Origin of the sequence: Paraglaciecola chathamensis S18K6, from assembly GCA_000314955.1 — a bacterium.
In the GTDB taxonomy this organism is placed as follows: domain Bacteria; phylum Pseudomonadota; class Gammaproteobacteria; order Enterobacterales; family Alteromonadaceae; genus Paraglaciecola; species Paraglaciecola chathamensis.
The window spans coordinates 115,344-173,014 of record BAEM01000032.1; the positions used below are offsets into that span (position 1 = coordinate 115,344).

At 44.3% G+C, this 57,671-nt stretch carries 47 protein-coding genes (1 of these 47 only partly in view); 30 read left to right on the top strand and 17 right to left on the bottom strand.

Features of this window, described 5'->3' with window-relative positions; translation table 11 throughout:
• Window positions 1-20: 20 nt before the first annotated feature.
• Window positions 21-1,046 carry a zinc-dependent alcohol dehydrogenase gene (locus tag GCHA_RS10170; protein WP_007987830.1) on the bottom strand — a complete coding sequence of 342 codons (1,026 nt, stop codon included), beginning with the start codon at window positions 1,044-1,046 and terminating at the stop codon, window positions 21-23.
• Window positions 1,047-1,055: 9 nt separating this feature from the next.
• Window positions 1,056-2,192, bottom strand: a complete 1,137-nt coding sequence (locus GCHA_RS10175; protein ID WP_007987832.1) for a mandelate racemase/muconate lactonizing enzyme family protein — start codon at window positions 2,190-2,192, stop codon at window positions 1,056-1,058.
• 180 nt (window positions 2,193-2,372) lie between these two features.
• Here GCHA_RS10175 and GCHA_RS10180 point away from each other — a divergent pair, with 180 nt between their 5' ends.
• The 4 genes from GCHA_RS10180 to GCHA_RS10195 all read left to right on the top strand — a co-directional run bounded on the left by GCHA_RS10180 (window position 2,373) and on the right by GCHA_RS10195 (window position 8,961).
• Entirely contained in the window at window positions 2,373-2,978 is a 606-nt protein-coding gene (locus tag GCHA_RS10180) for a GntR family transcriptional regulator (protein ID WP_007987834.1), read from the top strand.
• A gap of 676 nt (window positions 2,979-3,654) precedes the next feature.
• A complete protein-coding gene (locus GCHA_RS10185) occupies window positions 3,655-6,429 on the top strand; it encodes a TonB-dependent receptor (RefSeq protein WP_007987838.1) in 2,775 nt (924 codons plus the stop codon).
• Window positions 6,430-6,605: 176 nt separating this feature from the next.
• On the top strand, window positions 6,606-8,159 hold the full coding sequence (locus GCHA_RS10190) for a tryptophan halogenase family protein (RefSeq protein ID WP_007987840.1): 1,554 nt from the start codon (window positions 6,606-6,608) through the stop codon (window positions 8,157-8,159).
• 82 nt (window positions 8,160-8,241) lie between these two features.
• Window positions 8,242-8,961: a SapC family protein gene (locus tag GCHA_RS10195; protein WP_007987842.1), complete on the top strand. Its 720-nt coding sequence runs from the start codon at window positions 8,242-8,244 to the stop codon at window positions 8,959-8,961.
• Window positions 8,962-9,010: 49 nt separating this feature from the next.
• Here the strand turns inward: GCHA_RS10195 and GCHA_RS10200 are convergent, their stop codons facing one another.
• Complete coding sequence (locus tag GCHA_RS10200; RefSeq protein ID WP_007987843.1) at window positions 9,011-10,582, bottom strand: ATP-binding protein; 1,572 nt, start codon at window positions 10,580-10,582, stop codon at window positions 9,011-9,013.
• Window positions 10,583-11,026: 444 nt separating this feature from the next.
• On the opposite strand from GCHA_RS10200, the gene GCHA_RS10205 reads away from it, so the two are divergent.
• The 3 genes from GCHA_RS10205 to GCHA_RS10220 all read left to right on the top strand — a co-directional run bounded on the left by GCHA_RS10205 (window position 11,027) and on the right by GCHA_RS10220 (window position 14,785).
• Complete coding sequence (locus GCHA_RS10205) at window positions 11,027-11,434, top strand: hypothetical protein (RefSeq protein ID WP_007987848.1); 408 nt, start codon at window positions 11,027-11,029, stop codon at window positions 11,432-11,434.
• 726 nt (window positions 11,435-12,160) lie between these two features.
• Window positions 12,161-13,660 carry a DUF3360 family protein gene (locus GCHA_RS10215; RefSeq protein WP_007987852.1) on the top strand — a complete coding sequence of 500 codons (1,500 nt, stop codon included), beginning with the start codon at window positions 12,161-12,163 and terminating at the stop codon, window positions 13,658-13,660.
• Window positions 13,661-14,212: 552 nt separating this feature from the next.
• Window positions 14,213-14,785 carry a substrate-binding periplasmic protein gene (locus tag GCHA_RS10220; RefSeq protein ID WP_318248962.1) on the top strand — a complete coding sequence of 191 codons (573 nt, stop codon included), beginning with the start codon at window positions 14,213-14,215 and terminating at the stop codon, window positions 14,783-14,785.
• Window positions 14,786-14,934: 149 nt separating this feature from the next.
• Here the strand turns inward: GCHA_RS10220 and GCHA_RS10225 are convergent, their stop codons facing one another.
• The 4 genes from GCHA_RS10225 to GCHA_RS10240 form a co-directional block, all read right to left on the bottom strand.
• A complete protein-coding gene (locus GCHA_RS10225) occupies window positions 14,935-16,299 on the bottom strand; it encodes an MATE family efflux transporter (RefSeq protein ID WP_007987855.1) in 1,365 nt (454 codons plus the stop codon).
• Window positions 16,300-17,544 (bottom strand): molybdopterin molybdotransferase MoeA, encoded by a 1,245-nt coding sequence (gene moeA / locus GCHA_RS10230; RefSeq protein ID WP_007987856.1) that lies wholly within the window; start codon window positions 17,542-17,544, stop codon window positions 16,300-16,302.
• Between the two features lie 144 nt (window positions 17,545-17,688).
• Window positions 17,689-18,450 (bottom strand): molybdopterin-synthase adenylyltransferase MoeB, encoded by a 762-nt coding sequence (moeB, locus tag GCHA_RS10235; RefSeq protein ID WP_007987857.1) that lies wholly within the window; start codon window positions 18,448-18,450, stop codon window positions 17,689-17,691.
• 31 nt (window positions 18,451-18,481) lie between these two features.
• Window positions 18,482-19,351 carry a TraB/GumN family protein gene (locus GCHA_RS10240; RefSeq protein WP_007987858.1) on the bottom strand — a complete coding sequence of 290 codons (870 nt, stop codon included), beginning with the start codon at window positions 19,349-19,351 and terminating at the stop codon, window positions 18,482-18,484.
• A gap of 593 nt (window positions 19,352-19,944) precedes the next feature.
• Here GCHA_RS10240 and nirB point away from each other — a divergent pair.
• The 8 genes from nirB to GCHA_RS10280 all read left to right on the top strand — a co-directional run bounded on the left by nirB (window position 19,945) and on the right by GCHA_RS10280 (window position 31,126).
• Window positions 19,945-22,530, top strand: coding sequence for a nitrite reductase large subunit NirB (gene nirB, locus GCHA_RS10245; protein WP_007987860.1), 2,586 nt, complete (start codon window positions 19,945-19,947; stop codon window positions 22,528-22,530).
• Window positions 22,531-22,540: 10 nt separating this feature from the next.
• The gene (nirD, locus tag GCHA_RS10250) at window positions 22,541-22,885 is read left to right on the top strand and encodes a nitrite reductase small subunit NirD (protein ID WP_007987861.1); all 345 of its coding nucleotides are present in this window, start codon (window positions 22,541-22,543) and stop codon (window positions 22,883-22,885) included.
• 110 nt (window positions 22,886-22,995) lie between these two features.
• On the top strand, window positions 22,996-25,905 hold the full coding sequence (locus tag GCHA_RS10255) for a nitrate reductase (RefSeq protein ID WP_007987862.1): 2,910 nt from the start codon (window positions 22,996-22,998) through the stop codon (window positions 25,903-25,905).
• Complete coding sequence (gene cobA / locus GCHA_RS10260) at window positions 25,902-26,930, top strand: uroporphyrinogen-III C-methyltransferase (RefSeq protein WP_007987864.1); 1,029 nt, start codon at window positions 25,902-25,904, stop codon at window positions 26,928-26,930. The genes GCHA_RS10255 and cobA overlap by 4 nt, the downstream gene beginning before the upstream one ends.
• A 144-nt stretch (window positions 26,931-27,074) precedes the next feature.
• On the top strand, window positions 27,075-28,157 hold the full coding sequence (locus GCHA_RS10265; protein ID WP_007987866.1) for a glycosyl transferase family protein: 1,083 nt from the start codon (window positions 27,075-27,077) through the stop codon (window positions 28,155-28,157).
• 237 nt (window positions 28,158-28,394) lie between these two features.
• Complete coding sequence (locus tag GCHA_RS10270; protein ID WP_007987868.1) at window positions 28,395-29,033, top strand: ANTAR domain-containing response regulator; 639 nt, start codon at window positions 28,395-28,397, stop codon at window positions 29,031-29,033.
• Window positions 29,026-30,138: a CmpA/NrtA family ABC transporter substrate-binding protein gene (locus GCHA_RS10275; protein ID WP_007987870.1), complete on the top strand. Its 1,113-nt coding sequence runs from the start codon at window positions 29,026-29,028 to the stop codon at window positions 30,136-30,138. The genes GCHA_RS10270 and GCHA_RS10275 overlap by 8 nt, the downstream gene beginning before the upstream one ends.
• A 379-nt stretch (window positions 30,139-30,517) precedes the next feature.
• Window positions 30,518-31,126, top strand: a complete 609-nt coding sequence (locus tag GCHA_RS10280; protein ID WP_007987873.1) for an FMN-dependent NADH-azoreductase — start codon at window positions 30,518-30,520, stop codon at window positions 31,124-31,126.
• A 60-nt stretch (window positions 31,127-31,186) separates the two neighbouring features.
• Here the strand turns inward: GCHA_RS10280 and GCHA_RS10285 are convergent, their stop codons facing one another.
• Window positions 31,187-31,729 carry a glutathione peroxidase gene (locus GCHA_RS10285; protein WP_007987875.1) on the bottom strand — a complete coding sequence of 181 codons (543 nt, stop codon included), beginning with the start codon at window positions 31,727-31,729 and terminating at the stop codon, window positions 31,187-31,189.
• A gap of 171 nt (window positions 31,730-31,900) precedes the next feature.
• Between GCHA_RS10285 and GCHA_RS10290 the strand changes: the two genes are divergently transcribed.
• On the top strand, window positions 31,901-34,423 hold the full coding sequence (locus GCHA_RS10290; protein WP_007987877.1) for a S9 family peptidase: 2,523 nt from the start codon (window positions 31,901-31,903) through the stop codon (window positions 34,421-34,423).
• 198 nt (window positions 34,424-34,621) lie between these two features.
• The gene (gene efpL, locus GCHA_RS10295) at window positions 34,622-35,194 is read left to right on the top strand and encodes an elongation factor P-like protein EfpL (protein WP_007987880.1); all 573 of its coding nucleotides are present in this window, start codon (window positions 34,622-34,624) and stop codon (window positions 35,192-35,194) included.
• 201 nt (window positions 35,195-35,395) lie between these two features.
• Here efpL and GCHA_RS10300 read toward each other — a convergent pair whose 3' ends face one another.
• Entirely contained in the window at window positions 35,396-35,923 is a 528-nt protein-coding gene (locus tag GCHA_RS10300) for a DUF3750 domain-containing protein (protein ID WP_007987882.1), read from the bottom strand.
• Between the two features lie 413 nt (window positions 35,924-36,336).
• Here GCHA_RS10300 and GCHA_RS10305 point away from each other — a divergent pair, with 413 nt between their 5' ends.
• From GCHA_RS10305 to GCHA_RS10345, 9 genes are all read left to right on the top strand, one after another.
• Window positions 36,337-37,302, top strand: a complete 966-nt coding sequence (locus GCHA_RS10305; RefSeq protein WP_007987884.1) for a GGDEF domain-containing protein — start codon at window positions 36,337-36,339, stop codon at window positions 37,300-37,302.
• A gap of 68 nt (window positions 37,303-37,370) precedes the next feature.
• Window positions 37,371-37,796: an energy transducer TonB gene (locus GCHA_RS10310; RefSeq protein ID WP_007987887.1), complete on the top strand. Its 426-nt coding sequence runs from the start codon at window positions 37,371-37,373 to the stop codon at window positions 37,794-37,796.
• Window positions 37,797-37,938: 142 nt separating this feature from the next.
• On the top strand, window positions 37,939-38,187 hold the full coding sequence (locus GCHA_RS10315) for a DUF3297 family protein (RefSeq protein WP_007987888.1): 249 nt from the start codon (window positions 37,939-37,941) through the stop codon (window positions 38,185-38,187).
• A 152-nt stretch (window positions 38,188-38,339) separates the two neighbouring features.
• A complete protein-coding gene (locus GCHA_RS10320) occupies window positions 38,340-38,588 on the top strand; it encodes a hypothetical protein (protein WP_153810710.1) in 249 nt (82 codons plus the stop codon).
• A gap of 195 nt (window positions 38,589-38,783) precedes the next feature.
• Complete coding sequence (locus tag GCHA_RS10325; protein ID WP_007987891.1) at window positions 38,784-39,626, top strand: SDR family oxidoreductase; 843 nt, start codon at window positions 38,784-38,786, stop codon at window positions 39,624-39,626.
• A gap of 104 nt (window positions 39,627-39,730) precedes the next feature.
• Window positions 39,731-41,011, top strand: a complete 1,281-nt coding sequence (gene egtB, locus GCHA_RS10330; protein ID WP_007987893.1) for an ergothioneine biosynthesis protein EgtB — start codon at window positions 39,731-39,733, stop codon at window positions 41,009-41,011.
• Window position 41,012: 1 nt separating this feature from the next.
• Window positions 41,013-41,999 carry an L-histidine N(alpha)-methyltransferase gene (gene egtD, locus GCHA_RS10335; RefSeq protein ID WP_007987894.1) on the top strand — a complete coding sequence of 329 codons (987 nt, stop codon included), beginning with the start codon at window positions 41,013-41,015 and terminating at the stop codon, window positions 41,997-41,999.
• A 323-nt stretch (window positions 42,000-42,322) separates the two neighbouring features.
• Entirely contained in the window at window positions 42,323-42,700 is a 378-nt protein-coding gene (locus tag GCHA_RS10340; RefSeq protein ID WP_007987896.1) for a VOC family protein, read from the top strand.
• Between the two features lie 262 nt (window positions 42,701-42,962).
• Window positions 42,963-43,583, top strand: coding sequence for an FMN-binding negative transcriptional regulator (locus tag GCHA_RS10345; RefSeq protein WP_007987897.1), 621 nt, complete (start codon window positions 42,963-42,965; stop codon window positions 43,581-43,583).
• 67 nt (window positions 43,584-43,650) lie between these two features.
• Here GCHA_RS10345 and GCHA_RS10350 read toward each other — a convergent pair whose 3' ends face one another.
• From GCHA_RS10350 to xdhA, 7 genes are all read right to left on the bottom strand, one after another.
• Entirely contained in the window at window positions 43,651-44,868 is a 1,218-nt protein-coding gene (locus tag GCHA_RS10350; RefSeq protein WP_007987898.1) for a urate hydroxylase PuuD, read from the bottom strand.
• A 41-nt stretch (window positions 44,869-44,909) separates the two neighbouring features.
• Window positions 44,910-46,205, bottom strand: a complete 1,296-nt coding sequence (gene guaD / locus GCHA_RS10355) for a guanine deaminase (protein ID WP_007987899.1) — start codon at window positions 46,203-46,205, stop codon at window positions 44,910-44,912.
• A gap of 16 nt (window positions 46,206-46,221) precedes the next feature.
• Window positions 46,222-46,554, bottom strand: a complete 333-nt coding sequence (uraH, locus tag GCHA_RS10360; RefSeq protein ID WP_007987900.1) for a hydroxyisourate hydrolase — start codon at window positions 46,552-46,554, stop codon at window positions 46,222-46,224.
• Window positions 46,547-47,056, bottom strand: a complete 510-nt coding sequence (uraD, locus tag GCHA_RS10365; RefSeq protein WP_007987901.1) for a 2-oxo-4-hydroxy-4-carboxy-5-ureidoimidazoline decarboxylase — start codon at window positions 47,054-47,056, stop codon at window positions 46,547-46,549. The genes uraH and uraD overlap by 8 nt, the downstream gene beginning before the upstream one ends.
• Entirely contained in the window at window positions 47,053-48,012 is a 960-nt protein-coding gene (gene xdhC / locus GCHA_RS10370; protein WP_007987902.1) for a xanthine dehydrogenase accessory protein XdhC, read from the bottom strand. Before xdhC ends, uraD begins: the two co-directional genes overlap by 4 nt.
• Before the next feature lies 1 nt (window position 48,013).
• The gene (gene xdhB, locus GCHA_RS10375; protein WP_007987904.1) at window positions 48,014-50,368 is read right to left on the bottom strand and encodes a xanthine dehydrogenase molybdopterin binding subunit; all 2,355 of its coding nucleotides are present in this window, start codon (window positions 50,366-50,368) and stop codon (window positions 48,014-48,016) included.
• Between the two features lie 80 nt (window positions 50,369-50,448).
• Window positions 50,449-51,891 carry a xanthine dehydrogenase small subunit gene (gene xdhA / locus GCHA_RS10380; protein WP_007987905.1) on the bottom strand — a complete coding sequence of 481 codons (1,443 nt, stop codon included), beginning with the start codon at window positions 51,889-51,891 and terminating at the stop codon, window positions 50,449-50,451.
• 315 nt (window positions 51,892-52,206) lie between these two features.
• Between xdhA and GCHA_RS10385 the strand changes: the two genes are divergently transcribed.
• Window positions 52,207-52,851 (top strand): TetR/AcrR family transcriptional regulator, encoded by a 645-nt coding sequence (locus GCHA_RS10385; RefSeq protein WP_007987906.1) that lies wholly within the window; start codon window positions 52,207-52,209, stop codon window positions 52,849-52,851.
• Between the two features lie 13 nt (window positions 52,852-52,864).
• A complete protein-coding gene (gene puuE / locus GCHA_RS10390; RefSeq protein ID WP_007987907.1) occupies window positions 52,865-53,770 on the top strand; it encodes an allantoinase PuuE in 906 nt (301 codons plus the stop codon).
• Between the two features lie 117 nt (window positions 53,771-53,887).
• On the opposite strand, the gene GCHA_RS10395 is transcribed toward puuE, so the two are convergent.
• Window positions 53,888-55,219: an NCS2 family permease gene (locus GCHA_RS10395; RefSeq protein ID WP_007987908.1), complete on the bottom strand. Its 1,332-nt coding sequence runs from the start codon at window positions 55,217-55,219 to the stop codon at window positions 53,888-53,890.
• A 333-nt stretch (window positions 55,220-55,552) separates the two neighbouring features.
• On the opposite strand from GCHA_RS10395, the gene GCHA_RS10400 reads away from it, so the two are divergent.
• Both GCHA_RS10400 and GCHA_RS10405 read left to right on the top strand, forming a co-directional pair.
• On the top strand, window positions 55,553-56,566 hold the full coding sequence (locus GCHA_RS10400; RefSeq protein ID WP_007987909.1) for an adenosine deaminase: 1,014 nt from the start codon (window positions 55,553-55,555) through the stop codon (window positions 56,564-56,566).
• A gap of 403 nt (window positions 56,567-56,969) precedes the next feature.
• A protein-coding gene (locus tag GCHA_RS10405; protein ID WP_007987911.1) for a NarK family nitrate/nitrite MFS transporter crosses the window boundary here: on the top strand, window positions 56,970-57,671 show its 5' portion. The gene runs 765 nt beyond the window's last position; 702 of the gene's 1,467 nt are visible here — the first part of the coding sequence; it begins with the start codon at window positions 56,970-56,972; its stop codon lies beyond the right edge, outside the window.

A 57,671-nucleotide genomic window follows, 5' to 3' on the forward strand; every position in this document is an offset into this window, starting at 1 on the left:
GTTCCTATCTAGCCCTATTTTTACTGTTCGGCGTTACATTCAACAAGGGCTTTCATGCCTTGTGGGTTTCCGTCCATGTTGGCAAATGCACTGCCAATATCCGATAACGGGCTGATTGAGCTAATAAAAGGTTTTAAGTCTATTTGACCGCTGGCAATTAATTCAATCGCCCAGTCAAAGTCTTTGGCTTCGTATACTCGGGCGCCTAACAATTCAAGTTCTTTCCAGAAGAACTGAAACAAATCAATTGGCGGCTGAGTTGAATGAATAGCCACCATGACTATTCGTCCGCGACGACCTGCAATTTGCGTCATTGCTTGAATGGCAGGCAATACGCCTGACACTTCAAATACGACGTCAGCGCCTTTGGTGCCGGTCCACTCGTCTACATACGCAGCCAGGTCGGTATCCATTGGATTAACAGATTTGACCCCGAGCTCGTCAGCAAATGCACGTCGACTATCATTTGGCTCTGACACCAGTACCTCTGCACCAACACTTTTTGCCACTGCTGCGACGAGTTGCCCAATTGGGCCGCCACCCAAAATAACGGCTTTTTCACCTGCTTTTAAGCGAGAACGACTAACATCATGACAAGCAACCGATAAAGGCTCAACTAACGCCCCTTGCTTTAGATCAACGCCGTCGGGTAATTTATGTAAGGTACGGGCTTTAACTGTCCAGCTCGATTGAAATGCGCCTGGGGTGTCGATGCCCATGAATTTAAGGTTTTGACAAATATGGGTCAAGCCAGCTTCACAAGTAGGGCATTCACCGCACCAATCCAGCGGACGAACAACGACTTTTTCTCCAACGGTAAAGCCTTCTACGCCTTCACCAATTTGTGCGACAACACCGGAAATCTCGTGTCCGATCGTTTGTGGGATAGACACGCGTTGGTCCATTACACCGTGATAAATGTGCATGTCTGTGCCGCAAATACCAACGTAACCTACGTCTAAGCGCACTTCACCCGCTTGTGGGGCAATTGCGTGGCCTTCGACCACATTGAATGATTTATTACCAATATATTGAGCAGCGAACATACGCGCCTCCTAAGAATGTTTAACTAAATACGGCAGAAGTCGTTCTGTTTTGAACTCAACACCGACGCCAGGAGTATCTGGCGCAACGGCCATACCGTTTTCAAGTTTTAGTGGGTGAGTGGTGTACCTATCAATTGGAAATGAATGCACTTCTAAGTACCCCGCGTTTGGTTGCGATGCCATCAGTGACACATGTAGCTCGTGCATGCCGTGACTGCACACCGGTAAATTATTGGCATAGCCCATTGTGGCAACGGCTAGCCAGCCTGTTATTCCACCAATATTAGACGCATCGGGCTGCAGGAACCCAAGCTTGGCTTGCGTAATCGCTTGATTGAATTCATACAGGGTGTGCAAATTTTCGCCCATGGCTAATGGGATATTGATCTTTTGCGCTATATGGGCAAAGCCAGCGTAGTCATCCGGAATGGTTGGCTCTTCAAACCATGTGATATCGTAGGGTTCAATGGCGTTGGCAAACTTAATGGCTTGATTAACTGTAAGTGAGTAGTTCGCGTCTACCATAAAAATAGCGTCAGGGCCGATTAGCTTGCGCACTGCGGCAACTCGCGCCACGTCTTCACGATAGTCAGGCTTGCCGACTTTGATTTTAACCGCGTTAAAACCACTATCTAGGTAACCTTGAATATTACTCAGCAGTTTTTCAGTGGAGAAATTAAGGTCAATACCACCTGCATAACAATTGACTTTATTGCTGCAACCGCCAGCTACCCGCCAAAGAGGTTGTTTTAAGGTTTTACAATGAATGTCCCATAGGGCGATATCCACTGCAGAAATCGCGAAGCTTACTAATCCTCCGCGACCTATGTAATGCAAATGGTATTGCATTTCTTCCCATAGGTGGTTGATACAGCTAGCATCTTTACCTTCTAGAAAGGGTTTTAGTTCATCATTGAGCAGAGAAAAAATTGCACGCCCGCCTTTACCTCCGGTGTAGGTATAGCCGACGCCTTGTGTACCATTTGCGCAAGTAATTGTGCACAGTATCAACTCAAAATGTGTGTGATCACCATGCTTTGCATCATTTAATACTTCGTCAAGGGGGACATTGAATAACTCAACGTTGACGGACTTTATCTGCGAATTGTTCATGGCAGGTGTGTCTAGTTTCGTAATGACACTCATGTAGATCCTGACTGTGTAAATTGACCGTGAATTAATTGTACATTGTTAACAATTAATTGCAAACCTAATTATCCTTGCTATACATTTGACCATTGTTAACTAAAAATATTTATCACAAGAAGGTTTTTTCGTTTACTATATATCACATTATAAAACAGCGCTTTTTGGGAAGCTTACCTTATGAAATCTAATAAAATTCTTTCCGTCAGAGAACAAATCGCTGATGTCCTTCGTTCTGATATTATTTCTGGCGAACTGGAACCCAATACGAAGCTGAATGAGCAGCAGCTTGCTGAACGTTTTGGTACGTCTAGAGGTCCGATCAGAGATGTATTGATTAAACTAACCAAAGAAGGCTTGTTGGTTAGTAAAGATAATGTTGGTTCGTCAGTAAGTAGTCCACTTACCCCAGAATTACAAAAGCTCAGTATTGATATTCGCCGAAAAATTGAAGAGCACGCAGTAAAACAGCTGGAAAATAATATTTCAGAAGCTGACTTGGCTCGCATGGACGGCATTATCGATAGAATGCAAGAGCATTTTGATAAAGAAGAGTTCACAGACCTCACGAAAACAGATATTGAGTTTCATAAATACTTTGTCGGTCTGGCTGGCGGTGAAGATCTCACCAACTTATGGTATCCGGTTGTGCTCAGAATGCGCATGAATTACCAACGTATTCGTAACTCACAAACCTTGGTAGACGAGCATCGCCATATCGTTGATGCTTTGCGCAAAAATGACTTAAAGTTAGCGATTTCAAGTATTCGTAAAAACATTAAATAGTATTCTTTGTTCGCAGGTGCCACATCTTGTGGCGCCTTGTGCTTCACTCATTTATTCATCTCAAACTCTCTTTTGTCCTCTGAACCTTATTTAATCCCGCTGGAGCGTGCCTTTAACTCTTGTAAGCTGTCTTTTATCGCCAAGGGCTAGCTTTCGTTGTTAACGCTAGCTTAATTTGCACCTTATCGTTTTGCTCTTTGCTTTGTGCGACTGCTTGCAAATACCTATTGCAATAAATAATTACCCAATGAAAAGCCAACCAGAGCTTTACTTGAGTCTTCTTTATCTACTAGGGGCAAAATAATTGTTACAACCACATGGGTTTATTATTTCACATCATATTTCTGTTGTTGGTGCTAACTGCCTTTTACTTCTCGCCTCTAAAAATAATTTTATTTATAGGTAATTCATAAAGTTACAAAAAATAGAGCGCCCGAAACCTTTTTCACTCTATAGGCGTATATGGGTTTTTATGTATCAAAAACCTCGTAAACTAGGCTAATTGTATGTACTAAGTTGTAAAATTAATGTTGATTTAGATTGACTTGATGGGCAAACTTTTATTATTGTTTGTGAATTGTTAACAATCATGTTGATGACAATTTCGTTTCGGTTATGTGGTTGAATAACCCAACTGATTCATTCTGAACATGCAGTGTTTTTTGAGGTGCACCAAATGAGTAATGCAAATTTTAAACTAAACGCCATTTGTATGGCGATGTTGGTAACGTCTACTGGCGTTTATGCCCAGCAGGGGGAAACGAGCGCAGAGCAAAGTGATTTAGAAGTGATTAACGTCACCGGTATTAGAAGCGCTTTGAGTAAATCTGCATCGATTAAGCAGGACGCATCTGGGGTGGTGGATGCTATTTCTGCAGAAGATATAGGTAAGCTGCCTGATACAAATTTAGCTGAATCATTGCAGCGTATTAGCGGCGTTTCAATTGATCGCGCTAACAATGAAGGTAACAAGGTTACCGTGCGTGGTTTCGGTCCAGATTTCAATTTAGTGACCTTAAACGGTCGTCAAATGCCCAATTCCTCTGCTTTACAAGAAGCAGGTGTATCTCGTAGCTTTAACTTCCGTGAAATCGCCTCTGAAAGTGTTTCTGGTGTCTCGGTTTTCAAAACCGGTAAATCGCACGTAGCATCAGGCGGTATTGGTGCAACTATAGATATCAGCACAGCGAAACCGTTTGATTATGATGGCTTTAAAGCCTTTGCCAGTGTCAAAGGTGTACATGATTCAAGTGTTGATACAGGCAGCAGTATCACCCCCGAAGTCTCTGGTATGATCAGCCAAACCTTTGCTGACGGTAAGTTCGGTATCCTATTGTCTGCTTCTCATGCTGAGCGTGACAGCGGGCGAGACCGCGTAGGAACGTCGTCTGGTTGGGTACGTAACCGTGCAGACCCTGATGGTGTTGATGCAAGTGCTATCGATCTTTCGAACAACCCTACGGGAGCTTATTGGGTGCCATGGACACCAGAGATAGAGCGCTTTGATACAGAACGCGAGCGTCAAAATGCGCAGTTGGTCCTACAATTTGCCCCTAATGATCGCATTGAAGCCACACTTGATTACACAATGTCACGCTTTGAAGAAACCAGCTTGACGAATAAACAAGCGTTTTGGTTCGATAACCCTGCCGGCACCACAGACGAAAATGGCACGCTGGTTAATATCACCAATGTAAATGACGAACTGAACTTCTGGGCTTGGGAGCGCTACGAGAAAAAAGAAAACGACTCAGTTGGTTTTAATCTTAAGTGGCAAGCGACAGAGGCTCTGAATTTAGCATTTGATATTCACGATTCAACGTCACACTCAAACCCAGACGGGCAGACCGCTGAAACACTGGCTAACCTTAAAAACCCACCTGGCTCGGTTGCACTTATTGGCGCAGACTTCAGCGGTGAAATTCCCTCTATTACGGTTGATGATTCTGGGTTACCCGGAGGGGCGTATAACCCTGATAATATCGTATCGGATTTGTACCAGTTACGTGGGTATGAAATGGAAAACAACATTAAGCAATATCAGTTTAATGGTCAGTGGGACAATTTAGAAGATGGCGCACTGGTAGCGATTAACTTTGGTGCCATGTACACGGATTATCAGATTGATACCTATTTGTCAGAGCGTTTCTCGTTTGTTGATATTCCCCTTGATGATTTAGGGCTGACTTTTACGCCATTAGGTGACTTTGCTGATCAGTTTTCTGGGGCGAACGAATTGTTCTCGTTCCTTCCGAATTATGAAGCCAGCCGCTTTGTAGATATCGTCGAAGACGAAGGGTTATTCTTAGCGCCTGATATTACGACCAATGGGGTAAACGAAGAAACGACCGCTTTGTATGTGTCGTTCGATTTCAGCACCGAATTTAATGAATTTCCGATCGACTTGAATGTCGGGGTGCGCTACGAAGACACAGACGTAAGAGCCTATTCAGTGCAGCCGGGTATTTTGGCCTTGAATTACCGTCACGCCGAAGAACTTAGACCGTTATTTGATGACACTGCGACGGCGCAAGAATTAGGCGGGGGATACACCCGCGTATTGCCTAATTTTGATTTTTCTATGGAACTGACAGGAGAAGTGAAAACACGCTTCTCTTATAGCAGGACCTTAGCAAGAGCGGGTATTAGCGCAATGTTCCCTTCGACCAATATTGATGCCCGTCCTGATGGACCTTTCAATGCGTCACAAGGTAATCCGAATCTGTTACCTATTACCTCTGATAACTTCGACTTTTCGCTTGAGTGGTACCACGCAGATGGCAGTTATGCGTCAGTTGGATACTTTAAAAAATTCGTCGAAAATTTCATTGGGGCAGGTGTTGAACAACGTGAAATCAATGATGTAAATGGCAATCCGCTACGTGACCCAAGTGTGAACCCTCGTGCTGGTTGCCCAGACTCCTCTGATACGCCAAATCCTGCGTGTTTGAGCCAAGCGTCTGATCCTATCGTTATTTTTGATGTGTCTACCCCTGACAATTTACAAAATCGTGAGGTAGATGGCTGGGAGCTTAACGCTCAATACATGTTCTCTGATACTGGTTTTGGCGCGGTGGCAAACTACACCTTGGTTGACAGTGATGAGTCATTTGACCCATATGATTTTGATCAAACCATTGCTCTGACAGGCTTGAGTGATTCAGGAAACTTAGTGGGCTTTTATGAAAATGATGCTTTGCAGGTGCGTGTTGCGTACAACTGGCGTGATGATTTTCTACTGGCATTAGGAACTGAGCCAACGTTTACTGAAGCATACGGCCAGTGGGACTTGAGCATAAACTATGAAATTAATGACACTTTCACAGTGTACATTGATGGATTGAACTTAACCGATGAAACTGTGCGTCGCCATGGCCGTTTTGCTGAGCAGTTAATTTCAGCAGAGCAGTATGGGCCGCGTTATAGCTTTGGTATCAGCGGAAAATGGTAGTAAACCTTGGTCAAAGGCGTGAATCTGATGTGTTTGGCCGTTATTTAAAGGTGTAAAATAAGCTCAGCCGCCGGTTTAGGCGGCTTTTTTGCTATGGGTGATAGCTTTTACACTTGCTGCAATGCGTTACTATTACCCGTACGCAAAAAAGCGCCTTAAGGCGCTGGAGAGTAAACATGGATCAAGCAATAAAATCGATTGTGATTGTAGGCGGGGGGACCGCGGGCTGGATCACCGCAGGCACATTGGCTGCAAAACTGCAAAATGAACACGCCGATGGTTTTAAAATTACCTTAGTGGAGTCACCTGACGTTAAGCCGATTGGAGTAGGGGAAGGAACATGGCCCACCATGCGCCGCACATTAAAGGCGATGGGAATTCGCGAAACGGATTTTATCCGTGAATGTAATGTGTCATTTAAGCAAGGTGCTAAATTTGCCCAATGGGTAACCGGAGCCGAAGATGACTTTTATTATCATCCGTTAGTGCTGCCGCAAGATTTTGATAGCACTAACCTTGCACGCCACTGGATGGCGCACCCTTTTGAGCAGTCCTTTTCTCAGGCCGTTAGCCCGCAAGAAGCCGTATGTGAAACTGGACTCGCCCCTAAAACTATCGCAACCGCAGAATTCACCTCGATTATTAATTATGCTTATCACTTAGATGCAGGGCGTTTCTCGGCGTTTTTACAGCGCCATTGTATCGAAAAGCTCAATGTACATCACATTCTGGACAATGTGAGCAAAATTAATGCGGCTGAAAATGGTGATATTGCCAGCGTTTCAACCAAAGCCAATGGCGATATTGCGGGTGATTTGTTCATTGATTGTACGGGCTTTAAGTCTTTGTTACTGGGTGAGCACTTCAAGGTAAGGTTTAAATCCTGTAAAGATGTGTTGTTTGTAGACCAAGCGCTGGCCATACATGTGCCGTACGATACAGATGACGCGCCAATTGCCTCGCATACTATTTCTACTGGACAAAGTGCCGGTTGGGTGTGGGACATTGGTTTGCAAAATCGTCGCGGAGTAGGGCATGTCTACTCTAGCGCGCATACAACAGAGCAGCGTGCTAGCGAAGAACTACTCAATTACATTGCCCAAACAGGTGGTAAGGTGAATGAAGCGGATATTCGTAGCATTGGGCTCAACCCTGGGCACAGAGAAACATTTTGGCGGCAAAACTGTGTGGCGGTTGGTTTGTCTGCGGGGTTTCTTGAACCACTTGAGGCATCTTCATTATTGTTGGTTGAGATCTCAGCGGCAATGATCGCCGATCAATTCCCAGCTACCCGGGATGCCATGGACATAGTGGCCAAGCGCTTTAACCATACTTTTTTGTATCGCTGGGAGCGTATAATTGACTTTTTAAAGCTGCATTATATGTTGTCAAAACGTAATGATTCCGCGTTTTGGATAGACAACCGAGATACGACAACGATCCCCCAAAGCCTGCAGGAACAATTAACTCTGTGGCAATTTCAACCACCATGGCATAATGATTTTGAACATGCGGTAGAGGTATTCCCAGCAGCGAGCTATCAATACGTGCTGTACGGAATGGGGTTTTATACCAAGCCCAACGAACTAGGTATGTCACAAGCCTATCAACAAAAAGCCGGAGCTTTACGGCAAAAAAACAGTCAACAAGTGCAGCAGATGTTGAAAAACTTGCCGGATAATCGAGGTTTAATCAATAAAATTCACCAGTTTGGTATGCAACGAGTGTAACCGGGTAGTGCCCCAATACGTCTACGTAATTAATAGCAAAGATATTTAAAATAAAAATACACATAACAACAAGGAGGCGGCAGTGGCCAAGCCTGTACTAATTGATTTTGAACAGCACAGCAAGACGTTAATTAAAACCGGCAGAGGTGCTGAGTTTGGAGAGAACGTGCACTTTATTCCGGTTATCGCTGACGAGGTTAGGGCATTGGCTCTGGCGTACCCTTTGTGTTTTCTAAAAGATAACAACACTGGGCAGTTTGGCTTAAATGTATTAACTGGCTTTGAAGCCGGGGAAAATTTGTATTTACAGGGCGACCAATGGCGCACGCATTATGTGCCTATTCACCTAAGACGCCAGCCGTTTTTGGTGGGGGTAACTGAAGAAGGTGCAAAGCCCACAAGCGACAATACCGTACTGACTCTAGACATGGATAGCGCGCGGGTTAACACCGAGCAGGGTGAAGGCTTGTTTAACGAGCAAGGTAAACCTAGTGATTACCTCACGCAAATGATTGATTTACTCGGGCAGTTAATGTCAGGAAACAATCGTACCGAAGTCTTTATCGAAACATTACTTGAGCATGATTTGATTGAAGAGCTACAACTGAGTATTACACTTAAAGACGGGCAGCAAAAACGCTTTGATGGCTTATACAATATAAACGAGGCTAACCTTGGTGCACTAAGTAGCGACAACCTAGAAGCATTTCATAAAAAAGGCTATTTACAAGCTTGTTATTTGATTGCCGCATCAACCGGACATATTCAAACCCTAGTCGAGTGGAAAAAAGCAGCACAATAAAACGAATGTAATATCGGATGTTCGCACCGATTTATTCGACACCAGCCCGCTAGTGCTGGGCAGGTGCTTGCTTATGATACTTCACTAATACGGATTTTAATGCTTCGATTTCAACCGGCTTAGTGAGGTATTCATTCATGCCTGCTTCAATACACTTTACCCTTTCGCTGTCCATCACATTTGCCGTAAGGGCAGCGATGGGGATATGACTAAATATCTCACCTGCTTCACCTGCTCGTATGCGTCTGGTGGCTTCGTAACCATCTAAATTCGGCATTTGGCAGTCCATCAGTATCAAATCAAATTTCAATCTTTGAGAGTGTGAGAGCGTTGCAAGTGCTTCAAGACCGTCATTGGCAATAAATACGTTTACGTCTAAGCCTTTTAAAATGGCGAGCATCACCTCTTGGTTGATTTCGTTATCTTCAACTAACAAGACCTGTAGCCCTTCGAAAGACACTGGAACAGGTGGTTTGCTGGCCATTTTATGGGTTTGACGAGGGGGCTTTAACCGTACTGAAAAGGAAAATGTCGACCCCTGGTTTAACTGACTTTTCACGCTAATGTCGCCGTTCATCAGTTCACATAGCTGTTTTGTGATGGATAAACCTAACCCCGTTCCGCCAAACTTGCGCGTGGTGGAGGTATCGGCTTGAGAAAATGAGTCGAAAAGGAAGGGCAGCGCTGTCTCACTCACTCCAATACCCGTGTCTTTTATCTCTACTTTTAGTTGCAAATTATCGCCAAGTGTCACAAGGTCATAATGAACGGTAATACCGCCTGACTCGGTAAATTTAATGGCGTTGGATAGCAGATTGTTCATGATTTGCGTTATACGGTAGGGATCACCCACTACGTGCTTGTGGTGAAAATCACCTTTTGACAGAGCAAGTGTAAGACCTTTTTTGCGAGCGTGAAAATGTTGATCGTGGATAAGCTCTTCAAAGAACTGTTCGAGGTCAAATTCCACAAACTCTATGGTGAGTTCACCTACTTCTATTTTTGAGAAATCTAGAATATCGTTGATGATAATCAGTAATGAATCAGCGCTGCGCTTAGCGGTAGCAAGATAGTTTTTTTGATCTGTATTGAGCTCTGTTTGGGATACCAATTCAATCATACCTATCACCCCGTTCATGGGCGTGCGGATCTCATGGCTCATGTTAGCTAAAAAAGCGCTTTTGGTTTCTGTAGCTGCTTTGGCTTCTAATTCATGTTGAATGGCTAAATCTCGTTCTATTTCCAATTCAATTTGCTTCGTGACCAGTTTTTTTCGAGCTAAATGTGCAAACCAACTAAGCAGCGTGCTCATGGCCATAGCAAAGAAGAAATGTTGTATTAGGGCTAATTCAAGCCAAACACTGATAGTGATCCAACCTACCCAGTTGAACAGAATTGAAGCTGTCCAATGTGCGCGATTCGACAACACTATGCCTGAGGCGATGATGGTGACGAATATATTAGTTGTATGTTCTGATGCTTCAGAAAACCATAAATGTAAAAAACTGTTGGCGCTGGCGATGAGCAACAATATTAAAATAATCAGACTTTGCCGCTTAGCAGGGATCTTTGCAGTGCTAAGGGCAACAGCACCATTTAGCAGCGCGGTTAATAACGTCATCGCGCACAGCACCCACTTGAAGGGCTCTTGCAAAACAAAATAGTGTGCCAATGTCAGAGCGCAACATAGTACAGCGAAAAAATAGGCTACAGGTTTAAGTAAACCGTTTTTTTCATCTAGTTGTCTGGTTGGAACATTGCTTTGATTCAAAAGGAATAATCACTTCATTTTATTCATTAACCATATATTAGAATATTGTTAGTCTAATGTTTGCATATACTTAAGTAGAATACGCGTTGTCACAGTAGGTGTTAAGTCGCTTTGTTGTATCTTATGACATGTTTTAACCCTATTGCGTTTTCTGATGTGTGTTTTGTATTTTGCAGGCTAGCAGTGCGTTTTTACAAACACATTCGCGACTGTTCTAAAACGAAAGATGATCGCTATTTTAATTAAACTCTAAATGAGACGATAAACTCTCATTGAAACCCATTAGGTCACAAAATGAAAATACTCATTAAGTCAGTTTTAATCGCTTTTTTATGGCTAACTAGCCAACAAAATGTCATTGCTAACGAAGATTACACTATTGATAGTGACAAGATTCTTGTCACTGTGGTGCTCAAGCATCAGCAAGATAAAAGCCTTACAGAATTACAGCAAAAGATGGATGAAAACCGTTTTTGGCAGTCATTTCCCCCTAAAGGAGCAGAAATTGATTCCTGGTATGTCATGATGGGATTGGGGCAAGTGATCACGGTAAAAATTCATCCTAAAGATTTACGCACTCTTAACCTCGCTATCGAGAAATCGGCCTGGGGCATTTTTGATACTGATATTTATCCTACGTATGAATTTAAAGGGATTGCTGCGTCGATAAAAGCGAAAAAAGTTGCAAGCGATAGCCAATAGCGAGGTAATTGAAATTCGCTTTTCCCATTGAGAGGGCTGTTCTCCTTTATGAATATGTTGAGCAGCTCTCTTTACCTCATGTTCTGATCTGTATAACAGTTGGCGGGCCTGAAAACAGGCCACCTTTACGAGAACACGACTATGGGGTACTTAACGTTTCGTTTTTACAGCCGTTGAGCCCAGTGCTATACGGGTGCTAGGAGCGATTTCGTCGATATAAGTGGAATGGAATTCCAACCAAAAGAGCAATGAAAAATGCGTAAATCAGGGAAAACATGACCGCTATACTCATAAACGGATCAGGATTATCGTTCATCACCAAGTTAGCTATTTGAAAAATCAGAGTAGAAACAAGTGTAGAAATTCCGATAGCCCACGTTATATTTTTCAAATATATATGCGCGATAACAGAGCACACTAGGGTTATTGACAAGAATACACTTAATCCAACCATTCCTTCATCCACGCTGTCGTCCTTAATTTTAAAGCCACGTATAAAAAATTAACTGTAACTGACAGTTCTTTCATTAAGTTAACTAATTCAAGTTAAACAATGCAAATTAGCACATTCATCCTATAAGCGAGCATACCCCGTATAAGACCTTTTGCTTATGCGCCCACGATCGATATTTGATTTACCCTGCCTACCTGAATCTTTGCCCTCTAAGAGCAAGCTTATGTGATTTTGCAGTAACGATTGTGACCACATGGCTATGTAGGAGAAACATGAAGAATAAATTAGAAAATGAAGCGCACGTAAAAAGTGCGTCAACATCTGACAGCTACCAAGAGTTGCATCAGCCGAGCTCTGCGTTTAACAGCCGAGATGAGTATCTTGAACACGAATTGCAAATTATGCAGCCAAAACGCTGGCGGCCCAATTTACCCTTCAGAGATTATCGCTTCGAGTTTGAAGATACCATTCCTGCATTGGCAGGAACGATAGGCAAAGTCGTTATGGTAAGCGCAATCGCAGCAACATTTGCTGGCACCTTGGGCTTAAGTGATGCCTTTGTACTTGAGAACGTGCGTTACGAACTACTCATTGTCTCAGTGTTCATTGTGCTGTTTTCCGGATTCATTTTACCCACAGCCAACTTGGCTGGTACACATGGCCCGCTAATTCCGTTAATCCCTATTGTGGTGGCAGCCGGGGGCCACCCTATGGCGTTCGGGTTACTAATTGGTGCCTTTGGACTGATATTGGCGTTTAGCAAAGGGGGGAGTCTACTTGCAAGGCTGACCAGTAAAGGTGTTTGCGGAGGGTTACTGCTGTACTTAGGGTTTATCGGTACCACCTCGCAGGTGAAGAAGTTGTTTGCATGGGCTGAAAGTATTCAAATGACCCATATTGCTTTTATTGTCATTCTTGCGACTATTTTGCTTTACGCCTTGCTTGAGCACTTTAAAAAACGATGGTTAGCCGTGCCGCTTAGCTGCATCTTGGGTGGGGTGGTTGCCTTTTCACTAGGGGCCCCGTTTGAGTTTCACACTGCGCCGGGGTTACCCAATATGAACCCAATGTATTGGTGGGGAGAAAATACAGGTTGGATGCTCGGCATGCCCACGTTCGAAAGCTTCATGGTGGTATTGCCTTTTGCAATATTAGCGGTTGCTATGTGGTCACCAGATTTTTTAGGGCATCAGGTATTTCAAAAGATTAGTTATCCTGAGCGCACTGAGAAAGTGCAAATGAATATTGATGACACCATGCTAAGTGCGTCGGTTCGTCAAACATTTGGTTCTATATTTGGTGGGGCGAATTTCACCTCATCTTGGGGAACATATATTGTACCTGCTGCCATTGCTAAGCGTCCAATACCCGCAGGGGCTATATTAACCGCTTTGTTTTGCGTTATTGCCGGCCTATGGGGGTATCCAATGGATCTCGCAATTTGGCAGCCTGTGCTGTGTGTAGCGTTGATAGTTGGAGTGTTTATTCCACTGCTTGAAGCGGGCATGGAAATGACCAGAGAGGGTAAAACCACACAGTCAGCCGCGATCGTTGTGTTTGCCTCATCCTTAGTCAACCCAGCATTTGGCTGGTCACTGACTATGCTTTTGGATAATTTGGGCTTAATTGGTTGCAAAGCGCGCAGTGCTGAGTTGACGCGAATGAGTCGCTGGATCATCCCACTCGCCATGTTCGTTATACTCACAAGTGTTATGGCAATGGTGGGAATGTTGCCAGGGATACCAGCCTTATTAACGAGTTTTCGGCACTAATTTTCGGCGCTATTTTTCGGCACCAATTTTCGGCGCTAAGTTATAAATAGAATTTAGCGTTAGGTGCTATTAAACCGATGTAAAAGATGCATCATTTATTACACGATTTAACCAGCCAGAGGGCGTAATACCCCAGCGGCTTTTGCTCTGCGTTCTCACTATTTGAAAGGGAACAACCATTACTGCATAGCGACGCCTTAATCAGAAACCGCTGGACGCATTCTGAGGCGGTCACTTATTAATGCGGATTGGTATAATACACAAGTGAACGCGTCTGGCTGACGTTATCTTTTTTGTGAGCGATAACCGTGGGATCTTAAAAAAGACTAAAGTAGTATTATCTTGTTGGTTTGAACCCAGAGCTAAGCGATAATAGGCCTCGATATTTTTGGTCTATCTGGTTTGTATATGCGCTTCTTCCTTCACCTTGTAATATTAGTGTTTGTTTCTAGTTCCCCAAATGCGCAAGAGCTCATCCGAAGCTCTGTATCCAAAGAGTTTATGAACGGTTTGCAGGTTAAGTATCTAAAGAACATTGCAAAGCATATGAATATGGAAATTGAAATTTTACCTATGCCTTTTGCGAGACGCATAAAGGAATTGCGCCAAGGTAATCTGGACCTACTCGTTGGCTTACAACGCGAAGATGACGAGCAAGACGAAGTGGTTTATATCGCTCCGAGTTATGAAACCCTAAGACATACGTTTTTTGTGCGTAAACCCGATATAGATCAGCTGGTGAATTTTAACGATTTACGCACGTTACGTATCGGTGTTACTCGAAATGCAAAGTATTTCGAGCGACTTAACCGAGAAACAGAATTAATAATGGTGCCTGTTTCAACCCTTGCACAAAAAGTCGCGCTATTACAAAAAGGACGAATTGACACATTTATTCACTTTCAAGAAAGTGCATTGCCGCTTATTCGTGATATGGGCTTGCAAGATGAAATTGTGTTAGCGCAATACCAGCCCATAGAAGTGAATAACTATTATGTCACTATCAGTCAAAACTCACCGTTATTTAAGCAAAAACATTTGGTTGAGACCGCTGTGCGAGAGGCAATTGCTAACGGTGAATTTGCGACAATTCGCCGCGAACACTATTTATCTCTAGCGGATTGAGATGTTTTGCCGCCGCCGAAACGGCGGGGACGTTTTACACTAGCCACATGACTAAACTGAACAGCCAGTAGATTATAAGTGCTTAAATTTAACCACGGTTTGTACGATACAAGCCGTGGCCCGAGTATCCGTTAATCTGTTACGGGGCACTAAATACTGAGATCGATCGGGGTATGTTCTTGTTTTCGCTGTATATGGCGTAAGCGTAATCCCAGTAAAATAGCTGCCGAGGTCAATCCGCAAATAAAGCCTATCCAAAAACCCGCCGCTGCCATACGCGGGACTATCCAATCGGTTAGGGCTAAAACACAACCTATGGTCATGCCAATTAACCAATAGGATATAAAGCTTAAATAAAACATGGCTGCGGTATCTTTGTAGCCGCGTAATGCTGTAGCCGATATGACTTGAATAGCGTCAGAAAACTGAAACACAGCAGCAAGTAACATTAGCCCTGCCGCCATATTAATCACCTCAGCATTGTTGCTGTAAAGTTCACCAATGTGCACGCGCGCAAGGTACGTTATGGTGGCAGTCAGCGTGGCAGTGGTTAAGCCGATCAATAATGCTGCATGGGTCGCTGTTTTTGCTTGAGTCGGTTTGTTTTCGCCCAGTAAATGACTTACCCGAATACTCGTGGCCATGCCTAAGCTCAGAGGGATCATAAACATCAATGCGGAAAAATTTAATGCGACCTGATGGGCGGCAACTATGGTTGGGCCAAATGGAGCCAGTAATATGGCGACCACGGCAAAAAGGGTTACCTCAAATAAAATAGTTAACGCGATGGGTAAACCGAGTTTAAGACTCGCCCATATGTCACGCATATTTGGTGCGAAAATACGGGTGTACAGCGCATACGGTTGCAGCTTTTTGGCGTTTAGGGAGTAAACCCAAGTGGCAAACATCATCGCTAAAAACACTAACCCCGTCGCAATGCCACAACCAGCACCACCAAGGGCGGGTAAGCCAAGTTTGCCGTATATAAATACGTAATTAGCTGGAATGTTAACCAGCAAACCAATGATCATAATGATCATACTGGGTTTGGTTATCGACAAGCCTTCACACACATTTCTTAGCACCTGATACAAAGCAAATGCAGGCATGGAATAGAGAACGTAACGCACGTAATCAATAGTGATAATTCGCAGTTCGGTTTCCATCTCTATCAGGGAAAAGAAAAATTCTAAAAAGATACTAAGTACCAGAGCCAGTGCAGCGAAAAATAACGCCAACCACATCACCTGATAACTTGCATTGGCAACTTTATTCAGTTGTTTGGCACCATTAAAGCGCGAAATAATCGGTGGTAATGCCAGGGTTAACCCTTGAATGAAGACCAGTATAGGCATGGTAAAGCTAAAGCCTATAGCGACAGCGGCCATGTCTGTGGCAGAAAAACGCCCAGCCATTATGGTATCTGACACACCCATTAAGGTTTGGGTGACTTGTGCGATTAATAAAGGCCATGCGAGGTGGGCTAAAGCTTTGAATTCTATTTTTAAGGTCACTTAATATGCCAATGAAGTAAAGGGTTGAATGTGTACCGTGCTGCCCTGGGCTACGCTGCCGGAATCTTGCGCTAGCACGATATAGCAATTTGCATGAGCGATACTGCTCATCACGCCTGAGCCTTGTTTGCCATTAGGGCTGACAAACAGTTGTCCGGTTTCATCAACACGATAAATACCGCGCTGGTAATCAGCACGCCCTGGCACTTTACGTATATCGCAATCTGCTGTCGCTGCTAGAATAAGAGGCGCATTGGGTATTTGGCCTGATAGCATTTCAAGCACAGGTTTAACCAATTGCTCGAATGTAACGTAGGAAGAAACAGGGTTGCCCGGTAAGCCGCAAAACCATGCATTTGCCAATTTACCGAACGCAAAAGGTTTGCCTGGCTTGATGGCGACTTTCCAAAAATTAACCTCGCCGAGTGACTGCAGTACGTCTTTTACGTAATCGGCATCGCCAACAGACACCCCTCCGCAAGACAACACAAGATCACACTGTTCGTCGGCTTTTTCGAACGAGCGCTGTAAACTGCCGAGTTTATCTTCAACAATGCCAAAATCAATCACGTGTGCACCAAACGCTTCTAACATGGCATGCAATGCATAGCGGTTACTTTCAAATATTTGTCCACTTTGAAGCGTATTCCCAGGTGACACCAACTCGTCACCCGTGGCGATTAACCCGACCTTTATTTTGCGTACCACGCTAACGCGGGGCACACCTACAGAGGCGAGTAAAGATAGATGCGCGGGCTTTAGGCGAGTACCAGCTCGAAGAACGACAGCGCCTTGGCGAATATCTTCACCGGCATTGCGGATACTGTTACCCACCTTGGGAAATTGCGTAAACTGAATATGCTTAGCAGGTTCATTAAGTGTGACTGTGTTCTCTTGCATCACCACGGCATCAGCACCTTTAGGGATAACCGCACCTGTCATAATCCGCACGCATTGGCCCGATTGCACAGTGCCAGAGTAGGGGACACCAGCAAAGGCGGTTCCTACTAGCTCAAGTGTGTCAGTTTGCTGCAGATCCGCGGCTATCATTACGTAACCGTCCATAGCTGAATTATCGCTAGGTGGGACATTAACGGCCGATATGACGTCTTTAGCTAAAATACGCCCATTAGCTTGCATTAACTCACATTGTTCTTGCCCTGATATCGCTGAAATAACATCGCGCATTTTATCTAGCGCTTGGGATAAGGGTAACAAACCTGGGGTGTCGCAACTGGCAATCATAATAAAAACACTACTTAATTGAGGAGTTCCTTAGCCGACCAATGTTACTGACAAGGGCCCTTTAACGAAAGGCTAAACGTGAAATAAATCTGCAAGGATTTATGTCTAGGAATTTAGCTTAGTGCCTGTCTTGTGGATAATTTACTAGTGTTGTGCACAAACATTACAATGCGGATTTTTAGGAATAGAAAAGCGTTGAAACTCTGATGATTTAGCGTCGAAAAGCTGTAAAACACCGGTTAATAGTTCACCTGCACCGGTTAAATATTTAATTGCTTCTAATGCTTGCAGGTTACCAATGATGCCCACCAATGGAGGGATAACACCTGCTTCCATACAGGTTAGCTGTTGCTCAGGAAATACTTGACTTAAGCACTGATAGCAAGGGCCTTTATGATCCATTAAATAGGTACTAACTTGCCCTTCAAAGCGAATAGCGGCACCGCTAATTAACGGCGTTCGATAGGCATAACAAAGCCTGTTAATTTGCTGGCGAGTGGCTAAGTTGTCGCTGCAATCAAGCACCACATTGTGTTTCGCAATTTGATGGCTTAATGCGTCATCGTCTAAGCGGATATCGATGGTATTGATAATGCACTGACTGTTATTGGCTAACAGACTTGCTTTGGCTGACGCTACTTTTTTAGCGCCAACGTCTTGTTCATGGTGAAGTACCTGACGATGCAAATTAGATAACTCAACCCGGTCGTCATCCACCAGGGTGACTTCGCCTGTTCCTGCGCTCACTACGTACTGGGCCGCCGCACAGCCAAGCCCCCCAGCACCAATAATCAGGACCTTGGCCGCCATAAGTGCTTCTTGGCCTTCAAGATCAATGCCGGGCAGCAAAATTTGCCTTGCGTAACGCAAGGCAAGGTTTTTAGTGAGAGTAGGGGGTTGTTGCATTGTTTTAATATGGCTTATAAGGCTATCTAAATTACAGCTTTTCTACACTGTAACCCTGAGCTTTTAATTGCTTTAATACGCTGTCTTCACCCGCTAAATGCATGGCGCCTACTAGAATAAATTCAACGTTAGCGGTTTTAAGCATGTCTTGTATATGCGGCATCCAGTTGGCGTTTCTGGTAACGATTAAATCTTGGTAAATTTGGGCATAGTCGTTTTTAAAAGGCACGATACTTAGGTCGGCCAATTTTTGCATATCACCTTCGCGCCAACTGGTGCGCATGTCACCTATCATAGTGGGCATTTTTTTTATGTCACGCAGGGTATATTCGATAAGTGCATCGTTATCGTCACCGCCTAAATTTGCTAAAAAGCTAAGCTGTTCATCTGGGGTTTCGAGCCACTGAATGGTTTTGCCTGCTTTTGAGCCTTTGTCAGCATAAAATTGATCAACACCTTCACTTGTAAACCCAAGCCCTTGGAGTTCGATAATACTAAGTGTAATACTGATGAGACTGGGCTTCATAGCGGCCATTTGCGCAATCGGAATACCGCGCTGGGCGAGGTGCGCTTCAAGTTTGCTGTAATTTTGCTCTGACAGATCATCTTGTAAAGAGCGACCATCGGTATAGGTCATCATTCCTAGCATTTTCTGCTGAAACTCAACTGTATTCACCGCAGCCATGTCCGTTTCAAACACCAAAGTAGATGCTTGTTTATAAGCAGTTTCATATTCTTCAGGCAAAGGGTAGTCCTCTGGCGCGAGAATATGAATAGTACCACCAATATATAGGCTATGGTCCCCAGAAGTGACTTTCCAAACGGATGCCGCATCAACCGATGCAGTAAAAATGGAAACAGCTGCAACCAATGGCAGTGAAAATGAACGAAGTAGTGACATAAAAGGTGTCTTCCTTTACATAAGTATTGTTCTGCCGTTTTGATTAAAACAGCGCCTAGGGATAAATGTAACCCAGTTGTTAATCTAGCAGTGTGCCGCTTTTATAGATGCAAAGGAAATAAAATGCACACTTTTCCATTTGTTTGTACAAACTATCGACAATAAAAGCATATTTTGCACGCGTTTGTGAATTTATCGCCTAATGCGATGCTTTTCAGCGCATTTTTTGGCGCACTAAGCGGTATTACACCTAATGATTTATGCATTAACTGATTGCTCATGAAATGTGACAGGGTTGCTCCATTTTAGTTTTTCTGCACCAAATTAATGCATAAAAACTCAGGTCAGGCATTTTTTAAATTATAACCATATGAATAATAAGGGATTAATAGTTGGCAATATTCCTGCATTAGTAAACTTGTATTTTTAATCTAGCCGGATTTAATTCGCGGCAACACATTTTTGTATTGTGCTGACATATACGTTAGTCACAGAACAGGCAAAGAAGCCCACTCAGACTGTCACTGAACAGTCGTGTGGGCTTTTTTTATGGGCAAATTTAGTTGAGCAAATTCATCGACCAGGGGATCAACATGTCAGCAAACACAATCAGTATAGTCGTGGTAGGTAATGGAATGGTGGGCCACCATTTTGTTGAGCAAATCACCAATCATGACAAGACCGACAGTTCAATTAATTACAAGGTGACGGTATTGTCTGCAGAGCCGCGTTTAGCCTATGACCGCGTGCACTTATCTGAATACTTCTCTGGTAAAACCGCTGATGATCTTGCGTTAACCACACCAGAGCAATACCAAGCGTTAGGCGTAGATTTTCATCTTGAAGCCGCTGTGGTTGATATCGATAAGCAAGCCAAAGTGGTGAAAACGCAATCAGGACAATCGTTTACCTACGATAAATTGATTATGGCGACTGGGTCATACCCGTTTGTACCTCCCATTGAGGGCAATGACCAGCCACATTGTTTGGTGTATCGCACCATTGAAGATCTAGAAGATATAAGTGCCTCTGCCAAAGTCAGTAAAACGGGTGTGGTAGTCGGGGGCGGTTTGCTCGGCCTAGAAGCAGCTAATGCGCTGCGAGAAGCGGGTCTTGAAACACACGTTGTAGAATTTGCTCCACAGTTGATGGCAGTTCAAGTGGACACGGGAGGCGGGCGCTTATTAAAAGATAAAATTGAATCACTAGGCGTACAAGTTCACACCCAAAAGGCGACCCAGCGCATCGAAGCGGGTCAAACAAGCCGCTACCGTATGTGTTTTGCCGATGGTGAGTTTCTTGAGACCGACATGATTTTATTTTCAGCGGGTATTCGCCCTCAAGATACATTAGCGCGCCAATATGAATTAAACATCGGTGAACGCGGCGGCATTGTGGTTGATAATCATTGTGTTACTTCTGACCCTGACATTTACGCGATTGGTGAATGTGCACTGTGGAATAACTTTATTTTTGGTTTGGTTGCGCCCGGTTACACCATGGCTCGTGCTGCCGCTAGCCACATTACCGGCGGCGATGTTGAGTTTTTGGGTGCAGATATGAGCACCAAACTCAAATTAATGGGGGTTGAAGTAGGTTCAATCGGTGATGCGCATGCCCGCATACCCGGAGCACAAACGTATATATACGAAAATCAACCCGACGGTGTTTACAAAAAAATCGTGGTAAACCAAGAACAAAGCGTGTTGTTAGGAGCGGTTCTAGTTGGTGACACCAGTGATTACGATACCCTTTTACAATATGCACTAAATGGTATTGATTTACCTGAAAACCCGGAGAGTCTGATCTTACCTGTTACGGGTGATGCACCTTCAGGAGGCTTAGGTGCAGACGCACTGCCAGACACTGCAACTATATGTTCATGTCACAATGTATCAAAGGGCGACATTATCGCTGCCTTTGATGGAGGTGCATGTGATTTATCTGGCGTTAAATCTTGTACTAAGGCAAGCACAGGGTGTGGTGGTTGTTCAGCATTACTTAAAACCGTTGTCGACAGTGAACTGGGTAAACGCGGCGTTGAAGTGAAAAAAGACATTTGTGAGCATTTTGCTTATTCACGTCAAGAGCTCTACCACATGGTGAAAGTCGGCAAGATCAAAACCTTTGATGATTTAATCGCTAAGCACGGCCACGGGCTGGGATGTGAAATTTGTAAACCAGCGGTAGGGTCAATTATGGCCTCCGTGTGGAATGACTTCGTGTTAGAAAAGCCCCACGTGGCCTTGCAAGACACCAACGATACCTACTTGGGTAACATGCAGAAAAACGGCACATATTCAGTTGTTCCGCGTATTGCTGGCGGTGAAATTACCCCTGATAAACTCATTGTGCTAGGTCAAGTGGCGAAAAAGTACAACTTGTATACCAAGGTCACTGGTGGTCAGCGTATCGATTTATTTGGTGCGCGGGTCGAGCAACTTCCTCCTATCTGGGAAGCGCTTATTGCTGCCGGTTTTGAGACGGGGCACGCCTACGCAAAATCATTACGTACCGTTAAATCGTGTGTCGGCAGCACTTGGTGTCGCTACGGTGTACAAGATTCTGTTGGGCAAGCCATTGATTTAGAGAACCGCTACAAAGGGTTACGTGCCCCGCATAAAATCAAATTTGGTGTATCGGGCTGTACTCGTGAATGTGCCGAAGCACAGAGTAAAGATATCGGTGTGATTGCCACAGAAAACGGCTGGAACTTATACGTGTGTGGTAATGGCGGAATGAAGCCCCGTCATGCTGATTTGTTCGCCACCGATTTAGATGATGCCACCTTGGTGAAATATATCGATCGCGTATTGATGTTCTACGTTGCCACCGCAGATCGCTTACAGCGCACATCGGTTTGGCTAGAGAACCTCGAAGGTGGCTTAGCATACCTTCAAGATGTGGTAATCAATGACTCACTCGGTTTAGGTGATGAGCTTGAACAGCAAATGCAACACATTACAGATACTTATCAGTGTGAGTGGAAAACGGCCATCGAGGATGAATCTTCTCGTAAGCGCTTCCGTCAATTTGTTAACAGTGATGAAAGCGACAAGAACGTTGTGTTTGTGCAAGAACGAGCGCAAATCCGCCCCGCCACTGAAGCTGAGCTAGATACGCTCGTTAAGTCAGGCAAAGGCACAGAACAAATTATCGATATTGTTGAGTTGGCGTAAGGAGTCAGTGATGAACAAAGAACAAAATTGGACAGACATTTGTAAGCTTGATGATCTCGTCGACAACTCAGGCGTTTGTGCCCTAGTTAACGGTGAACAAGTGGCTATTTTCAAAGTACAAACGAAAGATGAAGCACAATTTTATGCCGTCAGTAACTGGGATCCCATAGGTAAGGCGAACGTTTTATATCGCGGTTTGATTGGCTCAGTAGCGGATAAAACCGTGATCATTTCACCACTTTATAAGCAACGTTATTGTTTGCAAAGTGGAGCGTGCCTTGATGATGAACAGCAAAACGTCAGTGTTTATGGCGTACGCGTTGAAGGGGACAAGGTGCAACTCGACGTTGTTTAATCAACTGTTATCAGCTTGCTGAATTGTCATTAATTCAGTAAGCAATTGTGATTAGTTCACGTTTTCACCCAGCGATTCTTTGATTTCTTCCAGGTATAGGGCCCATCGTCATGACTGACCAATCCTCAACTTCACCGTTAAGTAGCCTAGCGCAGGCGTCTTTTGCTGCAGCCTCAACGTGCAGTCAACTTAACACTACAACGTGCCCTTACTGCGGTGTAGGGTGCGGCGTTGATGTGACAAGTATTAGGCAAGGTGAAAGCGCACAACTCGTCAGCGTACAAGGCACAGCCAGTCATCCTGCTAATTTTGGTCGTTTATGCGTAAAAGGCAGTAAATTAGCCGAAACCAATGGGAAAGAGGGGCGTTTATGTAAGCCCTTGATAAATGGCAAAGCCAGTCACTGGGATGCAGCTATCAGCACAGTGGCAAACAAATTTGCGGATGTAATTCAAAAGCACGGTCCTGATGCAGTGGCATTTTATGTGTCTGGTCAACTGCTGACAGAAGATTACTATGTCGCCAACAAACTCATGAAAGGCTACATCGGCAGCGGTAATATCGACACCAATTCTCGCTTGTGTATGTCCTCTGCTGTTGCGGCCTATAAGCGCGCATTTGGCGCCGATACGGTTCCGTGTAATTACGAAGATTTAGAACAAAGTGAATTATTAGTTTTGGTGGGCTCTAACGCCGCTTGGACTCACCCTGTACTGTTTCAGCGTATCGAGAGAGCAAAAAAACTTAACCCTAACATGCGGTTAGTGTTTATTGATCCTAGGCGCACGGCAAGTTGTGAAGCAGGGGATTTACACATTCCTATTAAACCAGGCACAGATGTCGCCCTGTTTAATGGTTTGCTTCGTTACATTAAAAGCAACGACCACCTAGATTCAGCTTACATCAGCGCCTTCACTGAAGGTTTTGACGATTCTATAGCCGCATGTGACGCCTGGACAGTCGAAGCTGTAGCCGACTATTGCGACGTGGACACGGCTCAAGTCGAGCAGTTTTATCAGTTATTTGCCAGCAGCGAATCGGCGGTTAGTTTTTACTCCATGGGGGTCAATCAGTCTACCAGTGGAGTGGATAAAGCCAACGCTATTATCAATTGTCATTTGGCCACAGGGAAGATTGGCCGAGCGGGGTGTGGGCCTTTTTCAATTACCGGTCAACCCAATGCCATGGGCGGCCGTGAAGTGGGTGGGCTGGCCAATATGTTGGCTTGCCATATGGATATAGGTAATGCTGAACATCGCTCTATCGTACAAAATTACTGGCAATCTCCGACCATAGTGCCAGAGGTGGGTTTAAAAGCCGTGGATATGTTCGACGCTATCGAACAGGGCAAAGTTAAGGCTATTTGGGTAATGGCAACCAATCCTATGGTAAGCATGCCTAATCGGCATAAAATTAAAGCCGCGTTAGCTAAATGCGAAATGGTGGTGGTATCGGATTGCGTCGCAAACAATGACACCATTGCTATGGCTGACGTGGTCTTGCCTGCAACTGGCTGGTCAGAGAAAAATGGAACGGTAACTAATTCAGAGCGCAGAATATCACGTCAACGAGGGTTCCTGCCCTCTACAGGAGAAGCTCGCCATGATTGGCAAATTATATGTGACGTGGCCAAAGAAATGGGTTTCACCAGTGGGTTTAACTATTCCCACCCGAGAGAGATTTTTGATGAGTATTGTGGTTTAACCGCAGAGAAAAATAATGGCAGCCGTGACCTCGATTTATCCGGTCTTAGAGGCTTAACCCCAGCACAATACGATAACTTGGCCCCGATTCAATGGCCGGTAAACAAAGCAAACCCTGATGGGGTGAAACGTATGTTTACTGATGGTCGTTATTTTACAGCGAGCAAAAAAGCACAATTTATTGCGTTACAGCCTAAGGCACCACAGCAGCTCACGTCTGCCAAGTACCCCCATGTATTAAACAGTGGCCGGGTGCGCGATCAATGGCACACCATGACGCGCACAGGCACCAGTGCAGATTTAACAAGTCATATCGGTCACGCTAGTGTGAGCATGAACCAAAAAGATGCTTTGCAACTAGGGGTAGAACAAGGTGATTTATTGGCCTTAAGCTCGAAAGTAAGTGCCAGTGCCAGTCAGAGTCAGAGCCAAGTTATTTTGCCGGTCAAGATTGACGATGGGCAGCGAAAAGGCGAGTTCTTTGCGCCCATTCATTGGAGCGAACAAAATAACTCATCGGCTAATATCAGCCATTTGTTCAGCGATGCGAACGATCCTATTTCTGGTCAACCCGAATTAAAACATGCGGCTATTAGTGCAACGAAAGTGCGTTATTCACATCACGGAAACATTTTTATCAGTGCCCAAGCCACTCAGCGAATCGCACTTATTCAAGCGCTCTGCGGCGAGTTAGATTATTGGCGGATAAGCAAAATCGCAGGGGGGGAGATGTTAACGTTTGCCACAGGCCGCATCACCCAGGAGAACGCTGAAAATACAGCACCCGTTTTTGTGCTTAAAGAATTGATGCAAGGCGCGGTTAAAGCGCAATGCACCTGGGCAGCTTACCAGGGAGAATCGCTACAAAACCTGTATGCGTTACAAGGTGATACCTTACAATTTGCGGCATTTAGTGATGTTCAGCCTGTAGAAAGCAACAGCCAGTGGTTAAGTGCATTACTGACCGCTGATAGCGTAAGCATTGAGCAAAAAGCCGCACTATTGCGCGCCAAGCCCGACGAAGAATTTAATCAGGGGCGCTTAATTTGTAGTTGCTTTAAAGTCGGCATCAACCCCATAACACAAGAGATTAAGAGCGGCTGCAATAGCGTTGATGGCTTAGGCGATAAACTTAAATGTGGTACAAATTGCGGCTCGTGCAAAAGTGAGCTTCAGCAACTTATAAATGAACATAGCGAACCGAACAACGCGTTAGCACAGACAAGTGCAAACCATACTACCAGTCAATCTGCTTCTGCAAACGTAAGCAATAAACAACACATCGGTGAGCGTATAGCCGTGGAGACCATAATATGAATTCCCCTTTAAATGTATTTTCTCAAGTTAATTTATTACCTCAATTATGTAGCCAAATATTTAGCCAATTTGCCAGCCATTGGCTAAAAGTGACGCCAAGTGCGTTCACACGAGGAGCCAAAGGCCTCAATTCTGGTTTACGAACAGATTTGAAAAAATTCAACGTGGTGAATAGACATAAAAATACCGATGGCAAACCGGGTCATGTACATTTAATTGGTTCAGGCCCAGGTGATGCAGAACTGTTAACCGTAAAGGCGTATCGGTTATTGCAAAGTGTTGACGTTGTGATGTACGACTGGCTGGTTAATCCAGAAATTTTAGACATGATCCCGCCCCATGTTGAACGCCGGTTTGTGGGCAAAAAGTGCGGCGAGCACAGCATGACACAAATAGAAATTAGTGAACTTTTGGTCAGTGTCGCAAAAGAGGGCAAAACCATAGCGCGCCTAAAAGGTGGCGACCCCGCAATATTTGCTAGAGCGGCCGAGGAGTGTGACTTATTAACCAGAAACCACATTCCATTTAGTATTGTGCCCGGAATTACCGCAGCGTCTGGCGCCTCTGCGTATGCGGGTATCCCGTTAACGCATCGAGATTGTGCTCAGTCAGTACGGTTTATCACTGCACACCTAAAAGATCCTGCTTTGCAGCCCGATTGGCAAAGTTTAGTGACCGGGGCCATGCCTGATGCGCAGGGTAAAAATGCCGAAACACTGGTATTTTATATGGGCCTAAGGCGCATCGAATCGATCATGCAACAACTGCAAGCTCATGGTTTACCCATGGATATGCCCGTCGCTATTATTGATAAAGCGACAAGCACTCAGCAACAAGTGTGCATTGGCCAAGTGAAAAATATTGCACAGCGTATACACTCTCGCCATTTTACCGGCCCAGCACTGATTATTGTGGGTGAAGTGGTGAGTAAACGTCAAAAGGTCGTTTCGTATCACCAGCAAGACGGTTTACAATGCACAGCACATAATGAACTTAGCAATGCGGCCACGAATTTTGCTGGTTAATTAGCATCTTCGACGGTAAATATGCCCATTGATCCAATTCGATGGGCTTAACTTATTACCCTAAGTTACGCTAACCAAACCTCTAAGCAAATTTTTGGGGCGCATTCACGATGGCTACCGTAGCCACAAGGCACGTCAATATTCATGAGAAAAAACACTCACCCTGAAAATATTCCTGAGTTTAAAGAATTTATCCGCATTATTGGCCGAGGCCAAAGGGCAGGGGGCACATTAACCCAAGTTCAAGCGTATCAAGCGATGAAAATGCTGATTAATGACGAGATCACCCCAGAACAAAAAGGCGCGTTTTTGATGTTACTTAGGGTGCGCGAAGAAACCGCAGAAGAGTTAGCTGGGTTTATTCAAGCCTTTCGTGAAGTGAATGAGCCGCAACTCACTGATTTACCGATTGATATTGATTTGGGCTGTTATGCCGGTAAACGTCGGCATTTACCTTGGTTTTTGTTAGCGGTGATGGCCTTTGCACAACAAGGCAAAACGCTATTTTTACATGGTACCCATGAGCCTGATTCTAACCGATTGTATTTAAAAGATGTTTTGCCACAGTTAGGAATTGACGTTGCTACAAGCGCTTGCCAAGCGAAAAAACTTCTGGCTCAACATGGTTTTAGTTACATGGATTTAGCCGATATAAACCCTAAGCTTGATGCCATGATCCAGCTGCGTAGTCAGTTTGGTCTTCGCTCCTGTGCGAATACGCTGGCGCGTATGTTAAATGCGAGTCAATCAGCCAACAGCTTACAAGGCGTATTTCACCGAGATGTAGATAAAAAACACAGTCGTTGTGCATCGCTGGTCAACGAGCAAGCACAGAGCGAGAACAGCATCTTATGTTTTCGCGGCGAAGGGGGCGAAGTAGAATACAACCCTGAGCGCGATGTGACTTTGCATTTGTGCCGCGGCAGATTAGAAACGAGCATAGCTGTACCTGCGACCTTGTCGCATTGGGTTACCAAACCTAAAACGTTAGACGTGATGCAACTTGTTCAGGTTTGGCAGGGTGAACAGATAAATGATTATGCGACGCATGGCATCATTGGTACGCTGAGTTTGTTCTATATGCTGATTGATAAGTTAACACTTGAGCAAGCAAACGCTCAAGCCGAATTATGCTGGCAAGCGCGAAATAAAACGTGGCCATTTACCCTACCAGCAAAGCCTGATTTGCCAAGCTTTGACACAACAGGCAAGCATCAGGCCCATTAACTTCCGCCGTGTGATGGTGTGCTTTAACACCATCAATGATTGGTCGTATTTTTCACCGATTAATTTTTGTGCAGCACGCTGCACTCTTGTGGTGCGCCTGCCCATTTACGTACATTAAAATGCATTCAAACTTCTCTTAATATATTTAATGTATTGTTTTTATTGAAGTTATTTTATTGGCGTAGGCTTTGCAATCGCTTTGGTAAGATCAGTGCGTGACAAAGTCAGGAATATCCGTTGATATCCACAGCAAAAAAAACAACCCAGTTAGCCTCGCATGAACAGCTAAATATTTTGCTTATTGATGAGAATGTGCAGCGAGCGGAGTCTATTGTGACTGCGCTTGGCAATTCTCGCTATAAAGTGAGTCATTTAGCGTGCACGCAAGCTGGATTATTGAAACAGGTTGATGAAATTCAGCCAGATATCATAGTGATTGATATCGAATCGCCAAATCGCGATATGTTGGAAAGCCTACATACCATTTCACATTACAACCCTAAGCCGGTAGTGATGTTTTCATCACAGCAAGATACTGAAACCATAAACTTATCGGTGCAATCAGGGGTAAGCGCTTATGTAGTAGGGGATATTGACCCAGAGCGTGTTAAACCGATACTCGACGCTGCCGTTGCTCGGTTCAAAGCATTCCATAAGTTAAAAGATGAGCTAGACGATACTAAACATCAACTCGAGTCCCGTAAAAGTATCGATTTAGCTAAACGATTATTGATGAAGACAAACAAGATGAGCGAAGAACAAGCCTTTCATAGTATGCGTAAAACCGCAATGGACACAGGCCAAAAGCTCGAAGACGTGGCTAAAACGATAGTGTCTATGCTTCGCTCATTGGAACAAGGACACGAACATGATTAAGCCAGAACAACCAAATATTTCGCTTGGGTTTATCCCATTGACCGACTCAGCCCCATTGATCATTGCAAAAGAATTAGGTTTTTTTGAACAATGGGGGCTGAACGTCACGTTGCAAAAGCAAAACTCTTGGGCAACCTTACGAGATAAGTTACATGCAGGCGTGCTTGATGCGGCACAAATGCTTGCCCCCATGCCATTAGCCAGCGCGCTTGGACTAGGCGCACCACCAGCAAATGTGATCACGCCTTTGGTACTGAGCCTAAACGGGAACGCGATCACGCTTTCTGAAGGTTTATTGCAAGAGGTACTTAAAGAAAACGAAATTAACAGTGTGACATTACCAATGGCTGCTTATTTACTGCAAAAAGTGGTAGAGAAGCGTAAGCGCAATGGAGAAGCCAAGCTTAAGTTCGCTACCGTATTTCCGTATAGCTGTCATTACTATCAACTCAGAGATTGGTTGAAAGCAGTAAAAGTTGATTTAGACGATGTGGAAATGCTCGTGGTTCCCCCGGTTAGTATGGTGGAGTGTTTAAAAAACGGTGACATAGATGGATTTTGCGTAGGTGGGCCGTGGAATGCCAAAGCCGTGCGAGCTGGTATCGGCATGACGGCTCTAACGTCATTTGATATCTGGCAAGATTCACCTGAAAAAGTCCTCGGTTTGCTGGAAGAGTTCCATAAAAAATACCCCAACACCGTGTTGGCGTTATGCGCTGCATTAAAGCAAGCCTGTGCGTGGCTTGAATCTGTGCCGAATCGATTTGAGGCAGCAAGGTTGCTGTGTAATGAGAAATATTTAAATGCAGAGCTGGATGTCATTGCCCCTTCTTTATTAGGCAGTTGTTTGACCCATCAATCTTTACCGCCACGAAGCATTCCGTCTTACAATCAGTTTTCGGTGAGCAATAATGGCTGTATTAATCAACCTGAATTGGTGCGTGGTGAATGGTTAATTAAACACATGGTCAGCGCTGGGCAAATTCCACCCCATGTAACGATCCCGCTAGATTTGGTCGCCAAGGTATTTAGACCAGATATTTATCAGCAAATGCGTTTACTGATTGAAGATCAAGGTGTGCAGTTTTATCGTCGCTCTGGCTGATTACACCAATCCGCGTTAATAGTTAGCCCCCGCAGAGTGCATACGGCGGTTTTTGATTAAGACGTAGCTGTGTAACCTAAAACCTGAATACTGCATTCTGGCTGGGTATGTATTTGGACGAGAGTGATTTAAGATATTGAATTATATAATTTATATTTAGCTTGAACGATACTTTTAGCCAAAAAATCAGGTTATGGAGTCATGCTTGTTCTCTTTAAATTAACGAGATCTTTCAAATGGTCAGAGCGCAGAGCCATCACTTATTAACGTGGAATATTATTGTTTCGATTTTATAGAATTAAAACCTTTATTTAATGCGATTTTTATTCGGTAAATTAACTTTATACTGAAAATAAGTTAGTTAATTAAAGGATTCTAGATGAAAAACGTATTACAACTTAATGCCAGCCTACAAGGCGATAACGGCCAATCAAGCAAATTGGCCAGTGAATTTGTTAATAAACTTCAACAAAGCGAAGCGATCCATCTCGACAAAGTTGATTTGAATACGTTGAACCTGCCGCACTTAAGCGCACAAGAAATGCAGACGTGGAACATGGTAAGTGACAGCATGAGCCCAGAGCAAACCGAACTTGCGCGCTATTCGAATACGCTACTAGAACAGCTAGAAGCCAGCGATATCATTGTTGTTGGTATGCCAATGTACAACTTCACCATTCCTTCGACATTTAAGGCATGGATTGACCGGGTTGCGAGAGCGGGGCGCACATTCAGTTATACCAGCGAAGGTCCTAAAGGCCACTTGGTAGGTAAAACCGTTTATGTATTTGCTGCCCGAGGCGGTATTTATCAAGGGACTGACAGTGACACACAAACCCCTTACTTACGCTTAGTTTTCGGTTTAATGGGGATTACAGACGTTAACTTTGTTTACCTCGAGGGTTTAAATATGGGGGAAGAACACGCGCAAACCTCATGGCAAGCTGCACGTCACACACTATCAGAGCTATTGCCTGAAACCGCGTAAGGGTGGTTAATAAAGCAAAGGTTATAATAAGAAGCCCGAATTGATTCGGGCTTCTTTGTGCTACCGCTTTAAAGTGTCTTCGATTGTACTAATAAATTGTGGATCCGTCGGCTTTGTTGAAGAGGCATAGGTATTGACCAAGTTGCCGTTTTTGTCCATCAGGTATTTATAAAAATTCCACTTCACTGTGGTGCCTGATTTTTTAGCCAACATTTTATACAAGGGATCAGCATCACGCCCGCGCACAGGCATGGCTTCAAACATAGGGAACTCCACGCCGTAGGTTAGTTCGCACAGCTCAGCCGTCTTGCCTTCATCTTTATCTTCTTGATTAAAATCATGCGAAGGAAAGCCTAATACCATCAAGCCTTGATCTTTATACTTACTGTATAAGTCTTCTAAGCCTTTAAATTGCGGGGTAAATCCACAATAACTTGCTGTATTGACAAACAATACGGTTTTGCCAGCATAGGCGTCACACATATTGACTGTTTCTTGTGAGTTAAGTTTGCGTTTTACAAACTTAAGTAAATCTGGACACTGCGCACTGTGCGCCAAGTTGCAAAAGAGCATTAGGCAAGTGATAGCGAGTAACTTCTTCATGTGAACCTCGACATTTTTATACATAGCCAGCAGCTCTATTATGTTTATTTTACTTATTATAGCGCTGACTAATTTGTAAGTGTGTTTGTGTAGCAGTTTAAACTGATTGAATTTACGTTTAAAGTAAATTGTTATCCAAAAAAATTAACAAAATCCGCAGAGAAAACAACAATGTATAATTATTCTAAAAAACTGCTTGTGGTTATTATTTCAACCGGTCTTTTCGCCTGTAGCGCGACCCAGTCGGTTAGTACGCAACCGAGTAATAATGAAGCGACTAACCCTAGCATAGCACCAACACATCAAGGTACACCTACTATTGATGGGCAAAACCAAACACACACTGACGGCACGCTAACCCTTGAGCAGATTATGGCTGATCCCGATTGGATTGGCCGCCAGCCGCTCAGCAGTTATTGGGGAGACAATAGCGAGTCCGTTTTTTATAGCCAAAAAGAGAAGGGGTCTTCTTTGACCCACTTATGGCAAGTGGATAGCCAAAATGCCAATGAAGCACAGCAAGTTGCATTATCCAAGCTACATGCCGTGAGCTATTCTGACAGCGTAACTAACCCACAAGGAACCTATTCTGCATGGGTATTCGAACGTAATATCTTTATAAAAGCATTGAGCGGTGCAGGGCCAAATGCACTGCGCCAAATAACCCAAGACGGCGGTGAGCCTAAGCAGCTAAAATTTCTAAACGATGGGCGCTTAGCCTATCGTCGCGGCAACCGTATTTTCAGTGTTGATCTAAACAGTGGTTTTTCGCAAAAGCTGGTCTCTTGGGAATTCAGTGACGCCCCGGAAGCGAATGCCAAACCCGCTGATTACATTGCTGAGCAGCAAATAGCGCTGATTGATTACGTCGCTAAAAAGCGCAATGATCGTCAACTGGAATTTAACCAGCAAAAAGTATTGGCTCGGCAAAATAATACGTTGGCTCCCGAGGCCTTTTATTTCAGTAAAGATGATCAATGGGTTGAATCGAGCATATCCCCCAATGGCAAATGGTTGCTGATAGCGACAAGAGAGATGCAGCCGTCTCGCGGTGAAGATGATTTGATGCCTGCTTACATATCTGAAGACGGGCGTATCGAAAGTAAAGGCGTGCGCCAGCGTGTGGCAGACGCAAAACCGGTTAATCATGATTTATGGTTGCTCGATTTAACCTCCCATAAAAAATATTCACTGAGTTACCATGCTCTACCAGGCTTTAATGATGACGTGCTAGCTGAGGTAAAGCGTGAAAATGCTAATGCAAAAGGCACGACTTATCAGACCAATCGCTTACCAAGAGATATAGTGCTGATGCGTGACTGGTCATGGGATCAAAGTGCCATTGAGTGGCACGAAAATGGCGAACAAGTCGCTGTGATGCTTGAAGCGTGGGATAACAAAGACAGATGGCTTGCCACTGTCGATCTTCAGCAGCATCGGCTTGTTAACCAACATCGGTTACATGATGATGCATGGATCAATTATCGCTTTAATAGCTATGGCTGGTTACACAACACTGAGCAACTGTATTATTTGTCGGAAGAATCAGGTTATGCCCATCTTTATTTAAAGGCGCTCAACGGCAATGCAAGCGCGTTAACCTCAGGGCGCTTCGAAGTAAATAACCTGACCTTGAGTAAAAACGACGAATACGTTTACTATCAAGCGAATCAAAAACACCCAGGTATCTACGAAATTTATCGGGTCAATATAGCGAGCAAAGAGATAGAAGCGCTAACCGACTTAAACGGCATGACGGATTACACGCTCAGTCCAGATGAAAGCAAGCTATTACTGACCCACTCAACATTGACGTCACCTCCTGAGTTATATGTTCAAGAGGCCAAGCCTAATGCGCAATCAACTCGCTTGACGCATACCGTTAGCCCAGAATTTTTAGCTATGAATTTCGCTGCGCCAGATATTGTGCCGGTGAAATCCAGCCATACCACACAGCCTATATTTTCTCGTGTTTATCAACCTGCCGACGTTGAAAACAACGAAGGCGAGAAACGCCGTGCGGTTATCTTTAGCCACGGCGCCGGTTATTTGCAAAATGCCCACTTAGGATGGTCGGGGTATTTTCGTGAGTTTATGTTTCACAATATGCTAGCGCAACAAGGTTACGTCGTAATGGACATGGATTACCGCGCGTCAGCCGGGTATGGTCGAGATTGGCGTACGGCGATATATCGTCATATGGGCAAACCCGAAATTGACGATTTACGTGACGGAGTAAACTGGTTGGTTGAAAACGCCAACGTGGATCGCCAGCGTATCGGTACTTACGGCGGCTCATATGGCGGGTTTATGACCTTTATGGCTTTATTTACCCAACCTGATTTATTCCAGTCTGGTGCGGCGTTGCGGCCAGTGACCGATTGGGCGCACTACAATCATGGTTACACTTCGAATATTTTAAACACACCAGATGTTGACCCCATAGCCTATGAACGAAGCTCTCCATTGTACTTTGCCGAAGGTTTAGAGAAACCATTGCTGATTAATGCCCCCATGGTCGACTCTAACGTGTTTTTTCAAGATACAGTGCGCTTAGTTCAGCGTTTAATTGAGCTTGAAAAGCAAGATTTCGAGACCGCAATATATCCAGTTGAGTCCCACGGTTTTGTGCAACCAAGTTCATGGTTAGATGAATATCGTCGTATCTACAAGTTGTTCGAAACAACCTTGTAAAGCTTTATTAGGTGAGCGCTTTTGCTCACTGTTAACCATGTTATAGAAATTGCCCAGCTGGCCAAGTTGGGCTTTTTTATATCGGCAGCAGGGGATAATCTTCTTGCCTTACATCGCTATTCTGGTAATTTCGATGCGAAATTTATTTGATGACTCACACGAGTCGCGTATCAGCGATAGAATCCAGAGATAAATCTAATGCCAAAAGCCAGTGAAGTAAAAAAGAACGCCGCCATTGAACATAACGACAAAGTTTATGTGGTCAAGGATATCAACAAATTGACCCCAAGCGGACGGGCTGGTGCCAGCTTGTACCGTATGCGCTTGTATGAAGTGACCACAGGAGCAAAAGCGGACGAGAGCTTTAAAGCTGATGAAATGATTAAAACCGCAGATTTCATGCGCCAGCCAGTAACGTTCTCTTATATAGACGGCGACGAATATGTGTTTATGAACACAGAAGATTACACGCCTTATAACCTGAATAAAGAAACAATCGAAGAAGAATTACTGTTTATAGCTGAGGATACAACTGGCTTGCAGGTGATGATTGTCAACGGTTCAGCAGTGGGCATTGAGTTACCACCCAATGTGGAGCTGGTGATCACTGAAACTGACCCGTCAATTAAAGGGGCATCAGCCAGCGCACGCACTAAACCTGCTACCTTGAGCACAGGGTTGACAGTGCAAGTACCTGAGTATATTTCAAGCGGTGAGCGTATTAAGGTCAGTACCAGTGAGCATAAATTTGTTAGCCGTGCGGATAAATAACGTTTATTACCAATCCCATCAAGGCTAAACCGGTAAAGCGTATAATCAATAAGGCCCATAGCTTTTGCTCTGAGGGCCTTTTTATTATGAGCTACAGCGCGTGATTGCTCGTCGTTTGTAATACCAATAAATAATTAATACCAATTCCATTAAATATTTAACCACTTAGCAATTATTTAATGGAATTAGATTAAAGCACGACTAGTGTGCATAGCCACTGCCAATTGCTCTAAACGGCATAGTGAGTTCAAGTTCAGGGACTTGCAAACCGACCCATGCGGGGAATGTATTACTGTTAGGCCCTGGGAATAGGGTGTATTCATTTGCCCAAGGGTAATAGTTTACTGCGATTAACACTTTAGGGATGAGCTCTGTTGCTCGCGCTCCCTGAATGGATAATATTTTTTCTGGTTTTGCACCATACCAGTACCTATCAGGGGTAATGGTTTTATATTCGGTTAATGCGGGTGAGTTTTTAGTTAGCGCCCAAGAAACCACTTCATATACAGTGTACGTTGGTGCGTTTTCTGGTTTTATGGCGAGCCAAGTGTGCACAGCAAACCAACCACGCCAGCTAAACGCATCAGCGGCATAGATTTCAATCGATGCTTGAGTATCGGTCGCTGGATCCAGCGCCAACCCCGCAGACTCTCGAGATGCCGTACGCCAGTCACTTTGAGTACATCCAGACAGTAGGCTTAGCATTGTCACTACAATCAGTGTTTTCATTTATCCTCACCTGGATCAGTCGCTAGCGGCGTATTTTGGGTTTTAATAGCACTCTATTATTTGATGTTATTGGTTAATAATAAAGCAAAATTAACTCGCTAACTCAATAGCCTTGTGTCAAAGGGCACCAATATATAGCCAGAAATGCTCCTAGAATTAATGGTCTAAGCTAAGGCTAAAGCAGAAAGATACTAGATTACGAATTATGTAAAATTTTCCTTTGCCCACTTGCTTTTAGCGATAATTAAAGCCGCTTAGTTACCATACGTATTGGTAAGTTAATCGCCCCGAATCGGCGTCATTATTGACTTTTGTGGGGGTATACGTGGGTTTAATTTAGCGCAAAGCATGGTGTAAATAAGCAGCTGATACACTAATATGAAAGCATTAAGCCCAATGCGAGCCAGTGCTATATGTTTGCAAATAAACAAATAGAAAAGTACTACCAACAATGCGAAGCGCTGCTTAACTTCACCGGTGTCTCTTGGTGGATTATTGATCTCGAAGAAGCCCCTGACGTGTTTTATTGCAATAAAACCATGTGCGACACCTTTCATTTGGGCAATGATATTCAGCATTCGATTAGCAAAACCTGCCCAATCGCGGGGGATTATAATAAATTTATTGCGATAAAAAGCAGTGTTAGTGCACAAGAAATATATAAAGAGTATGACGATCTTAAGAACAACAAGATTGCTGAGTACGATAATCGGTTTCCTTATTACGATGAAACAAAAGATAAGGTCCTTTATTTTTCAAGCCGGGCAAAGGCACTGGTTCGCAATGAGTTTGGTAAAGCTGTTTTGCTACTAGGTATTATTGAGCCAGAAGCGGTCAACGAAGAATTATATAAGCAAGCATCAATCGATAGTTTAACCGGTTTGAAGAATCGTCGCGCTTTCGACAGTCAATTACAGTTTATGCTTAATTTGGCCAAACGTGAGAGGCGAACAATTTCCTTACTTATGTTTGATATTGATCATTTCAAAGAATATAACGACTGTTTAGGCCATTACTCTGGTGACTTATGTTTAAAGCAGATAGCAGTGTTGCTGACTAAATCCTGTTGTCGTGAAACGGATATTGTCTGTCGCTACGGGGGAGAAGAGTTTGCCATCGTGACCTATGGCGATAGTCATAATACGTTGCGATTAGCTGAGAATGTTCGGCGCTGCGTTTATGAATCTAATATACCTCATCCTAAGGTTGCCTCAGGTAGAGTCACTGTAAGTGCGGGCTACATTTCTGTTTTAGCAGATGAGCACACAACCCCTAGAGCGTTGATTGAAAGCGCAGATTGCGGATTATATTTGGCTAAACGCAAGGGGCGAGATCAAAGTATATGCGGCCTAAGGGTCAATGAAAACTTGGCAGGTTAATTTATCCAATACCCGCAATTTAATAAGCTACCAAGCTACGAATCATCAGCACAAATAATGGAATGTGAATGAATACTAGATTACTACTAATGGTCGCAGCGTTGCTTATGGTGGCATGTTCGAGCGCGCCAAATAAGAATACGTTATCGCCTGTGGATTTAACGGCAGATAAAAACGCAGTAAGCGATTATTGGTTGGTCTACAGAAAAGTCACAGCACCATATCCCGAAGCAGCCAAGTCGCAGAAATTATCAGGCTGTGTCGAATTCACCTTGGTCATCGATTCACTTGGGCAGGCAGTGGAGCCTAAAATAACTAAATCATTTCCGGCTGGTGTGTTCGATCAACAAGCATTGAGCGCGATTAAGAACTGGCTTTGGGTACCCGCACAAGCAAACACTGAGCGACGGGCGTCTATTATTAGCCTTCAGCAAGATTTTGTTATACGCCAGTCGAGCAACAGTAAAGCGGCATATGACGCCTGTAAAATATAATGCGAGTTGCAGTGTATTGGTAAACATCAAATCGCGTTATGGCTGAGTTTTATTTAACGGCCTGCGCTATTCCCTAACAGATATTGAGTGGTGCAAACATATTGTCTACAATGGCGCACTTTTTAGAATTTAGGTCATTTTTATGAACGACATCACTAACTTACCGCCACTACCAGATCGCCTTTCTAGCAACCCGCGCAGCCCACATTATGACGAGGCCGCCTTTGAGCACGAAATTGGTATTCGTGTGAACGGTAAAGAGCGCACTAATGTAGAAGAATACTGTATCAGTGAAGGCTGGGTAAAAATCCCTTCGCCTAAAGCGTTGGACCGCCGAGGACAGCCGATGTTAATCACCCTAAAAGGGAAAGTGGAAGCATTTTACGCTTAGGCGAAATGTATTTACCGCTGATTAACGACGACTAAATAGCCTTTGTGATGCGCGTGTTGGTGATTTATTACACTGGCCGCGCTACTCAGTAAATACGGCCCTTAGTAAATGTGCTCCTCAGTAAATACGCTTCGCCTCTTGAGTAGGTCTATATGAACATGATCACGATGATAATCACTCTGATAGGCTTACTGGTATTTATTGTTGGTGGAGTCGTGTTGTTGCTTCAAGCTTTCAACAAAAGTATTGCATGGGGACTAGCCTGTTTTTTTATCAATCCTGTTTGTTTGCTTTTTATCGCGCTGCATTGGGACGAAACAAAAGGGACGTTTTTTATCCAAGTTATTGGATTTAGTGTTTTGCTAATAGGTTTAGGCTTACACCAATATATCCATATTTAACCCAGTTTATGGTTGTTTCTTGCTTAGCATTGGGCGCAGGACTTATTTCTCCCTACTCTTATTATCACCTGACTATCATCTTATTATCATCCATGTAGCGTCACTTAACAGCGCGCAATTTACCTGTCTTTTTTTTTTACCCTCCAACTGTTATGTTAATGCGTACTGCGCTTAACTACCGACAAGGTATTGAACATGAAAATTGCTGTAACCGCTGCAAGCGGACAACTGGGTGGTTCAATCGTGAATGCCCTTGTTAAGCAAATAGGAACAACTAACGTTGTTGCACTCGCAAGAACGCCAGAAAAAGCCCAAGGGCTTGGTGTAGAGGTACGCCCAGGAGACTACAATAGCCTTACTACCCTTGAGCGCTCATTAATAGGTGTGGATACCGTTTTGCTTGTCTCAGGAATGGATGCGCCGGATAAACGAATAGAGCAGCACCGCAATGTAATCAATGCGGCTAAAAACAGTGGCGTTAAAAAAATTGTATACACCAGTGTTCAGGGGGCAGAGCATGACACTGCGTTTTCACCTGTTATTCAAAGTAACCGCCAAACTGAAGAAGACATTAAGTCCTCTGGATTAGACTGGGTAATCGGTCGAAATGGCATTTATATTGAGCCGGACGTTGAATATATTGAGAGTTATAAAAAAGCGGGTAATGTTTCAAATTGTGCTGGACAAGGGCGCTGTGCCTACACAAACCGTGAGGAGCTCGCTTATGCATATGCCAAAATGCTATTAGAAGATAAACATCAAGGTCACACGTATAATTTACACGGTGAATTACTGACCCAGGCGCAATTAGTTGACCACTTAAACCACGCTTTTGGGTTATCGTTACGTTTTATTGCACTGACGTACGAAGAGTACAAAGCAGATCGTGTCGCTGAACTAGGGGACTTCATTGGTACTGTGATAGCCGGCATTTATCAAGGTATTGCCCAAGGAGCGCTCGAAAACGAGAGTCACTATGCACAAGCTGCTGGCAGGCCTCATCAAACATGGCAAGACTACTTTGCACGCTTAAATTAGCGCGCCGCGTCGTGTTTTTCATTGAGTTTGCACGATTTTTCATTAAATTTTCATTAAAGCCATTAATACTCTGAGAGTTAACTGAATAACAAGAAGCACTTATTATGATTGCAACTGCGCACATTGTTGATAATTCCGCTGATACCCTAATTGCTCGATTTCATTCGCGGCGCCAATACAGTCTTGCTCTGGCTGAGCCATTGACCAGCGAAGACATGCAGTTACAGTCTATGCCTGATGCCAGCCCAACAAAATGGCATTTGGCGCATACGACGTGGTTTTTCGAACAATTTATTTTGTTGCCCTTTGTAGAAGACTATCAGTCACCTCAACCTCAATTTAATTATTTATTTAATTCTTATTACGAACAAAAAGGTGAGCGTTATCCTCGAGCGCAACGCGGTATGATCAGTCGGCCGGGGATTGAAGACGTCTATGCCTATCGCCAACAAATAGACAGCGCGATTGAGCAGCTACTGACAACAAACACCAGTGATGAGCTAGTTTCCTTGATTGAACTTGGCATGAATCACGAAATGCAGCATCAAGAATTGCTGTTAACGGATATCTTACATGCTTTTTCACTGAACCCTCTTTATCCCGCCGCGTTTAACACAAAGTCCGGCATAACTGAATTAAGCGCTGATCACCAATCTACTTCAGAGCAATTTATTCGCTTTGATGCAGGGTTACACCAATTTGGGGTAGCACCTCAAACAGATTTCTATTTTGATTGCGAAGGGCCGAAACACAAAGCGTATGTTTCACAGTTTGCATTAGCCAAAGGGTTGGTAACGAATGCTGATTGGTTGCTTTTTATCGAAGCAGGAGGCTATCAAAACCCAGTGTTATGGTTGGCTGATGGGTGGGCCGTCGCGCAACAAGAAGGCTGGCAATGCCCACTTTATTGGCGCAAACAAGGTGATGCATGGTATCAATTCACCTTAAACGGGTTGGTGCCATTAGCGTTAAATGCGCCGGTTAGTCATATTAGCTATTATGAAGCCGACGCTTACGCCCAGTGGAAAGGGTGCCGGCTGCCCACTGAATACGAATGGGAGCTAGCAGCGCGCGAGCAAGCCATTAGTGGTAACTTTTCAGAGAAGCAAATTTTTTCACCTATGCCCTGTGCAGAACAAGGCGTCATGCAGCTTTATGGCGATGTTTGGGAGTGGACTCGCAGTCCGTACACCCCTTACCCAGGATACAAAGCCCCAGAAGGCGCGGTAGGCGAATACAACGGCAAGTTTATGTCCGGCCAATATGTTTTACGAGGCGGTTCTTGCGTTACGCCCATTGAGCAAATGCGCTCAACTTATCGCACCTTCTTTTACCCTAATCAACGTTGGCAGTTTATGGGCTTACGTTTAGCTAAGGATTGTTAATATGTCAGTACCTCCAGTTGCACAACGAGCGGATTCAACGAATCAACTTAGTCCAGAGTTACAACTTATTGCTGAAATAACAGCAGGGTTGAATGCCCAACAAAAGATTATTTCGTCTAAATTTTTTTATGACAGTGTAGGCTCAGATCTATTCGATCAGATTTGCGATTTACCAGAATATTACCCATATCTCACAGAAATGAATATGTTGCCGCATATCGCTGGTGATTTATCTCAGTCAATCGCACAGCCGGTGGAGCTGGTTGAATTTGGTGCAGGCAGTTTAACCAAGATTCGAATACTGCTTGAAAGCATTAAAATGATTGAATCTGTGGTGCCTATTGATATCGCTCACAGTCATTTACAAAGGGCTGCCGATAAACTCTCCGCTGATTACCCACACGTGAATGTGGCGCCAATATTTGCCGATTTTACCCAACCTGTGTCGCTGCAGAATAAAGGCAAAAATCAAGATCAATTGCCGAAACTAGGCTTCTTTCCTGGCTCAACCATTGGTAATTTTAATCGTGATTTTGCCCTTACGTTTTTGCAGCGGTTACGCAAAACGCTAGGTGACAGCGGAATGTTATTAATTGGCGTGGATACAAAAAAATCGCTGCATACACTTCATCAAGCTTATAACGATAGTGCAGGTGTTACTGCCAAGTTTAACCTTAATATACTGCGCCACGTAAACCATATCGCCGCCAGTAATTTTGACCTCGACGCGTTTGAGCACTACGCATTTTACAACCCGCATTTTGGTCGTATAGAGATGCATCTTGTTAGTAAAATAGAGCAGAGTGTTCATATCAATGGCCAATCGATTTCCTTCGCCCAAGGAGAAACCATTCATACCGAAAACTCCTATAAATATCGTCCTGATGAATTTGTTCATTTAGCGCGCATGGCAGGCTGGCGATTAGAACAGCAATGGTTGGCAAATGACGACATGTTTTCAGTGTTCTTACTGCATGCTGATAGATGACCCTCGTTAAATAGGGCTTCTGGAAAATAGCTCATTGAATATGCTGGTTAAGTACCGCTGGATAAGTACGGCTGCACAGGTACGTCTACACAATAGTGGCTTGTCGATTGCGCAGCATGCTTAAGCGTCTTTTTTGCCGCTTCGCTAAATTCATTGCTAGGCTCCAAAAGTACTGATAAATTAATGCATTAACTAATATTACAACCAGATTTACTGGGATTTATCTATACCGCACTGCCAATATTGTTGGCGCTAGGGCGTTAGCTTATTTCTGGTCAATTTGGTTTATGCCACTAGGCCCATTTGTAAGTAGGAGTTGAAGTATGTTTAGTCATGTGATGATAGGTGTAAATGATATGGAGGCATCAAAAAAGTTCTACGATGCCACCATGCAGGTATTGGGCTATAAGCCAGGTGGAATGGATGAAAAAGGCCGTTGTTTTTACTTTGATAAAAGCGGTGTTTTTGCATTAACGAAACCGATCAACGGTGAGCCTGCATGTCATGGAAACGGCACAACACTGGGCTTTAAAGTGGAAAGCACAGAGCAAGCAGAAGCGTGGCACGCCGCAGGGGTCGCTAATGGTGGTGTGGCTTGTGAAGACCCTCCAGGAGTGCGCGGTGAAGGTGAAAATAAAATGCACCTAGCGTATCTACGCGACCCTGCGGGTAACAAAATTTGTACGCTAATCCGAGTTTAAATAACTTTGATCCGCGTTGGGATTGCGCCTTAAGCTTAAGCACCATAGCTCGAATAACGTGGATCCAATCAATCTTCTTTGTAGAACGCTCTAAATAGAGCGTTTTTTACTTTTCTTCCCTCAAAAGTCGGCTTTTTAGCAGAATGTCATCTATTTGACTTTGTTGAAGTGCTAAGATTTTTTTCAAATCTAAAATATGAATAATGATTGCTAATAAGTGACCGACGCACGTCAGGTCACAACAAAGAAGAGATTCCAATCCATGTTTGTCCCTAAAAATCTACGTATACAAGAAAAAGAACATATTGCTCAGTTTATCAGTGAACACAGTTTTGGTGTTGTTGTTTCTGATACATTGGATGCCACGCACATCCCATTCACCTTCAAACAAGAAGAGGGCGAGCAGGGGGTTCTATACGGTCATATTGCCAGAGCAAACCCCCATATTCAGCAATTGACGGGTGAGAACGCGTTGGTGATTTTCAGTGGTCCTCATGCTTATATTTCTCCAACTTGGTATGAAAACGGGCCTAGCGTACCTACATGGAACTATGCAGCAGTGCATTGTAAGGGCAGTGCTAGCCTGCTTAACGATGATGAGACAATACAGGCTATGGACGACTTGGTGGCCAAATACGAGCCTGCTTTACTCAACAACAAAACCTTAATGCCCGAGGAATATCAAGATAAACTTCGTCGAGGGGTGGTGGGTTTTAAAGTCGTAATTGAACATATCGACGCGAAAGAAAAGCTCGGTCAGCAGCGCAAAGTACCTGACCAACAAGGGGTGTTCAAGGCATTGCAAGAAAGCGCCGAGTTAGGTGATATTCAGTTGGCCAATTATATGCACAAACGTCAACTTGGCGTGGGAGATATTCAATAGTCAGGGGAAAATCCCCTACACTGAACCAATACGTTTAGTGTAGGGACTTCGCCATCTGGCCATCAATTTATGGCTTGAACCACTGACCAATCGCTTCTCTGTCATCTTCGGTCATACCGGTTTTGTTCATCAATGGCATATCTTTGTTGATCACAGCGCGCTGGTAAATCAATGGTGCTTTTGCATTAATTTGCTGCCAAGAATCAAGCATTAAGCCCAGCGGGGCCACAACAAATAGTTCATCCGTTGGCTTAGCAGAATGACAGTTAGCACAGTGGGTTTGAATTACATCAAACGCTCGCTGTTCAACGTCATTTAGCGGTGCTTTATTAGAAGAAACGCTACTTTGGTGAGCTTGAATATCGCTGGCTTCATTTTGAGTAGCCCTAGGATAAGATACCCATCCAGCAATTAATAGCATGCCTATAGCGCCAGTAATAAGCACAGACGGGCGATATATACCTATATGTTTTAAGTTAAAGTAATGACGGATCCACGCTGAAACAATACCAATAGCCATAAGCACAGCCCATGCTTGCGGGTGTTGAAAGGTCATGGGGTAGTGATTACTGATCATGATGAATAACAGAGGCAGGGTAAGGTAATTATTGTGCACCGAACGAAGTTTTGCTGCCAAGCCCCAAGCTGGGTCGATCTCTTTATTGTTGGTAACGGCATCGACCATTAGCCGCTGAGCCGGCATAATCTTGAAGAAGACATTGCCTGCCATAATGGTACCGACTAATGCACCAACGTGGATAAATGCACCACGGCCACTAAACCAATGGGTGGCCAAATAGCTTACCGCGCCAAGCAGTACCAGCAGGAATAATCCGAATAGCGTAGGGTAGCGTCCAAGGGCACTTCGACAAGCCCCTTCATAAATAAACAAGCCGCCAAAAATGAGTCCCAAACCGCGAATTATTGCGTCTTGCGGTGTCAAATCCATTACACTGGGATCAATCAAGTAAATAGACGCGCCGTGATAGTAAATTAAGCTCAGCAATAAGAAGCCACTCAACCAAGTGGTGTAGGCTTCCCATTTGAACCAATGTAAGGTTTCCGGCATTTTTTCTGGCCCGCGCTGATACTTGGCAACCTCGTAAAATCCGCCGCCGTGCACTGCCCACAGGTCACCTTTTATGCCTTTGTCTTGCTTCCATTTTGGCGGGGTACGCAAATTGTTATCTAGCCAAATAAAGTAAAACGATGCGCCAATCCACGCCACGCCGGCGATAACGTGAAACCAGCGGATAAATAAAGACGACCATTCAAACCATGCCATACTGATGTTCCTTTGTTGTAATTCTTATTCTTTACGTTTGTTTATGCGTTCGCCTGATAAACAGGTTCACCTGCGATGTACGTTGCCGTAATTGCTCTGTCATCGGCAAGCATGCTTAAGGCAAATATAATCTCTTTGATTTCGCTTTGTTCTTCACAGCGTAGTCGCGTTAGTTCATCAAAATGCGGATCGATGATCACGAAGTCAGCATCGGTTCCTGGGTTTAAATTTCCAATTTGATCGTCAAGATCTTGAGCAACAGCTGCGCCTTGAGTCATTAAATATAAACCATGTAAGGGTTGTAACTGCTCGCCGCGTAATTGCCCTACCTTATACGCCTCGCCCAAGGTACGTAACATACTAAAAGTGGTACCCGCACCCACATCTGTGGCTAAGGCCACGGGGATGTTGTATTTCTCAGCTGTGACTAAATCAAATAATCCGCTGCCTAAAAACAAGTTGGAAGTGGGGCAAAATGCGATACTTGCGCCGCTGTCAGCCATACGCTGCCATTCGTGTTCTTGCATGTGAATACAATGACCAAACATGGATTTTGGGCGCAGCATATTGAATTTATCGTATACGTCTAAATAACCGTTGTAATCAGGGAAAAGAGAATTAACCCACTCGATTTCATTTAGGTTTTCATTCAAATGGCTTTGAATATATACGTCCGGATATTGTTGTGCTAACTCGCCTAATGCATGCAATTGTTTACGGCTACTAGTAGGGGCGAATCTGGGTGTAATCGCATAATGTAAGCGGTCTTTCCCATGCCAGCGTTCAATCAATTCCGCACTTTCTTTTTGTGCTATTTCAGGGGTGTCTTGTAACCAAGTTGGACAGTGCCTGTCCATGCATACCTTACCTGCAATCAACAACATATTGTTTTTCTGAGCAGCGCTGAAAAGGGCATCGGCTGCACACTGGTGAACTGACGAATAGACCATGGCACTGGTGGTGCCGTGGCGGTATAGTTGACGCAAAAACACGTCTGCTATTTTGGCCGCGTACTCAGGGTCGGCAAATTTTTTCTCTGTAGGAAAGGTGTAATTATCAAGCCAATCGAGTAACTGTTCGCCATAACTGGCGAGCATTTCGGTCTGCGGAAAGTGCAAATGGCTATCGATAAAACCCGGCACAATAAGTTGCCCGCGATAATCAGCAGGTATTGCTTCTACGTACTGTTCTGAAAGACTTTTTGCATCACCAACGGCTTCTACTTTCCCGTTACGCGTAACCAGTGCGCCGTCTTTAAAATAGCTAAAGTCATCTTTTGGTTGCTGTGTTTTCTGAGAAAAATGCAAAATGGAAGCAAAGTATATTTTGGTTGTCATTGAATAAAATATTCCGTTAGCTACCGCGGTAACTGCTAAAGCCAAATGGCGAAATGAGTAGCGGAATATGGTAATGACCGCCTTCTTTTGTTATCTCAAAATGCACGTCTACAAAGGGATAAAATGCGCTACCATGGGTGGCAGATAAATACTCACCTGTGATGAACCTAAGCTGATAGTGGCCCGCGGTTATCGCTAATTCGCCCCATTGATTACAGCGGCCATCAGCGTCTGTTTGTGCGTGGGCAATATTGCCTTCTGGGGTAGTTAACATTAGCTGCATATTGGCGGCAGGTTTACCGAGCGTAGTGTCTAGCACATGGCTTGAAAGTGATGGTGCTTTACTCATCTGAAAGGCCTTTTAAGATACGTAACATAGTAATTTTAATTTGTTCTTTACTGGCAATGTCTATTTCAGTTGCCGTGGTATTGTCGATTCGCTTTTCGATTTCCTCAAGCATGGTTTTCGCGCTTAACCCGCTAGCACAGATAATAAAGATAAATCCGTGCTTCTCTTTATAGGCTAAATTTAATTTTTGTAATGCCTGTAAAGTCGCTTCGTCGGCCTGACTGGCGCCATCTTGCTCGTGGCTGGCCATGGCCTTTGTGCTGGCATACTTTTCCCTAAGGCTACTCATGTCACCAATCATAGGATGCGCATCAAACGCTTGTAAAAAGTCGTCTTGTTCCATGTCTTGCCAGTGTGTTTTTGCTTGCTGCAGCACATTTGGCACATTGGCATAAGGCCGCTGGGCTTGCATTTTTGTAACCCAGCGCTGTGCTGCGCAGGTTTGAGCAAAAAAGTGTTCTGCCGCTTCTGGCGACAGGTTATTTAGTTCGGTTAAGGTCATAGTAAGTCTTTTAGCTCTTTTGAGGCGCGCCATGCGCGTACCTGTTTTTCACGTTTTGCTTGATTTTTTTGCGTGGTTTTATCCGTATCTTTTTGGGCATTTCTATGAGCATTGTTACGCTCAATGCTTTGGCTTGAGGGAGTTGTCGCAACGCTTTTTTGATTAGCGTCATCATGCTGATTAAGTCGCTGAATCAATTGGCCCGCAATCGATACTGCTACTTCAATCGGACGCTTCCCGGGAATATCTAACACGCCAATTGGGCTGACAAACCGTTCGAGGGAATCCGCATCGGGCATGCGAGTGGCAATGCGCGTACTAAAACGCTTAGCTTTAGTGTCTGACCCAATCATGCCGATAAACGGTAGGTCAGGGCGTTTAAGTGCAGTTTCAACCAGTTCATAATCTAACTGATGATTGTGGGTCATGATCACCAACCAGCTGTTGGCAGGGGCACAAGAGATATGCTCACTTGGCTCGTCACTTACTATCATCTCCACATTCGCAACATTAAATTTAGCATCGTTTTGCGGCAACAAATCAGCGCGTGAATCAATCCATTGTATTTGTAGTGGCAACTGCGCCAGCAATGGCACTAACGAGTGGGCGACATGTCCGGCCCCGTATATTTGTACAGTTTGGCATTGCTCAATCATCACTTCAAACAATAGATTAACCGCACCGCCGCAGCATTGGCCTAACTTGCTCGAAAGGGGATAGTGCTCAATATGTTGGGTATGTTCCTTTGCTGCCAATAAACTTCGGGCTTGCTCGGTGGCGGCGAATTCCAAATGCCCACCGCCTATGGTGTCAAAGGTTTCGTCACCTGTGACAATCATCTTGGTACCGTTGCCCCTAGGGGTTGAACCCGCAGCAGCCAAAACGGTGACCAACACATAGCCTTTACCTTGTGCTTGGCATTGGTGCAGCGCATCATACCATTTGTTGGTATTCATCTTAGCTTACCTTGTCAGAGAACAAACCGTTCTCTAGGGCTGTTATGCATTTTAGCACCGCCTCTGGCGTGGCAGGGGCAGGCAAAGGTGGGTCGACCTTATAGTCAGTCAAGCTTGAAATAGCATCCTTAATCGCGCACCAAACCGAATTGGCTAACATAAAGGGTGGCTCACCGACTGCTTTTGAATGATAGATACTGTCTTCGTCGTTGTCCCGTGGGTACAAGTCGACATTGAATACCTCTGGCGTGTCACCAATAGCGGGTATTTTATAGGTTGCTGGGTTGTTACTGATCAATCGGCCTGTGTTGTCCCACTTTAAATCTTCTGTAGTAAGCCAGCCCATACCTTGAATAAAGCCGCCTTCAATCTGGCCGATGTCAATTGCTGGGTTAAGGCTGCGACCTACATCATGCAAAATATCAACACGTTCTACCTTGTATTCACCGGTCAGAGTATCAACGGCTACTTCGGACACTGACGCTCCATAAGCAAAATAAAAGAACGGACGACCATTGCCTGTGCTTCTATCGTAATGAATTTTTGGTGTTTTATAAAAACCTGTTGAAGACAGTGATACACGACCTATGTAGGCATCTTGGACTAACTGGACAAAATCAATGCTATGTTCGGCCAATGTGACGCGATTGTCTGAGAAAACCACATCATCAGCAGATAATGCATTATCACCAATCTGCTCAGCGTAAAATTCTGCTAAGCGCTGTTTAACGATGATACATGCATTTTGTGCCGCTTTTCCGTTCAAATCGGTACCACTTGATGCCGCAGTGGGGGAGGTGTTGGGAACTTTATCCGTTCGCGTGGCCGTGACCTCTACGTCATGCAGCGATATACCAAATTCATTGGCGACAATTTGCCCAATCTTAGTGTGCAAACCTTGGCCCATTTCAGTGCCGCCATGGTTGATTTGCATGCTGCCATCTGTGTAAACATGCAACAGGGCGCCGGCTTGGTTCAAATGCTTAGCAGTGAATGAGATGCCGAATTTAACGGGCGTCAGTGCTAAACCTTTCTTAACGATTGGGCTGGTTTTATTGAATTGAGTAATCGTTTCTCTTCTCGCCCAGTAATCAGAAGATGTTTCCAACCTGTCGATTAAATCGCCAAGCAAGTTGTGCTCAACGGTCATGCCGTATGGCGTTAAGTTACGTTCGTTCTCACCGTATAGATTCAATTTGCGCACAGTGAGTGGATCTTTCCCGACTTTACGCGCAATGGCATCCATCATGACTTCAGCCATTATCATGCCCTGTGGGCCGCCAAACCCGCGGTAGGCGGTGTGTGATACTTGATTAGTACGGCATCGGTGACCGGCCACATTCACGTTTTCGAGGTAATAACCGTTGTCGCAATGAAACATGGCTCTATCAACAATTGCGTCTGATAAGTCCGGCGAGTGCCCGCAATTACCATTGATGTCGATTGCAGCGGCAGTGATTAAACCATCTTGGTTAAAACCCACTTGATAGCTGTTTTCGAACGGATGGCGTTTTCCCGTGGCGATCATGTCTTGCATGCGTGGTAAACGAAGCTTTACTGCGCATTGATTACGCTTTGCAAGTAGTGCCGCAATACATGCCCACTGAGCAGCTTGGGTTTCTTTACCCCCAAAACCGCCCCCCATTCGGCGCATGTCGACCACGACTTTGTTTAATTTACACCCTAGCACTTCAGCAATCAGTTTTTGCACTTCACTTGGGTGTTGGCTAGAGGTATACACCAAGACGCGATCTTCTTCATCGTTTATCGCCATGGACACTTGACCCTCAAGGTACATGTGCTCTTGACCACCTATGCTTAAATGCCCCTGAGCATTGCATTCACTTTGGGCGAATGCGCTGGCAAAGTCTCCTTGGTGCATAAAGTGTGGCGGTCGTACAAAATTGTCCTGTTGCTTCGCCTCGGATACGCTAAGGCAAGCCGTGGTAGGAGTAATGTCAATTTTCGCTTTTAGGGCCGCTTGTCTAGCGTGATGCGTGCTGTCAGCCAGCACAGCAAACATAGCTTGGCCATTAAATAAAACGCGACCTTGCGCAAAAATCGGATCGCCATCGAAAACCGGTGCAATATCTACGTGGCCTGGTACGTCATCTACGGTAATGACATCAATGACCCCAGGGCTAGCCCAAACCTCAGTTAAATCTATATGGTTTATTATGCCTGATGCTTCTGGGCTGGTGCCCACAGCGGCATATTGTAAATTGCCAGGTTCGGGCATGTCATCCACGTAACGAGCTTGTCCGCTCACTTGACGAATGGCGCTTTCGTGGGGATGAGATTTACCGACCTTGCCCTGTGGGTTACTGGTAAACGGCTGTTCAATAAGTTTACGCATGACAGTAACCTCGCTGAATATCTAATGTAGAGTGGGGCACAGCCCAGCTAAGCACAGATTTAATATTACGCATTTTAATATTATGCATACGTGTGCACTCGGGTTTCAATTTGTTGACTGTGTTGGTTTGTTTGCAGCCAAAAACGCTTGAATAGGTTGACCAATAATGTTTGACGATATTCTGCACTGGCGCGCACGTCATCAATGGGGGAAAATGTTTGGCATAAGACATTTTTGCCCGCTTCAAACGTTTCAGCTAGAGTCCAGTCTTTTCCGACGAGTATATTGCTAAGTGCATCGTCAGATGCTGGTGTTGCAGCTACACCGCCAAATCCGGTATTCAGCCTTTGTACAATATTATTGTCGTCTAATGTTAAGTTAAATACAGCGCACACCGCTGAAATATCATCTTCTTGGCGTTTAGATACTTTGTACGCGCGTACTTGCGCCGCCTCAGATAAAAACGGAATGTAAATACCGGCTATCCATTCCCCTTGTTTTAACAACGTTTGACGGTAGCCGGTAAAAAACTCACTGATATTGATTTCACGTTTTGTACTACCGTTATCGACATGAATAATCGCATTTAGTGCCAGTAGTGCCGGGGGCATATCGCCGATAGGAGACGCGTTAGCCACATTCCCTCCTAACGTAGCTTGGTTACGAATAGGGGTAGATGCGAAGCGTTCGATCAATTCATGTAACGCAGGAAAATGCTTGAGCAGCAAGGTTTCCATTTTGCTAAATGGCACGGCCGCGCCGATTTTAAGGCCGTCTTCGGTTTCTTCTATGTCCTGCAGTTCGTCTACTTCGGTTAAGCTTATTAGTTTAGGTAAACTTTTAAGCTGCTGAGTGACTTCTAAGGCTAAATCTGTGCTGCCAGCGAATAATCGCGCATCTGGATTTTCTTTTATGGCTACACTGAGCTCACGGCGATTTTTAGGCATCAGCAGGGCGGGTAAGCCACTGTCACTATTGTCAAGTTCAGCTAACTGTTCAAGAGTGATGTGTTGGTTGCGACTAAATTTGTCACTTGGCGCGCCAGTACAGGCATTTAAGGCCGCGTCAATAATAGGGCGATAACCCGTACAGCGGCATAAATTACCCCCTAGTGCTACGTTGATCTGCTCACGGTTAGGCGCGTTATCTTTTTGGTAAAGAGCGAACATAGACATAACGAAACCGGGCGTACAAAAACCGCACTGAGATCCGTGAGCATCTACCATGGCTGCTTGTACAGGATGTAAGGTTTCACCTTCCGCTAAGTGCTCTACCGTTAATAGCTGCTTGCCTTGAATTGCAGATAAAAACGTCACGCAGCTGTTTAAGGCGCGATACTCTAGTGCTGAGCCCTGTTTATTAGGATGTGCGACCACGACCGTGCATGCGCCGCAATCGCCTGACGCACAGCCTTCTTTAGTGCCACTTAGCTTGCGCTCTTCTCTTAGGTAATTGAGCAGTGTCGTATCTGCTTGACTTGCATCTATGTGCACAGCTTTGTCATTAAGTAGAAAGCTGATCATGGTCTTCTCCGAGTAGCTCAGTCATAAATATGTTTGTAATGATTTGTATAATAGCGTGATTTAATACAAAAACCAGACCAATTGGTCAGGTTTTTGCTAAATTGTTTTCTGAGTTTGGTATTATGAGTGCTTAGTGCCTAACGACTGAATCGGTTTATGGCTTGCTTGAATAATGCCTAAGTCGCTAATTTTTCGAAGATAACTCGTGAAGAATAGGCAAGCTAAGTAATTTTAGGTAGTATGTTAACCTAATGTTAATGGGACATGCGCGGCCAAATATACACGGCTCTACATAAAAGGAAATGAACAAATTACATGAGTGACTCATTATCAAAAAAAGATGACAGTATCGGTGCAATTAATCGCGTTAAAATATTAGCTGCTGCAGAAAAAGAGTTTGCAATTCATGGGTTTAAAGGAACTCGCGTGCAGCACATCGCTGATAGAGCTGAATTACCTAAGACCAATATTTTGTACTATTTTAAGTCTAAAGACGGTTTGTATTTAGCCTTGTTACAAGAGATTTTAAGTTTGTGGAACAGCAGTTTTGATAATGCAAAAGCGCAGGATGATCCTGCTCAAGTGTTAGCTGCGTATATAGCAGATAAGATGGAAATCTCACGTTGCCGGCCAGATGCATCGAAAATATTTGCACTAGAAATTATCAATGGTGCACCAAACTTGAGCAGCTTCTTCAAAGATCAGCATTCAACATGGATGAATTCGCGCGTAGCGGTCATTCAGCAATGGATTGAACTAGGAAAATTACCAGAAATTGACCCCTATTATTTGTTGTTCAATATTTGGGCTAGCAGTCAACACTACGCTGATTTTTCTGCGCAAATTACGGAACTTAAAGGCCATGAAATGGATCAAAATGAATTCGCAAACGCCACCAAGAGTTTAATTAAGCTCATTTTACAAGGCTGCGGCCTAACAGTACCAAAACAATATCAATAACAAGAGATAGGTAATGAACCACGCATACCCACGAGATTTAATCGGCTACGGCGACACACCGCCGAATCCGAACTGGCCTAGCAATGCAAATATAGCAGTGCAGTTCGTGCTTAACTATGAAGAAGGTGGCGAAAACTGTGTTTTGCATGGTGATGATACGTCTGAAGTTTTTCTTTCTGAAATCATTGGTGCGCAAGCGTACAAAGACCGTCATTTGAGCATGGAATCCATGTATGAATATGGCAGTCGAGTCGGTTTCTGGCGGTTACATCGTCTATTTGAGCGTTTGCAGGTACCGATTACTGTCTTCGGCGTGACCATGGCGTTGCAACGTAACCCTGAGGCGGTTGCCGCAATGAAAGAAGCCAACTGGGAAATTGCTAGTCACGGCATGCGCTGGATCCATTATCAAAATATGCCTGAGGCACAAGAGCGAAAAATGATTGATGCTTCTATGCAGCTTCATCAAGCCATAACGGGCTCGAAACCGGTTGGTTGGTATACTGGGCGAACCAGCCCAAATACCTTAAAACTTATATCTGAGCGAGATGATTTATTGTATTGCGCAGATTCTTACGCGGATGACCTGCCATACTACGATACTAATTATCTTAAACCCTTATTAATTGTTCCTTACACGCTAGATACGAACGACATGCGCTTTGCTAGTGCCCAAGGGTTCAACAGCGGGGAACAGTTCTACCAGTATCTTAAAGATGCATTTGATGTGTTGTACGAGGAAGGAAATTACGCGCCAAAAATGCTGTCAATTGGTTTGCATTGCCGGATCGTCGGCCGTCCCGCGCGCATGGCTGCATTGCAACGATTTATTGAATATGTGCAAAGCCATGACCGTGTTTGGTTAAGTACGCGCCAAGAGATTGCTCAGCATTGGAAGGATAACTTCCCGTTTAAATAGCGCTGATTGAGGTAGTGGGGGTTAGCTTAGTGCAAGCCATAAAAAAACGCGTGATAGTTAGCACTATCACGCGTTTTCTGATTTTAAGCGGATACCTGAGACAATACGCGTAGTGAGCTATTTCAAATCAAGCACATAACGCAGTATAAACACAGCAGCCATGGCGTAAGTTATCCAAGTCACTTGTTTATATTTGCCCGTTCCGACCATGATGCCCACATAAGTAATAAAGCCCATTGCTATCCCTTCACTGATGCTAAAGGTTAGTGGCATAACCAACAGAGCAACAGTGGCGGTGGCAAGGGCGGTTAAATCGTCAAAATCAAGTTGTCTGAATGAATCCATCATTAAAATACCCACCATTATCAACGCGGGCGTGGTTGCCATTAATGGGATCACTTTCATTAGCGGTGTGAAAAATAGCGCGAGCATAAAGCACAACGCAACAAATACTCCGGTTAGGCCAGTGCGGCCACCTGATGAAACACCGGCAGCTGATTCTACATAAGACGTGACAGGGGAAGTACCAAGGGCTGCGCCGACTACGCTTGCAGTTGCATCAGCGGTCATCGCTGGGCCAATTTTCGGCAACCGACCTTCTTTATCTAATAAGTTAGCACGGCGAGATACACCAATTAAGGTGCCGATGGTATCAAACATATTAACGAATAAGAGAGCGAAGATAAGATCCCACGTAGTGGCGATATTTTCGATTGGGTACATAAGATCCATGGCGAAAAAGGTTGTACTGATACTGTCGGGCATACCTACAAATGAGTCTGTGTGCTGCGTTAGATATCCGTCTGCGGTAGGAATAAACGCGCCAATTAAGGTGAGTACTAAAACAGAAATCAATATTGCGCCAGTGACCTTTTTGATAAACAGCACTATGGTCAGTAGAATGCCAACAACCGCGAGCATGGTCGCAGGCTCAGATAAATCACCAATGGTAAGAAAGGTAGCAGGGTGATCAACCACGATACCGGCGTTTTTTAAACCAATAAATGCGATAAACAAGCCAATACCACACTGCACACCAATTTTAAGTGCTGCCGGGATAGCATCCGCTATCTTGGTGCGCACCCCTGTCACCGATAACAGTAAAAAGAGTATGCCATTCCAAAATACTATTCCTAATGCCGCTTCCCAGTGGATGTCGCGAGTTAAACAAATAGTAAAGGCAAAAAATGCATTTAAGCCCATGCCTGGCGCCATCGCGATAGGGTAGTTGGTCATAAACGCCATTAGCAGTGTGCCTAAGCAAGCGGCGAGGGCGGTCACTGTGATCAAGCCGACTACAGGCATACCACCAGCAGATAAAATACTGGGGTTAACTACAAGTACATAGGACATGGCGGCGAAGGTGGTGAGACCTGCGATAAACTCTGTTTTTATATTAGTGCCATTGGCTTGCAGCTTAAAAAGCTTTTCGAATACTGCGTTAAACATGGATGCTTCTCATTGTGGGTTCTCTTACTAGCCTGAGCGGGCCAATGAAAAAAGGGTTAAAGTACCCCGTGAAAGCAAAAACCTGACCATTTAGTCTAGCTTTGGTCTGGTTTATGCTGAACAATGATACACAAAGACGTCGCTTCACGCTCAAGGGAACGGTTAACTGATGAAAAATAATGACTAAATAGCCTGTGTCTTCAGTTAAAATAGTGTTCAGCGAATTAATAAACGTATGTCACGCTCTAATGTAGTGCGTGTATTGCTCCAATCTAGTGCGAGGCAGCACAGCAATACAGGCGTTAAGCGTGATACTAATAAGAGGATGTCACCATGCCCATCGAAAACGCAGCCACAGCAGAATTAATTAAAGCACTGCCCAAAGCTGAGTTACATTTGCATATAGAAGGCTCACTTGAGCCTGAATTAATGATGGCGTTAGCGGCCAAACACCAAGTCACATTACCTTATGCCACCATTGATGATGTGCGCCGTGCTTACAACTTTGATAATTTGCAAAGTTTCTTGGATCTATATTATTTAGGCGCCTCTGTGCTTCGAGATGAAGACGATTTTTATCGTTTAATGTGGGATTACCTATGCAAGTGTAAAGAAGATAAAGTGGTGCATGCCGAAATCATGTTTGATCCGCAAACCCACACCGAACGTGGTATCGGCTTTGAGGTATTCATGTCGGGATTCATGCGGGCCATTGCCCAAGCGGAAAAAGAGTGGGGCCAGTCAACGTTATTGATTATGTCGTTCTTACGGCACTTAAGTGAAGAAAGTGCATTTGAAACCCTCGAAGCGGCACAGCCTTATTTATCGATGATCACCGCGGTAGGGCTCGACAGTTCAGAGCTTGGTAACCCTCCGCAAAAGTTTGCTCGGGTATTTGCTAAAGCAAAATCACTTGGCTTGTTGCGTGTTGCCCACGCGGGGGAAGAAGGTCCAGCAGAATATATATGGAGTGCGTTGAATGATTTGGACGTACATCGAATCGATCATGGTGTTCGTAGTGTCGATGATCCCGCTTTAATGCAAACCTTGGCACAAAAACAAATGCCGCTCACGGTCTGTCCTTTATCGAATATTAAATTATGTGTATTTTCCCATATGCGAGAGCACAACATTCTTAGTTTGCTTGATAGCGGTTTACTAGTGACGGTGAATGCGGATGATCCAAGTTATTTCGGCGGTTATTTAAACGACAACTATCACGCATTAGCAGCACATTTGCCTATTACCCAGGAGCAAATTAAAACCTTAGCTGCGAACAGTTTTAAAGCGAGCTTTTTAGCCCAAGATAAGAAGGCATTGTGGTTAGCGCAGGTGGCGGCGCTTTAGTATTGGATGCAGACGTTAGCGGTTGTTAGTACAAGCAGCCATTCACAACAGGTTACTTGCCGTTATGCAAAGCGCACAAGTTACCCTGGATTTATATTATGTGAACAAGCACGAAAGCCGTGCAACTTGCACTAACTTGGTTAAACATCATCGCGCTATTGTTTGGTTTACTTTTGCTTAAATATTTAACTTATTGAATTATATATATTTATTAAGATTGGCATTATTGGTGCTTTAGTTAAAGTGAATGCACTAGTGTTATTAATAAAGATATAACGAAAACACACACTGACAAAATTACCTCTTCGTAATTTTTAAGTAAGGCAATGTAGCCCGCATCGACTTTCCGTGTCCTGGAGTCGTTGCGGGTTTTTTTTTGAGTCAATTTTCTAAGAGTAACCAAATGAGCGCCGAAAAATTTAATTTACTGTCTTTCACCGGCAAAATGAAAACCCTCCATCTCTCGTGGATTGCGTTTTTTATTACCTTCATGGTGTGGTTCAACATGGCCCCCTTAAAAGGCGCTATTGTAGATGGTGTTGGTCTAACGCTCAGCGAATGGAAAACCCTGCTCATTATAAATGTTGCTTTAACGATCCCGGCCCGCGTCATTATCGGTGCGTTAACGGATAAATTTGGGCCACGGATTGTTTACTCCGCCCTCATGGCAATATGTTCAATTCCGTGTTTTATGTTTGCCCTTGCTGATAGCTTCACCCAGTTGCTGATTGCACGATTTGCTTTAGGGTGTATCGGCGCAGGTTTTGTAGTGGGTATTCGTATGGTAAGTGAATGGTTTCCACCTAAGGAGCTAGGCACAGCCGAAGGTGTGTACGGTGGTTGGGGCAATTTCGGCTCAGCGGCTGCGGCATTTACCTTACCTACGTTAGCTATTGTGTTCGGTGGCGATGACGGCTGGCGTTACGCGGTGGGGCTAACAGGGTTGATGAGTTTATTGTTCAGTGTCGTGTACTTTAAAAACACCACAGATACACCAAAAGGCTCAACCTATTTCCGGCCTAAAAATTTAGGGGGCATGGAAGTCACCAGTGTTGGCGATTTCTACCTGTTACTTGTGATGAAAACCCCTATGTATTTAGCGCTT

Coding starts and splice junctions, on each gene's coding strand:
- GCHA_RS10170 (WP_007987830.1), bottom strand. CDS start 1,046: ATGTTCGCTGCTCAATATATTGGTAATAAATCATTCAATGTGGTCGAA.
- GCHA_RS10175 (WP_007987832.1), bottom strand. CDS start 2,192: ATGAGTGTCATTACGAAACTAGACACACCTGCCATGAACAATTCGCAG.
- GCHA_RS10180 (WP_007987834.1), top strand. CDS start 2,373: ATGAAATCTAATAAAATTCTTTCCGTCAGAGAACAAATCGCTGATGTC.
- GCHA_RS10185 (WP_007987838.1), top strand. CDS start 3,655: ATGAGTAATGCAAATTTTAAACTAAACGCCATTTGTATGGCGATGTTG.
- GCHA_RS10190 (WP_007987840.1), top strand. CDS start 6,606: ATGGATCAAGCAATAAAATCGATTGTGATTGTAGGCGGGGGGACCGCG.
- GCHA_RS10200 (WP_007987843.1), bottom strand. CDS start 10,582: ATGACGTTATTAACCGCGCTGCTAAATGGTGCTGTTGCCCTTAGCACT.
- GCHA_RS10205 (WP_007987848.1), top strand. CDS start 11,027: ATGAAAATACTCATTAAGTCAGTTTTAATCGCTTTTTTATGGCTAACT.
- GCHA_RS10215 (WP_007987852.1), top strand. CDS start 12,161: ATGAAGAATAAATTAGAAAATGAAGCGCACGTAAAAAGTGCGTCAACA.
- GCHA_RS10220 (WP_318248962.1), top strand. CDS start 14,213: ATGGAAATTGAAATTTTACCTATGCCTTTTGCGAGACGCATAAAGGAA.
- moeA (WP_007987856.1), bottom strand. CDS start 17,544: ATGATTGCCAGTTGCGACACCCCAGGTTTGTTACCCTTATCCCAAGCG.
- moeB (WP_007987857.1), bottom strand. CDS start 18,450: ATGCAACAACCCCCTACTCTCACTAAAAACCTTGCCTTGCGTTACGCA.
- GCHA_RS10240 (WP_007987858.1), bottom strand. CDS start 19,351: ATGTCACTACTTCGTTCATTTTCACTGCCATTGGTTGCAGCTGTTTCC.
- nirB (WP_007987860.1), top strand. CDS start 19,945: ATGTCAGCAAACACAATCAGTATAGTCGTGGTAGGTAATGGAATGGTG.
- nirD (WP_007987861.1), top strand. CDS start 22,541: ATGAACAAAGAACAAAATTGGACAGACATTTGTAAGCTTGATGATCTC.
- GCHA_RS10255 (WP_007987862.1), top strand. CDS start 22,996: ATGACTGACCAATCCTCAACTTCACCGTTAAGTAGCCTAGCGCAGGCG.
- cobA (WP_007987864.1), top strand. CDS start 25,902: ATGAATTCCCCTTTAAATGTATTTTCTCAAGTTAATTTATTACCTCAA.
- GCHA_RS10265 (WP_007987866.1), top strand. CDS start 27,075: ATGAGAAAAAACACTCACCCTGAAAATATTCCTGAGTTTAAAGAATTT.
- GCHA_RS10275 (WP_007987870.1), top strand. CDS start 29,026: ATGATTAAGCCAGAACAACCAAATATTTCGCTTGGGTTTATCCCATTG.
- GCHA_RS10280 (WP_007987873.1), top strand. CDS start 30,518: ATGAAAAACGTATTACAACTTAATGCCAGCCTACAAGGCGATAACGGC.
- GCHA_RS10285 (WP_007987875.1), bottom strand. CDS start 31,729: ATGAAGAAGTTACTCGCTATCACTTGCCTAATGCTCTTTTGCAACTTG.
- GCHA_RS10290 (WP_007987877.1), top strand. CDS start 31,901: ATGTATAATTATTCTAAAAAACTGCTTGTGGTTATTATTTCAACCGGT.
- efpL (WP_007987880.1), top strand. CDS start 34,622: ATGCCAAAAGCCAGTGAAGTAAAAAAGAACGCCGCCATTGAACATAAC.
- GCHA_RS10300 (WP_007987882.1), bottom strand. CDS start 35,923: ATGAAAACACTGATTGTAGTGACAATGCTAAGCCTACTGTCTGGATGT.
- GCHA_RS10305 (WP_007987884.1), top strand. CDS start 36,337: ATGTTTGCAAATAAACAAATAGAAAAGTACTACCAACAATGCGAAGCG.
- GCHA_RS10310 (WP_007987887.1), top strand. CDS start 37,371: ATGAATACTAGATTACTACTAATGGTCGCAGCGTTGCTTATGGTGGCA.
- GCHA_RS10315 (WP_007987888.1), top strand. CDS start 37,939: ATGAACGACATCACTAACTTACCGCCACTACCAGATCGCCTTTCTAGC.
- GCHA_RS10320 (WP_153810710.1), top strand. CDS start 38,340: ATGAACATGATCACGATGATAATCACTCTGATAGGCTTACTGGTATTT.
- GCHA_RS10325 (WP_007987891.1), top strand. CDS start 38,784: ATGAAAATTGCTGTAACCGCTGCAAGCGGACAACTGGGTGGTTCAATC.
- egtB (WP_007987893.1), top strand. CDS start 39,731: ATGATTGCAACTGCGCACATTGTTGATAATTCCGCTGATACCCTAATT.
- egtD (WP_007987894.1), top strand. CDS start 41,013: ATGTCAGTACCTCCAGTTGCACAACGAGCGGATTCAACGAATCAACTT.
- GCHA_RS10340 (WP_007987896.1), top strand. CDS start 42,323: ATGTTTAGTCATGTGATGATAGGTGTAAATGATATGGAGGCATCAAAA.
- GCHA_RS10345 (WP_007987897.1), top strand. CDS start 42,963: ATGTTTGTCCCTAAAAATCTACGTATACAAGAAAAAGAACATATTGCT.
- GCHA_RS10350 (WP_007987898.1), bottom strand. CDS start 44,868: ATGGCATGGTTTGAATGGTCGTCTTTATTTATCCGCTGGTTTCACGTT.
- guaD (WP_007987899.1), bottom strand. CDS start 46,205: ATGACAACCAAAATATACTTTGCTTCCATTTTGCATTTTTCTCAGAAA.
- uraH (WP_007987900.1), bottom strand. CDS start 46,554: ATGAGTAAAGCACCATCACTTTCAAGCCATGTGCTAGACACTACGCTC.
- uraD (WP_007987901.1), bottom strand. CDS start 47,056: ATGACCTTAACCGAACTAAATAACCTGTCGCCAGAAGCGGCAGAACAC.
- xdhC (WP_007987902.1), bottom strand. CDS start 48,012: ATGAATACCAACAAATGGTATGATGCGCTGCACCAATGCCAAGCACAA.
- xdhB (WP_007987904.1), bottom strand. CDS start 50,368: ATGCGTAAACTTATTGAACAGCCGTTTACCAGTAACCCACAGGGCAAG.
- xdhA (WP_007987905.1), bottom strand. CDS start 51,891: ATGATCAGCTTTCTACTTAATGACAAAGCTGTGCACATAGATGCAAGT.
- GCHA_RS10385 (WP_007987906.1), top strand. CDS start 52,207: ATGAGTGACTCATTATCAAAAAAAGATGACAGTATCGGTGCAATTAAT.
- puuE (WP_007987907.1), top strand. CDS start 52,865: ATGAACCACGCATACCCACGAGATTTAATCGGCTACGGCGACACACCG.
- GCHA_RS10395 (WP_007987908.1), bottom strand. CDS start 55,219: ATGTTTAACGCAGTATTCGAAAAGCTTTTTAAGCTGCAAGCCAATGGC.
- GCHA_RS10400 (WP_007987909.1), top strand. CDS start 55,553: ATGCCCATCGAAAACGCAGCCACAGCAGAATTAATTAAAGCACTGCCC.